At 68.1% G+C, this 55,507-nt stretch carries 55 protein-coding genes and 2 pseudogenes (1 of these 57 cut by a window edge); 28 read left to right on the top strand and 29 right to left on the bottom strand.

From position 1 onward, the window contains the following. Positions 1-489 precede the first annotated feature (489 nt). Positions 490-999 (bottom strand): hypothetical protein, encoded by a 510-nt coding sequence (locus ACWEQQ_RS21760; RefSeq protein WP_452349454.1) that lies wholly within the window; start codon positions 997-999, stop codon positions 490-492. A gap of 383 nt (positions 1,000-1,382) precedes the next feature. On the opposite strand from ACWEQQ_RS21760, the gene ACWEQQ_RS21755 reads away from it, so the two are divergent. Next, complete coding sequence (locus ACWEQQ_RS21755; RefSeq protein ID WP_452349453.1) at positions 1,383-2,384, top strand: AraC family transcriptional regulator; 1,002 nt, start codon at positions 1,383-1,385, stop codon at positions 2,382-2,384. Positions 2,385-2,716: 332 nt separating this feature from the next. Next, on the top strand, positions 2,717-3,130 hold the full coding sequence (locus ACWEQQ_RS21750) for a hypothetical protein (protein WP_354833271.1): 414 nt from the start codon (positions 2,717-2,719) through the stop codon (positions 3,128-3,130). 90 nt (positions 3,131-3,220) lie between these two features. Here ACWEQQ_RS21750 and ACWEQQ_RS21745 read toward each other — a convergent pair whose 3' ends face one another. The 4 genes from ACWEQQ_RS21745 to ACWEQQ_RS21730 form a co-directional block, all read right to left on the bottom strand. Beyond that, positions 3,221-3,853, bottom strand: coding sequence for a YcnI family copper-binding membrane protein (locus ACWEQQ_RS21745; protein WP_452349452.1), 633 nt, complete (start codon positions 3,851-3,853; stop codon positions 3,221-3,223). Positions 3,854-3,930: 77 nt separating this feature from the next. Beyond that, positions 3,931-4,635, bottom strand: a complete 705-nt coding sequence (locus ACWEQQ_RS21740; RefSeq protein ID WP_452341516.1) for a hypothetical protein — start codon at positions 4,633-4,635, stop codon at positions 3,931-3,933. 63 nt (positions 4,636-4,698) lie between these two features. After that, positions 4,699-5,130 (bottom strand): copper resistance CopC family protein, encoded by a 432-nt coding sequence (locus ACWEQQ_RS21735; RefSeq protein WP_452349451.1) that lies wholly within the window; start codon positions 5,128-5,130, stop codon positions 4,699-4,701. 287 nt (positions 5,131-5,417) lie between these two features. Continuing rightward, the gene (locus tag ACWEQQ_RS21730) at positions 5,418-5,837 is read right to left on the bottom strand and encodes a hypothetical protein (protein WP_452349450.1); all 420 of its coding nucleotides are present in this window, start codon (positions 5,835-5,837) and stop codon (positions 5,418-5,420) included. 414 nt (positions 5,838-6,251) lie between these two features. Between ACWEQQ_RS21730 and ACWEQQ_RS21725 the strand changes: the two genes are divergently transcribed. Further along, positions 6,252-6,908: a YcnI family copper-binding membrane protein gene (locus ACWEQQ_RS21725; protein WP_452349449.1), complete on the top strand. Its 657-nt coding sequence runs from the start codon at positions 6,252-6,254 to the stop codon at positions 6,906-6,908. 75 nt (positions 6,909-6,983) lie between these two features. On the opposite strand, the gene ACWEQQ_RS21720 is transcribed toward ACWEQQ_RS21725, so the two are convergent. The 5 genes from ACWEQQ_RS21720 to ACWEQQ_RS21700 all read right to left on the bottom strand — a co-directional run bounded on the left by ACWEQQ_RS21720 (position 6,984) and on the right by ACWEQQ_RS21700 (position 12,013). Beyond that, the gene (locus ACWEQQ_RS21720; RefSeq protein ID WP_452341513.1) at positions 6,984-7,142 is read right to left on the bottom strand and encodes a hypothetical protein; all 159 of its coding nucleotides are present in this window, start codon (positions 7,140-7,142) and stop codon (positions 6,984-6,986) included. A gap of 38 nt (positions 7,143-7,180) precedes the next feature. Next, complete coding sequence (locus tag ACWEQQ_RS21715; protein ID WP_452349448.1) at positions 7,181-7,858, bottom strand: MspA family porin; 678 nt, start codon at positions 7,856-7,858, stop codon at positions 7,181-7,183. A 66-nt stretch (positions 7,859-7,924) separates the two neighbouring features. Beyond that, complete coding sequence (locus tag ACWEQQ_RS21710) at positions 7,925-8,599, bottom strand: MspA family porin (RefSeq protein WP_452349447.1); 675 nt, start codon at positions 8,597-8,599, stop codon at positions 7,925-7,927. A gap of 103 nt (positions 8,600-8,702) precedes the next feature. Continuing rightward, positions 8,703-10,349 carry an AMP-binding protein gene (locus ACWEQQ_RS21705; protein WP_452349446.1) on the bottom strand — a complete coding sequence of 549 codons (1,647 nt, stop codon included), beginning with the start codon at positions 10,347-10,349 and terminating at the stop codon, positions 8,703-8,705. Further along, a complete protein-coding gene (locus ACWEQQ_RS21700; protein WP_452349445.1) occupies positions 10,346-12,013 on the bottom strand; it encodes a CoA transferase in 1,668 nt (555 codons plus the stop codon). The genes ACWEQQ_RS21705 and ACWEQQ_RS21700 overlap by 4 nt, the downstream gene beginning before the upstream one ends. 85 nt (positions 12,014-12,098) lie before the next feature. On the opposite strand from ACWEQQ_RS21700, the gene ACWEQQ_RS21695 reads away from it, so the two are divergent. The 4 genes from ACWEQQ_RS21695 to ACWEQQ_RS21680 all read left to right on the top strand — a co-directional run bounded on the left by ACWEQQ_RS21695 (position 12,099) and on the right by ACWEQQ_RS21680 (position 15,828). Beyond that, positions 12,099-13,283, top strand: a complete 1,185-nt coding sequence (locus ACWEQQ_RS21695; protein ID WP_452349444.1) for an acyl-CoA dehydrogenase family protein — start codon at positions 12,099-12,101, stop codon at positions 13,281-13,283. 276 nt (positions 13,284-13,559) lie between these two features. Beyond that, positions 13,560-14,219, top strand: a complete 660-nt coding sequence (locus ACWEQQ_RS21690; protein ID WP_452349443.1) for a metal ABC transporter ATP-binding protein — start codon at positions 13,560-13,562, stop codon at positions 14,217-14,219. Continuing rightward, positions 14,216-15,094, top strand: coding sequence for a metal ABC transporter permease (locus ACWEQQ_RS21685; protein ID WP_452349442.1), 879 nt, complete (start codon positions 14,216-14,218; stop codon positions 15,092-15,094). The genes ACWEQQ_RS21690 and ACWEQQ_RS21685 overlap by 4 nt, the downstream gene beginning before the upstream one ends. Beyond that, positions 15,037-15,828, top strand: a complete 792-nt coding sequence (locus tag ACWEQQ_RS21680; protein ID WP_452341505.1) for a hypothetical protein — start codon at positions 15,037-15,039, stop codon at positions 15,826-15,828. Before ACWEQQ_RS21685 ends, ACWEQQ_RS21680 begins: the two co-directional genes overlap by 58 nt. Positions 15,829-15,867: 39 nt before the next feature. Here the strand turns inward: ACWEQQ_RS21680 and ACWEQQ_RS21675 are convergent, their stop codons facing one another. Further along, complete coding sequence (locus ACWEQQ_RS21675; RefSeq protein ID WP_452349441.1) at positions 15,868-16,245, bottom strand: hypothetical protein; 378 nt, start codon at positions 16,243-16,245, stop codon at positions 15,868-15,870. Positions 16,246-16,286: 41 nt separating this feature from the next. Continuing rightward, positions 16,287-17,492, bottom strand: coding sequence for an MFS transporter (locus tag ACWEQQ_RS21670; RefSeq protein WP_452349440.1), 1,206 nt, complete (start codon positions 17,490-17,492; stop codon positions 16,287-16,289). Between the two features lie 111 nt (positions 17,493-17,603). Between ACWEQQ_RS21670 and ACWEQQ_RS21665 the strand changes: the two genes are divergently transcribed. Continuing rightward, positions 17,604-17,843: a zf-HC2 domain-containing protein gene (locus tag ACWEQQ_RS21665; RefSeq protein WP_452349439.1), complete on the top strand. Its 240-nt coding sequence runs from the start codon at positions 17,604-17,606 to the stop codon at positions 17,841-17,843. On the opposite strand, the gene ACWEQQ_RS21660 is transcribed toward ACWEQQ_RS21665, so the two are convergent. The 3 genes from ACWEQQ_RS21660 to ACWEQQ_RS21650 form a co-directional block, all read right to left on the bottom strand. Beyond that, positions 17,827-18,465 carry a sigma-70 family RNA polymerase sigma factor gene (locus ACWEQQ_RS21660; RefSeq protein ID WP_452349438.1) on the bottom strand — a complete coding sequence of 213 codons (639 nt, stop codon included), beginning with the start codon at positions 18,463-18,465 and terminating at the stop codon, positions 17,827-17,829. The genes ACWEQQ_RS21665 and ACWEQQ_RS21660 overlap by 17 nt on opposite strands. A 135-nt stretch (positions 18,466-18,600) precedes the next feature. Continuing rightward, entirely contained in the window at positions 18,601-19,188 is a 588-nt protein-coding gene (locus tag ACWEQQ_RS21655) for a hypothetical protein (RefSeq protein ID WP_452341501.1), read from the bottom strand. 169 nt (positions 19,189-19,357) lie between these two features. Next, the gene (locus tag ACWEQQ_RS21650) at positions 19,358-20,479 is read right to left on the bottom strand and encodes a HoxN/HupN/NixA family nickel/cobalt transporter (protein WP_452341500.1); all 1,122 of its coding nucleotides are present in this window, start codon (positions 20,477-20,479) and stop codon (positions 19,358-19,360) included. A gap of 370 nt (positions 20,480-20,849) precedes the next feature. Here ACWEQQ_RS21650 and ACWEQQ_RS21645 point away from each other — a divergent pair, with 370 nt between their 5' ends. Both ACWEQQ_RS21645 and ACWEQQ_RS21640 read left to right on the top strand, forming a co-directional pair. Then, positions 20,850-21,218 (top strand): nuclear transport factor 2 family protein, encoded by a 369-nt coding sequence (locus ACWEQQ_RS21645; protein WP_364625112.1) that lies wholly within the window; start codon positions 20,850-20,852, stop codon positions 21,216-21,218. A 44-nt stretch (positions 21,219-21,262) separates the two neighbouring features. Next, positions 21,263-21,403 (top strand): annotated as a pseudogene (locus ACWEQQ_RS21640) (topoisomerase C-terminal repeat-containing protein); the annotation flags it as partial. On the opposite strand, the gene ACWEQQ_RS21635 reads toward ACWEQQ_RS21640, so the two are convergent. From ACWEQQ_RS21635 to ACWEQQ_RS21625, 3 genes are all read right to left on the bottom strand, one after another. Further along, positions 21,404-22,270, bottom strand: a complete 867-nt coding sequence (locus ACWEQQ_RS21635) for an NAD-dependent epimerase/dehydratase family protein (RefSeq protein WP_452349437.1) — start codon at positions 22,268-22,270, stop codon at positions 21,404-21,406. A 110-nt stretch (positions 22,271-22,380) separates the two neighbouring features. Further along, a complete protein-coding gene (locus tag ACWEQQ_RS21630) occupies positions 22,381-22,797 on the bottom strand; it encodes a nuclear transport factor 2 family protein (RefSeq protein WP_452349436.1) in 417 nt (138 codons plus the stop codon). A gap of 149 nt (positions 22,798-22,946) precedes the next feature. Next, positions 22,947-24,419 (bottom strand): MDR family MFS transporter, encoded by a 1,473-nt coding sequence (locus tag ACWEQQ_RS21625; protein ID WP_452349435.1) that lies wholly within the window; start codon positions 24,417-24,419, stop codon positions 22,947-22,949. A gap of 306 nt (positions 24,420-24,725) precedes the next feature. Between ACWEQQ_RS21625 and ACWEQQ_RS21620 the strand changes: the two genes are divergently transcribed. After that, entirely contained in the window at positions 24,726-27,509 is a 2,784-nt protein-coding gene (locus ACWEQQ_RS21620) for a helix-turn-helix transcriptional regulator (RefSeq protein WP_452349434.1), read from the top strand. A gap of 17 nt (positions 27,510-27,526) precedes the next feature. Here ACWEQQ_RS21620 and ACWEQQ_RS21615 read toward each other — a convergent pair whose 3' ends face one another. Next, the gene (locus ACWEQQ_RS21615; RefSeq protein ID WP_452349433.1) at positions 27,527-28,345 is read right to left on the bottom strand and encodes an alpha/beta fold hydrolase; all 819 of its coding nucleotides are present in this window, start codon (positions 28,343-28,345) and stop codon (positions 27,527-27,529) included. A 237-nt stretch (positions 28,346-28,582) separates the two neighbouring features. Between ACWEQQ_RS21615 and ACWEQQ_RS21610 the strand changes: the two genes are divergently transcribed. Further along, positions 28,583-28,894 (top strand): YciI family protein, encoded by a 312-nt coding sequence (locus ACWEQQ_RS21610; RefSeq protein ID WP_364625100.1) that lies wholly within the window; start codon positions 28,583-28,585, stop codon positions 28,892-28,894. Positions 28,895-28,903: 9 nt separating this feature from the next. Here the strand turns inward: ACWEQQ_RS21610 and ACWEQQ_RS21605 are convergent, their stop codons facing one another. The 6 genes from ACWEQQ_RS21605 to ACWEQQ_RS21580 all read right to left on the bottom strand — a co-directional run bounded on the left by ACWEQQ_RS21605 (position 28,904) and on the right by ACWEQQ_RS21580 (position 35,321). Then, a complete protein-coding gene (locus ACWEQQ_RS21605; RefSeq protein WP_452349432.1) occupies positions 28,904-30,370 on the bottom strand; it encodes a peptide MFS transporter in 1,467 nt (488 codons plus the stop codon). Between the two features lie 134 nt (positions 30,371-30,504). Further along, complete coding sequence (locus ACWEQQ_RS21600; RefSeq protein ID WP_364625096.1) at positions 30,505-31,509, bottom strand: Ppx/GppA phosphatase family protein; 1,005 nt, start codon at positions 31,507-31,509, stop codon at positions 30,505-30,507. A 222-nt stretch (positions 31,510-31,731) separates the two neighbouring features. Further along, a complete protein-coding gene (locus ACWEQQ_RS21595; RefSeq protein WP_452341494.1) occupies positions 31,732-32,280 on the bottom strand; it encodes a DUF501 domain-containing protein in 549 nt (182 codons plus the stop codon). Next, a complete protein-coding gene (locus tag ACWEQQ_RS21590) occupies positions 32,277-32,699 on the bottom strand; it encodes an FtsB family cell division protein (RefSeq protein WP_452349431.1) in 423 nt (140 codons plus the stop codon). Before ACWEQQ_RS21590 ends, ACWEQQ_RS21595 begins: the two co-directional genes overlap by 4 nt. Positions 32,700-33,038: 339 nt before the next feature. After that, a complete protein-coding gene (eno, locus tag ACWEQQ_RS21585; protein WP_354833209.1) occupies positions 33,039-34,325 on the bottom strand; it encodes a phosphopyruvate hydratase in 1,287 nt (428 codons plus the stop codon). 264 nt (positions 34,326-34,589) lie between these two features. Beyond that, entirely contained in the window at positions 34,590-35,321 is a 732-nt protein-coding gene (locus ACWEQQ_RS21580; protein WP_452349430.1) for a lytic transglycosylase domain-containing protein, read from the bottom strand. Between the two features lie 244 nt (positions 35,322-35,565). Between ACWEQQ_RS21580 and ACWEQQ_RS21575 the strand changes: the two genes are divergently transcribed. The 6 genes and pseudogenes from ACWEQQ_RS21575 to ACWEQQ_RS21550 all read left to right on the top strand — a co-directional run bounded on the left by ACWEQQ_RS21575 (position 35,566) and on the right by ACWEQQ_RS21550 (position 43,201). After that, complete coding sequence (locus ACWEQQ_RS21575) at positions 35,566-36,642, top strand: TauD/TfdA family dioxygenase (RefSeq protein ID WP_452349429.1); 1,077 nt, start codon at positions 35,566-35,568, stop codon at positions 36,640-36,642. Then, entirely contained in the window at positions 36,639-37,628 is a 990-nt protein-coding gene (locus ACWEQQ_RS21570; RefSeq protein ID WP_452349428.1) for an ornithine cyclodeaminase family protein, read from the top strand. Before ACWEQQ_RS21575 ends, ACWEQQ_RS21570 begins: the two co-directional genes overlap by 4 nt. A gap of 217 nt (positions 37,629-37,845) precedes the next feature. Further along, a complete protein-coding gene (locus tag ACWEQQ_RS21565) occupies positions 37,846-39,216 on the top strand; it encodes a Y4yA family PLP-dependent enzyme (RefSeq protein ID WP_452349427.1) in 1,371 nt (456 codons plus the stop codon). 60 nt (positions 39,217-39,276) lie between these two features. Then, positions 39,277-40,311, top strand: a pseudogene (locus ACWEQQ_RS21560) (cysteine synthase family protein); the annotation flags it as partial. Positions 40,312-40,676: 365 nt separating this feature from the next. After that, entirely contained in the window at positions 40,677-42,074 is a 1,398-nt protein-coding gene (locus ACWEQQ_RS21555; protein WP_452349426.1) for an MATE family efflux transporter, read from the top strand. Positions 42,075-42,232: 158 nt separating this feature from the next. Then, a complete protein-coding gene (locus tag ACWEQQ_RS21550) occupies positions 42,233-43,201 on the top strand; it encodes a phosphodiesterase (RefSeq protein WP_452349425.1) in 969 nt (322 codons plus the stop codon). 78 nt (positions 43,202-43,279) lie between these two features. Here ACWEQQ_RS21550 and ACWEQQ_RS21545 read toward each other — a convergent pair whose 3' ends face one another. Continuing rightward, a complete protein-coding gene (locus ACWEQQ_RS21545; protein WP_452349424.1) occupies positions 43,280-43,657 on the bottom strand; it encodes a VOC family protein in 378 nt (125 codons plus the stop codon). A gap of 736 nt (positions 43,658-44,393) precedes the next feature. Between ACWEQQ_RS21545 and ACWEQQ_RS21540 the strand changes: the two genes are divergently transcribed. From ACWEQQ_RS21540 to ACWEQQ_RS21525, 4 genes are all read left to right on the top strand, one after another. Beyond that, on the top strand, positions 44,394-45,095 hold the full coding sequence (locus ACWEQQ_RS21540; RefSeq protein ID WP_452341486.1) for a hypothetical protein: 702 nt from the start codon (positions 44,394-44,396) through the stop codon (positions 45,093-45,095). 325 nt (positions 45,096-45,420) lie between these two features. Then, the gene (locus ACWEQQ_RS21535; RefSeq protein WP_452341485.1) at positions 45,421-45,579 is read left to right on the top strand and encodes a hypothetical protein; all 159 of its coding nucleotides are present in this window, start codon (positions 45,421-45,423) and stop codon (positions 45,577-45,579) included. A 365-nt stretch (positions 45,580-45,944) separates the two neighbouring features. Next, positions 45,945-46,940, top strand: a complete 996-nt coding sequence (locus tag ACWEQQ_RS21530) for an SDR family NAD(P)-dependent oxidoreductase (RefSeq protein WP_452349423.1) — start codon at positions 45,945-45,947, stop codon at positions 46,938-46,940. Then, positions 46,928-47,548: a TetR/AcrR family transcriptional regulator gene (locus tag ACWEQQ_RS21525; protein WP_452349422.1), complete on the top strand. Its 621-nt coding sequence runs from the start codon at positions 46,928-46,930 to the stop codon at positions 47,546-47,548. Before ACWEQQ_RS21530 ends, ACWEQQ_RS21525 begins: the two co-directional genes overlap by 13 nt. Before the next feature lie 65 nt (positions 47,549-47,613). Here the strand turns inward: ACWEQQ_RS21525 and ACWEQQ_RS21520 are convergent, their stop codons facing one another. Beyond that, positions 47,614-47,964, bottom strand: a complete 351-nt coding sequence (locus ACWEQQ_RS21520; protein WP_452341481.1) for a winged helix-turn-helix transcriptional regulator — start codon at positions 47,962-47,964, stop codon at positions 47,614-47,616. Positions 47,965-48,034: 70 nt separating this feature from the next. Between ACWEQQ_RS21520 and ACWEQQ_RS21515 the strand changes: the two genes are divergently transcribed. From ACWEQQ_RS21515 to ACWEQQ_RS21500, 4 genes are all read left to right on the top strand, one after another. After that, positions 48,035-48,391, top strand: coding sequence for a DoxX family protein (locus tag ACWEQQ_RS21515; protein WP_452349421.1), 357 nt, complete (start codon positions 48,035-48,037; stop codon positions 48,389-48,391). Positions 48,392-48,670: 279 nt separating this feature from the next. Next, positions 48,671-49,510, top strand: a complete 840-nt coding sequence (locus ACWEQQ_RS21510; protein WP_452349521.1) for an alpha/beta fold hydrolase — start codon at positions 48,671-48,673, stop codon at positions 49,508-49,510. A 235-nt stretch (positions 49,511-49,745) separates the two neighbouring features. Next, positions 49,746-50,303: a dihydrofolate reductase family protein gene (locus tag ACWEQQ_RS21505; RefSeq protein WP_452349420.1), complete on the top strand. Its 558-nt coding sequence runs from the start codon at positions 49,746-49,748 to the stop codon at positions 50,301-50,303. A gap of 578 nt (positions 50,304-50,881) precedes the next feature. Continuing rightward, on the top strand, positions 50,882-51,505 hold the full coding sequence (locus tag ACWEQQ_RS21500; protein WP_452341479.1) for a DUF4232 domain-containing protein: 624 nt from the start codon (positions 50,882-50,884) through the stop codon (positions 51,503-51,505). 168 nt (positions 51,506-51,673) lie between these two features. Here the strand turns inward: ACWEQQ_RS21500 and ACWEQQ_RS21495 are convergent, their stop codons facing one another. Continuing rightward, positions 51,674-52,756, bottom strand: a complete 1,083-nt coding sequence (locus tag ACWEQQ_RS21495; RefSeq protein WP_452349419.1) for a serine hydrolase domain-containing protein — start codon at positions 52,754-52,756, stop codon at positions 51,674-51,676. A 510-nt stretch (positions 52,757-53,266) separates the two neighbouring features. On the opposite strand from ACWEQQ_RS21495, the gene ACWEQQ_RS21490 reads away from it, so the two are divergent. Beyond that, entirely contained in the window at positions 53,267-53,665 is a 399-nt protein-coding gene (locus ACWEQQ_RS21490; protein ID WP_452341477.1) for a DUF4870 domain-containing protein, read from the top strand. Positions 53,666-53,819: 154 nt separating this feature from the next. Here ACWEQQ_RS21490 and ACWEQQ_RS21485 read toward each other — a convergent pair whose 3' ends face one another. Continuing rightward, positions 53,820-54,461, bottom strand: a complete 642-nt coding sequence (locus ACWEQQ_RS21485; RefSeq protein WP_452349418.1) for a TetR/AcrR family transcriptional regulator — start codon at positions 54,459-54,461, stop codon at positions 53,820-53,822. An 82-nt stretch (positions 54,462-54,543) separates the two neighbouring features. Here ACWEQQ_RS21485 and ACWEQQ_RS21480 point away from each other — a divergent pair, with 82 nt between their 5' ends. Next, a protein-coding gene (locus ACWEQQ_RS21480; RefSeq protein WP_452349417.1) for a zinc-binding dehydrogenase crosses the window boundary here: on the top strand, positions 54,544-55,507 show its 5' portion. The gene runs 8 nt beyond the window's last position; only the first 964 of its 972 coding nucleotides appear in the window; its start codon is at positions 54,544-54,546; its stop codon lies beyond the right edge, outside the window.

Genomic DNA, 55,507 nt, shown 5'->3' with positions numbered 1-55,507 from the left:
CCGCCTTCCCCGGCCTACCCGCTGCGGCCGGTCGCCACCGAACCACCCACCTGCAGGGGACCCAGCGGCCGGCCGCAGCGGGACTATCAGTGCACGCAATCTCCGATCACGCCGCGCGGTCATTGCGGACCAAACGTTCGGCGACGATGAACGCTGCTCTGTAGCAGTGATTCCAGCTCACCGCGCCGCTCGCGAGCGGACCCTGCCATTCCGATGCCAGCGGCGTCCGGCGCGGCGGGGCGGGGCAGTCAGAGCCGAAGGTCCGGCGCGGACAGCCGCCGACTGGCGTTCCCTGGTTCGCCCGTGCGCCGGGTGGGCGGCCCTAGCCTGGATACTCGTGCCCGTCGACGCCGGGAATGCCCATCGCAGTAGGGGTTTCGGTTGTGGCGCCATGGTTCGCGCCGGGCGTCGGTGGGGTCGCGCGGCACGACCCGGCCGCCACCGCACCGTTGCACCGGTCGGGGTACACCCCGCCGGCGGGCGGCCGGGTCAGAGATGGCGGAAGATCCAGCGGGCACGTGGCTCGTCGCCGATGGCCCCGAGCAGTGCGACGGGTGTGGTGGAGGTGGTGTCGCCGTAGAGGGTTCGGCTGGGGTCGGAGGCGAGGCTGACGCGACGGTTGCCGTTGGTCTCGCTCACGTACCACAGGCCGGTGTCGGCGACGCCGCACACGTTCTGGCCGACGGAGTAGGTCAGCGAGTCGAGCCGAACGGGTTGCAGGCACAGCCTGGTCGAGGAGTTGAGGAGCTGGAACACCGGCCCGGCGGGCCGGTACCCGATCAGGACCGGCTCCCACCGGTTGGTGTCCGCGCCCTCGTTCGCACTCGTTCGCACATCGGCGATGTCGGCCGCGGTGACGACGGGCCGCAGGGTGTAGGCGGGCTGGGCCTCGAGGAAGATCCGGTACCCGCCCGACCTGAGCGGTGCGGCGGCGGCGGGTGTGGCCGCGGCGGCGAACAGGACGTGGGCCACGATCACGAGGACTGCGCGGGCGGGCATGACGCTGGGGTCCTTTCACGGGAGGAAGGGCGAATCATGCTGTGCACAGGGCGAATTCACCGAAGGTGGCGTGCCCGGCCGGAAGGGGACGGGCACGCCACCCCACGTATTCGAGGCCGGACCCGCTTCGGAGTGCCCGATATGCGCCGAGCAGGCGGAGCGTCCGGAATCGGCAGCGAGAGCCGGTGGGACGGCACCATGAGCCGACGATGCCCCGTTTGCCTGCCGGTTTTCGGCGTGATGGGAGGAACATCCGGGATTCAGGAGGTGCCGACGATTAGCCATTCACGTGTTTAAGCTTCCGGCTCACGGGTGCCCGACGGTGCGCACCTCGATGGTGGCGGGGCGCGGAATCGCGCACGGAGCGGGGTGGGAGCTGACTGATGAGCGTGGTGTTCGACACGGCCGCCCTGCCGCCGAGAGATCGCCTCCCCGCCCTCGTGGCGACGCTCGAGCAAACAACACTTCGGGCGGATCGGAAACTCGAAGTCGCGCCTGGGCAGGATGCGGTGTCAGCGCGGGTGGAGACATGGCAGGTCGGGCCGGTGACCCTGATGCGGGCGAATATGCCGGGCATGTCGACCACCCGCAGCGCCGCGCACGTGCGCGCCTCCCCGACTTCGATGCTCACGGTGTCACTGCTGCCGTCGCGCACCGGTCGCCGCGAACATGAGCACCGCCGATACGTGGCGCGACCGGGGGCCTGCGAGGTGTTCGACTACTCGCGGCCACTCCGATTCGATTGGTCCGGGCAGGATTCCCCGATCGGGATGTTCCTCGACGCCGACCATCTCGACCTGCCCGGCGACACCATCGCCGCGGCGACCGGAAACCTGCACACCAGTCCCCTGCACTCACTCCTCACCACGCAACTGGCCTCCATGATCGACCGTGCCGATGGCCTCACCGGCGATCCCGCCGCCGAGCAACTCGGCCATGCGTGCATCGAACTGCTTCGCGCAGTGCTGATCTCGGCCGCCGAGCACGGCCCCTGCGACGGCACCGCGGTCCCCGCCCACCTGCTGATGCGTCAGATCCTGGACTTCACCCGCCGCCGCGCCACCGACCCCGACCTGCACGTGCCGACCATCGCAGCCGCACACCACATTTCGGTGCGACGCCTCTACCGCTTGTGCGCCGAGGCCGGGATCAGCCTCGAACAACGCCTCATCGCCGCCCGCCTGGACCACGCCCGCCGCCTGCTCTCCGCCCCCGCCGCACATCAACGGTCCATCGCCGCCATCGCCCACGCCAGCGGATTCCGCGACCCCACCCACTTCACCCGCCGCTTCCGCCAACGCTACGGCGTGACCCCCAACCAATGGCGCGCCGAACACAGCGTCCCCCGGGCCAGCGGATTGCCGCCGACCACCGCGCGGGCCTGAACCTCCCGGGGTCAGTGGCCGGAATACCCTCTGAGCCAAAGTGACTCCGCCCGACACGGGCGATGTGATCGTCGATTCCCGAAGTCGGGTGCCGCCGGCGCGGTCGACCGGTGGGCGCAGTCTCGGTCGGGCGACCAGTTATTTCCGGCGAATGTCTCAAAAGTTCGTCACGGTTGGTTTGCTATCCGCTATCCTCACTCCCGAGGCACCGCCGGAATCCGAAAAATAGTGCAGGCCAACGGTATTGCAATCGGCATGCGGGTCGGCGGATCGGCTGGTTGCCGGGTCGTCGGTGCTTCGTGTGGTAGCCGTCCGGACAGCAAGGAAACACCGTGCACGCACGCTCCCTCGTCACCGCACTCGGCGCGCTCGCCGTCACCACCGTGCTGGCCACCGGCACCGCGGACGCGACCGCCACGCTCACCGTCGATACCGCCCGAGAAACCAATGGCAATGCCGTGATCGGCGTGACCTACCAGTGCACCTCCGGTCTCGGCGCGGAACTGTCGGTGACGGTCCGAGCCACGCCCTACCTCGGCTCAGGAGTCAACGGCAGCTCCCTCGCCCCGGTCAACTGCATCGGCCAGCCCCAGCAGACGATCGTCACGGTGAATCCCGTTCAACTGTTCGGCGAGTCGCCCAAATTCCAATCCGGATCCATCACCGACGTGACGGTCACCGTACTCGACCTGACCCTGAATTCCCCTGTCACCACCACAAAGCGCCGCTTCGACCACCTCGGCTGACGAACCGCGGGCGGGAGGTTCACCCTTGTCCGAGGTCGTGCCCGTGTTCGTGATGGGCACGGGCACGACCGGTGTCAGGCGGGCGGGTTCTCAGGCGCGGCGGCGGGTCGCGAAGGCGGCGCCGCCGAGTGCTCCTGCGGCCAGGGCGATTCCGATGCCGCCGAGCCAGCGGGCGGTGGTGTCGTGGTCGGCGGTCGCCGCGGTCTGCGGCTTGTGGTCGGAGCCCTTGGGCGCGAGATCCAGTGTGGGGACCGGGCGTTCGGGTTCGGTGCCGTCCGGGTTATCGGCCTGATCCCACTTCACGACCTCGCCGTCGGAGTAGGTCTGGGTGGCCGGGAAGGTGAGGTGGTCCTGGTCGGGCAGGTCGTCGGCGAGGACCTGGAATTGCTGGAACTGGCCGGGTGCGATGCCCGCGCCGGGATCGGCGGTCCAGGTGACGGCGGTGACCTTGCCGCCGGCGTCCTTGGTGATGACCGACTTCCACCCCGGAATCGGCTGGGCGTCGACCGACAGCAGGGACGGGAACTGAACGGTCAGCGCGGTGGTCAGGCTATTGGTGCCGGACTCGTTGGGGACGCGGAAGGTGAGGACCGCGTCACCGGACTGGACGGCGTCGGGGGCGGACACGGTGACGTGCGCGGAGGCGACGCCCGCGCCGGTGAGCAGGGCAGCGGCGCTGATCGCGGCCGTAATGGCGGTCCGGGAAATGGAGGAGAGAGCCATGGCGGGAAATCCGTTCGGAGGTAGCCGAATTCGCCGTACCCGGGTGTCCCGGCGACGCGGGACACCCGGGACGCGGATCAATTCTGGCTGTTGGTGAGGGTGTTGTACATCTGGATCAGGCTGACCACAGTCACCGGCGCGCCGATGGCGAGGGTGCCGATGGCGGTGCCGAGGCCCGCGCCGACGCCCGCGCCCGCGATGCAGCCGCCGGGCGCGCCGATCAGGAACACCGGCGGCATCAGCTCGGTGCCGACGATCGCACCGGCGATGCAGCCACCGACGAGTCCGATGGCCGCGCCGAGCATGCCACCGATCGCGGTGGCCAGACCGATCTGAGTGCCCGCCACGCCGAGGGCGTCGTTGAAGTCGTCCTGGGAGAAGACCGGCTTCAGGGCGACCTCGGCGGCGGGGGTGGCCTGCGCGGGGTCGGCGCTCGGGGTGAGGGTGATGGTCTTGCCATCCGCGTCGACCTGCGCGGCGATCGGCCAGTCCTTCTTGTCCAGCTGGTAGGTCAGCGGCATGCCGAAGGCCAGCTTGCCGTCGGCGTCGAGGATCTCGAACTGGGTGCCGCGCACGTTGATCCGGCCGGCGTCGGTACGCAGCACGACGGAGTGGTCCACCACATTGGCCGTGTAGTGGATGCCGGGGGCGATGTCGGTGCTGACGGTGCTGCCCGGCCGTTCCTGGGTCGCGGGGGCATCGGCGGCGGCGGTGCCGGTGGTGATGGCGAGCGCGGCGACGGCGAGCGCGGCGGTGGCGGTGAACTTGTTCAGGGTCTTCATCAGGGGATGTCCTTCCTCGCGAACTCCGGTCCGCGAGACGAAAAGCTGTGGGGAGGAGCGGAACTACTGCTGCGGTGCGGTGCCGTCACCGGGCTGGGCCAGCGTGAACGTGCGCTGCCCCTCGATGCGGTGGCCGTCCTTGGAGGTCACGGTGAAGTGGGTGGTGTACACCCCGGCCGGGCCCAGCGGGGCCAGATCGACGCTGAGCGTGCGACCGTCGACATGCACATCGCCGACGGACCAGGTGTTGCCGTCCGGACCGCTCACCGCCAATTCCGGATCGTCCACCTTCTCGTTGAAGGTGACGCTCACCTGCGGCGGACCCGCCTGCAGCACCGCACCGTCGGCAGGCTCGGCGTGCGTGATGTGCGAGTGCGCGTCGGCCACTCCGGCGCCCAGCACCGTCGCGCCGATCAATGCCGCGGCCAGCACCGTGAACGCGGGCCGCAGCCGGGGCAGCCCGCGACCGGGCCACGTGAATTTGTTGCTCGACAAAGCATTTCCCTTCCACACGCCGACCGGAATAGTCGACGGCAGCACGAATCCGTCGTGCGCGCAGCATGAATTGCCAATGGTCGATAAAACGATCGACACCGCGCGATTTCGATATCAGTGCACAGAAGTCAATTGCACACGGCCGCCGGCGAATTTCTCACAGCGCGATTTACGCAGCCGTGAGCCGGACCGAAAAATTGGCGCACCGATATCCTTCCGGCGCGGACAACATATCCGCGACGGGCACAGGACAGCCTCGGACGCGCGCGTACCCGGGCCTACCCGGATCAGAGCGCGGTCGCGAGGGCGGAAGAGATCGGCGGGCCACGCCGGGAGATGGCGCCGAGCAGCAGCGCACCAGGCGGCCGGGCGGGCGCGTCGGGTGTGCGGACCAGCCGATCCTCATCCGGCGCAAGCGATTCGAAGTGGGCGAGCAGCGACCAGACGGCGCGCGACACCGCGGCGTAGACACGTTCCACCGCGGCGATCAGCAAGGCGGCGAGCACGGTTGCCACAGCATGCGCGGCCAGCATCGTCCATCCGGCGACGCCGGACCCTTCGACGGTGGTGTGGGAATGATCCGCGACGGTCGCCATCATCAGCGCATTGTGCGCGAGGAACTGCCCTGCTCCGAGCGCCGCGACGAGCCGGACCCGCCCGCGCCCGGCAGGAGATCCGACCGCCGCGCCGACGGCGCCGCTGACCACCAGAAGCAGTGTCAGTGCGGCCGAATGCGGTAGGGCACCCTCGAAGCCATGGGCCGCTATAGCCAATAGGCCACACAGAATTCCAGCCAGGCTGCCACGTATTCGGTCACGCGACGGAGCGCCGGCACACGCGAGCACAACCATCGTCGACAACCTTCACAGACAAGCCAGAGCGGAATGGATTCGCGAAGACTATAACCGGTCCACCGGAATTCCCGAAATCCCTTCCGCGCCTCGAAAACAACTCGACCACAAGGCCAATACGCTTCTGAACGGAAGAGATTCGGGCGACCGAGCCGAACCGATTCGACACCGAGCAGCTGGTTATAGATATCGGCTCTGAACAGGTGGCATAGTCTACGGAGAACACGAGGTTGTCTCCGATCCCGTTCAGACGAAGGAGTGACCGTTTCGATGAAGAATGCATGGATGTATCGAGCCGGGTTCACCGGCGTCGCCGCGGCCGCGGCGGTCGTGATCGCGGCCGCACCCGCGGGTGCCCATGTCAGCGTCTCCGGGCCCGATGCCACCCGCGGCGGTTCGGCCGTATTGACGTTCCGGGTGCCGAACGAGTCGGCCACCGGCAGCCCGACCACCGCGCTGACCGTGCAATTCCCGGCGCTGACGGAGGTGAACACCCAGGCGATGCCGGGCTGGCGCGCGGAGGTCTCGCGCGACGCCGATCACAAGGTCACCGGCGTCACCTGGACTGCGGACGCGGGCGGCGGCATCGGTCCGGGACAGTTCGGGTCCTTCGCCGTGCTGGCCGACGGCCTGCCCGATACCGATTCGATCACCATGCCCGCCACCCAGACCTATGCGGATGGGCAGGTCGTGAAGTGGGACCAGACCTCGTCGGGCGGCTCCGAGCCCGAGAATCCGGCTCCGGTACTGCAATTGGCTTCGAAGCAGTCCGCTACAGCCGGTCACGGCGATATCAAGACCGCGATGCCGCAGTCCCAGTCTGAGAAGGACACGACGGCCCGCTGGCTCGGCAGCGTCGGCATCGTGCTGGGTGCGCTGGGCCTGCTCGGCGCCCTCGGCCTCGGATTCGCCCGCCGCAAGTCCTGAGGCGTTACCCGATCCTGCACCGCGGCCGACCGGTACCGCCCACCCGGGCAGGTACCCGTCGGCCGCGCGTCTTTCTCAATGACCGTGGCTGTGACGTGCCGTCGTCGTCGGAGCCTGCGGCCCGGAGTGACCGGGAGCCGCCCACGTGCCGACCGCCCAGGCCGCACCGAACACGACCGCGAGCACGAGCAGGAATCCGGCGATCCTGGGTATGACGCCGAACCGTGTACTCATCGCCGATTCCTCTCTGGCAGTCACTCGCGTCCGCTCGATCACCCGAGACCGAAGGGCTGTCCCCAGAGCGTGACCCAGGTCTTGACGTTATCGGTTTCCACTTCGACGTTCACGAACGAGCGCGCCTGGGCGTAGCCACCGCAGCCCGACAGGCCGATGGTCTCGTCGGACCAGCTGACGCTGCCGTTCGGACCGTGGAATTCATTGCGCCAGCGGTGGGTCTCGCGGCCGAAGTCGTCGGGCTGTTCGAGATCCAGCAGGTGGAAGGCCTGGGCCTGACCCGGGCCGAGGCTGAGGTTGCCGCCGCCGTTGACGCCCGCCTGCGGGGTGACATTGCCCTGGTTGTCCCAGCTGGCCCCGACGCTCGGGCCGCCGTTCACACCGCCGCCGTCGATGGCGACCTGGCAGCCGACGACATATCCGGGGTCGATGCGGCCGCCCTTGGCGGTGGTTCCGGACAGCTGCACCGAGACGGCGCCGGACGCCCAAGCATTGCGGTGCACGGGTGTCGCGCCCATCGACGGGCTGATGGTGGCGGATTCGCCGGTCAGCGTGACATCGATGACGGTGCCGTCGGACAGGGTCTGGGTCAGGTGGCCGCCGGGCAGCGGCACGAAGGTGTCGGCGTGAGCCGCCCCGGCGGCGGACATGCCCAGGGCGGCAGTGGCGGCCGCGCCGATTCCGGCCAGCCGGGCCGCGGTCTTACGGAACTGCATGATGATTTCCCTCTGGGTATCGAATTCGCTGATGCGAGAGGTGAATTGGCGATGTCGGGCGCGACGTCAGCCGATGCTGAACGGCTGCCCGTAGAGGGTGGTCTTGGAGTAGTGGTCGCCGATGATCTCGACCACGGTGTAGGCCCGCGCCTGGGCGTAGCCCGCGCAGCCCTGGATCTGGACTTCGGCGTCCCGGTATTCCACCGAGTAGGTGCCCGCCTTCAGGATGTCCTTGTAGTCGATCTGCACGAATTGCACCTGGCCGGGGCCGAGATTCACGCCGATGGACCCGCCGAGGCTGCCGCCGTTGAGGCTGAGCGAGCCCGAGACCCCCGCCGAGACGGCGTCCTCGCCGATGCTCACCTGGCAGCCGACGATATAGCCGGTGCTGATCTGCGAGGCACCGTGTGTGGAGGAGTTGTTGGAGCCGGCCTGGTTCACCGGACCGTTGTTGGGGCCGACGGTGCCGTCCGGCGTATCGGTGACATCGGCGGTCGCGATGCCGGAAACCCAGACCACCCGGCCCGCGCCGTTGGCCGCCAGCGACGGTGAGACCACGGCGTGTTCGCCGGTGCGGTTGACCGTGACGCCCGGCGCGGCCTTCTGCCCATCCGGCAGCGGCACGAAGGTGTCGGCATTGGCCGCGCCGGTGGAGAGCAGGCCGATGGCCACGGCCGCCGCTGCCCCGGCGCCCGCGACACGGGCACCACGACGCACGGCGGAATTCTGGATTTCCCTCACGAATGGTCCTTCATCAACTGTGACTTGCGTTTTCCGGACAGTTAGTCGGATGCGAACACGTTCGGTTCCCGGCAGGTCCGTGAGGTGAATCACCGAATTATTTTCAGGAGGACGGGTTTTCGTGAGATTCCGCCATCCGGCGCAGGGCGCGGCGATCGACCTTGCCCGCCGGGCCCAGTGGCAGCGCGGGCAACGCGAGCAGGCGCTCCGGAAACTTGCGCGGTTCCAAGCCGCGCCCGGCGAGATGCTCGGTGAGATCGCGCAGGGTGAGCGTGGCGGTGGCGGCGACGCAGGCGCACAACCGTTCTCCGTACAGCGGATCCGGCACGGCCACGCAGGCCACGTCGGTGATGGCCGGATGAGTGAGGAGTAGCGATTCCACCTCGGCCGGGCTGATATTGAGCCCGCCCCGGATGACGACGTCCTTGCTGCGGCCCACGATCGTCAGGTATCCGTCCGGATCGAGGACGCCGAGGTCGCCGGTCCGGGTCCAGCCATCGGGGGTGCGCAGCGTGCGATCCAGTTCGGCGTCGTCGACGTAGCACATCGGCGACATGGGCCCGCGGGAGACGATCTCCCCTACCGATCCTGGTGGCAGGGTGGTGAATTCCCGGTCCACGACCCGGATTTCGGTGACCGCCGGATGGGGACGGCCAGCGGTGGTGGCGCGTTCGGGCGGATCGTCGAGGGCGGTGTGGCAGGAGACGCCGTCGGCGGATCCATAGAGGTTGACCACCGGGCAGCCCAGCGCCTCGCGACCACGCACGGCGGTCGGCGTGTCGAGGGCGGAGCCGCCGACCACCACCGCCCGCAGGCTCGACAGGTCCGCGGAACCGATGGCCGGATGATCCAGCAGCATCCGCAACATGGTGGGAACGCCGAGCAGATGTGTGGGAGCCGCCCTTTCGACCATGGCGAGGGTAGCGGCGGGCTCGAACCTGGGCTGCAACACCAGCGTCGCCCCCAGGGTGGCCAGGGTGACCGACGTGCCGCTGGAACCGAACGCCGAGGCGAGCGGAACCAGGAACATATTGCGCATGGCAGCCGGATCCTCGTGCAGCGCGGCCAGCATGGCCCCGCGCCCGCCCGCGAGCGCATTGTGCGAGTAGAGCACCATTTTCGGTTCGGCCTCCGAACCGGAGGTGACCAGAATCCGGGCCGGGCCGTCGGGATCGACGGTCCGGGCGCGGAATTCGCACGCGTCGGTGGCGAGCAGGGCGTGCACGGGCACGCAGCCGCGCGCGACGTGCCGCCCGACGGCGACGACCGCGCGGAGTGCCGGGAGCTCGGCCGCCATTTCGCGGATGCCTGCGGCGCAGGGGAAGCCATTGTGTTCGGCCAGGGTGATGACGGCGACGGCTTCGGAGCGCCGCAGCAGGCTCGCCGCTTCCCGGCCGCCGCGTCCCACCGGGAACGGCAGCGCGACCGCCCCCAGCGCCGCGATGGCCAGGTCCGCGGCACAGGCCAGGCGGCCATTCGGAAGCTGCACGGCGACAACGTCTTCAGCGGTCACGCCGAGACCGGTCAGACCGGCCGCCAGCCGCCGGGCCTGTTCATCGAGTTCGGCGTAGGTGACGGTGCCGTCGGCGTCGATCACCGCGGGCTTGTCCGGATGCTGTGCGCACCGTGCGGCGTAGAGCGAGTAGATGTCACGGCCGGGGTAGTACCCGGCTCGGGCCCAGGAATTCCTCAGCTCGGCGGGCACCAGGTCCGAATACCAGTGCGCGACGGTTTTTTCGGTGCCGCTCACGAGATTCGCCACGGGGTGCTCAGGGCGGGGCAGCCGAATTCGTCGCGGCCGATCACCGCGGCGAAGCGCGCATCGGTGAGGAGGTCACCGAGATCGGTGGCGACCGCCACGGTGCCGGTCGTCCAGCCGTCCTCGTCGGGAATCGGCTGCCGATCCGCCGTCTGCGGGCGGACACCGCAGCGGCGCAGCGTATTCGAGGCGCTCAACAGGCTGCTCTCGACTGCGGCACCGGTGCGGTCACGCTGCCGCAGCAGCAGTCCGGCGACGGCGGCTTCTGCTCCGAGGATGCCGCCCAGCACATCGAGCAGGGTCATCAGCGAGGGCGCGGGCGGCGCACACGGCGGGCCGACCAGTTCCGCGAGGCCGGTGCGGGCCTGGACCATGAAGTCGGTGCCGGGTGGCAGATCACCGAGGTCGAGGCCGGACCAGCCGGAGGTGTAGACGTGAACTACGCCGGGCGGCATGTCGGTGGCCGAAAGCTCCAGCTGCTCGGCCTTGCCGGGAGCCCAATTGTGCAGGAAGACATCGGATTCGGCGGCCAGAATCCGCAGTCGCTTCCGGTCGGCGGCAGACTTGATGTCGAATTCGGCCGCCCGCTTGCGCCGGTTGAGGGCCAGCCAGCGCGACGACAGATCGCCACTGCACGGCGGCATCTCGCGCAGCGGGTCACCGCCCGGCGGCTCGATGCGGGTCACGTCGGCTCCGAGCAGGCGTAGCAGGTGCGCGGCCAGCGGCGCTTGCACCCGGCGGCCCGCCTCCAGGACGACGAGGCCGCTCAGCGGAGTTTCGAGGGTGCCACGACATCGATCCGGCTGGGCGAGCGGCGAATTCGGGACCGGCAGCACGGTCCACGGCGCGGGCAGCGACTGGGGGGACGGCGTGCCGGACTCCGCCGCGCTGTACAGGCGGCACACCTGGACCCCGGAGTGCGCGGCGGCCACCCGGATCTGGTCGAAGGTGTGCGCACGGGTGGTGTCGTGCAGGTTCTCGGCGAGCGGCGCGGTCGCCGTGGCGTAGCGGAATTGGAAGGGGCGCCAGCCTTTTCGCCAGGCCCTGGGTTCCGCGCCCAGCTCGGTCCAGAACGCACCCCACGGTTCCGGCTGCAGCGACTCGATTTCGAATCGGATGCCGTCGGCGCTGGTGAACGGCGGGCCACCCGGGGCGAGGTCCACGGCTTCGGGATCGTCGCCGCCGGCCGCGGCCAGGTACTGGGAGATCGACAGCAGGGCGGCCTCGGCGACGCTGGTCTCGACCCGGGCGAGGCCGCCGGGCGCGGTCAGCAGGCTGGCCAGCAACGCGGTGCCGGCGAGGGCTCCCGCGGCGGTCTCGCAATAGTCGACCGAGAGTCCCCGGGGGCGACCGGCCCGGCGGCCGTTCACGTGCATGACCCCGCAGATCGCCTGCACGGCAGTCTCATTGGTGAGCGCCGGTTCGTCGACCGGGCCCGCCCAGTCCACGGTCAGTGCGCGCCGGGTGCCGTCCGGGAGGGCCAGGTGCGCCGTCGCCGCCACGCCACGGGGCAGATCACCGACGGTGACGGCGGCGCCGAGCGCGCCGAGATGGATGCGCAGCACCTCGGCCGCCGCGCCGGACCCGCTGACGGTCGCGGTCGCGCCCGCGAGCAAGGGAGCGACCGCCGGGATGGTTGCGTGTGTGTGCGACATTGCGCGCCTTCCGCCGGATTCGGGTGTGCAGTCAACGAGTCGGCCGGAAGGGTGGAAGAGTTCCGACAAATGGTTCGATCGGAACATGTCGCCCGAATCACCCACTGTGTCCGCCCTGTCCGCGACCCTGCCGAGCCGGATCCAGGAATTCGTTGATTCCCAGGTCATTCCACTCGAGGACGCCCTCGACGCCGATGACGGTGCGGTGTGGGCCACACTGCGCGAGCAAGCCATTGCCGCCGGTCTCTGGGCGCTGCCGCTGCCACGGGAGCACGGCGGCGGAGGCGTCCCGCTGGCGGACTACCTCGCGCTCGCGGAGCTGGAGGGCCGCAGCGATCACGGGCCCGAGGCGCTCGGTTCCTCGGCTCTGCTCACCGTCCGCATGCTGGGCGCACACGCGCATCCGGAGTTGCGCGCGAGCCTGCTCCCGGAGCTGGTGGCCGGAACCGCCAAGGCGGCGTATGCCATGACCGAGCCCGGGGTGGCCGGATCCGACCCGAGCGGCCTGCGCACCACCGCCGTCCGCGACGGGTCCGGTGAATGGATCGTGACCGGCCGCAAATGGTTCATCACGGCCGCCGCCCGTGCCGACTGGGTACTCGTCGTCGCCCGCACCGGCGTGAATCTGCCCACCCGGCAGGCGTTCTCGATCCTGGCCGTACCGACCACCGCCGCGGGATTCCGGGTGATCCGCGAGGTCGACGTGCTCGGTGCGGGCGGCCAGCACGAGATCGAATTCGACCGGGTCCGAGTGCCCGGCACGCACCTGCTGGGCACGGTCGGCGCGGGGATGACGCTGGCGGCCGAACGGCTCGCGCTCGGGCGCACCCTGCGCGCCCTCCGCTGGATCGGGCAGGCCCAGCGCGCCGTGGAACAATTCGCCCGCCGCGCGAGCGAACGCCGGCTCGGCGACGGCGTTCTCGCCGATCGCCAACTGATCCAGCAGCTGGTGTTCGAGTCCGAACTACAGCTCCGCTCGGCACGGCTGCTCGCCGCCGAGGCCGCCCGCCCGGTGGCCGCCGACGCCCCCGCCCAGATCGAAGTCGGCCTGGCCAAAACCGCCGCCGCCCGCGCCCTCGGCACCGCCGTCGATGCCGCCATCCAGGTCTACGGCGCCGAGGGTCTCACCGCCGCAACGGGTCTCCCCCGCCTGCTGCGCACCGCGCGCGCCGCCCGGATCCTCGACGGCGCCGACGAATTCCACATCACCGCCACCGCTCGCCGCCTCCTGCGCGACTACTCCGGCCAGGGTCGACCGCCCGCCCACTGACGCCCACCCGCCACGGCGATCGTCGGCCCGTGACAGTCGTCCGCCGGCACGAGAGCCGTCCACATCGCAACGAAGTCGCTGCTGTCCCAGCTGATTCAGGCGGGGACAATCACAACCCGTTGCGCCGGGCCGAGGGTGGATCGCGGATCGAGCCACGTCGGCCCTGGCCCGGTTCGTCCGCGAGAGGCGGGCAGCGGCGGACGGCGACCTCGAAATCCCGGGAACCGAATCGATTCGCGGCACGACTTGTGGATCGACGACGAGTGGGAGCTGAGGGTGCGAGCGGGATCGAGGGTGGAGCTGACCGGGGTGTGCTGTGCGCACGACCGGCGGCCGGTCGTGCGAGAGGTCGATCTGGTGGTCGAGCCCGGTGAGCGGGTAGCGCTCACCGGTACCAACGGGTCCGGGAAGACGACACTGCTGCGCGCGCTGCTGGGGCTGCACCCGGTTTCGTCGGGTGTCATTGCCGTGGACGGGGATCGGGCGCGGTCGGCACGGGATTGGGACCGCCGGCGCAAGGTCGCCGCGTGGATTCCGCAGCGGCAGGCGTCCGGCCGGTTTCCGCTGCTGGCGCGCGAATTGCTGGTCAGCAGTGGCGATCTCGGCGCGGCGCTGGAGGCCGGTGAGCGGCTCGGCGTGGCGGACTTCGCGGATCGGCCGCTGGACACGCTGTCGGGCGGTCAGTTGCAGCGCATGTATCTGGCCCGGGCGGTCGGCTGCGTCGCCGCGGGCGCACGGCTACTCCTGGCCGACGAGCCCACGGCCGCACTCGATTTCGCCGGCCAAGCCGAAGCGGTCGAATTGCTGGTGGCGCTGCCCGTGACGGTGCTGGTGGTCACCCATGATCGCGCGCTGGCCGACCGTTGTGATCGCGTGCTCGAGATGGCCGACGGCCGCTTGCGCGAAATCCCCGCCCGGCATGAGGAGATCGTGTGAACAGTGCGGCGAATTTCATGGACGTGTGGCAGCTGGCTCCGGTGCAGCGCGGTTTGTTCGCGCTGGTGCTGGGCGCGGTCGGACTGCCGATCGTGGGCGTGGTCATCATCGGGCTGGACATCATGCCGGTGCGGTTCGCCATGATGCACGTGGCGCTGCTCGGCATCGCGGTCAGCATGCTGACCGGGCTGGACCCCATGCTCTGCGCCCTGGTGGCCTGCGGCGGATCGGGGGCGGCGCTGACGCCGCTGGCCCGCAGCCGCACCGGATTGTCCGGGGCCATGGGCCTTTTGATGAGCCTGTCCATTGCGGGCGCGCTGCTGGTGCTGTCGATCTCGGGCGTCAACGCCAATGGCGCGTTCGAACTGCTCTGGGGATCCATCCTGGCCACCCGCACCGCCGATGTGGTGCTGCTGGGTGTGCTCGCCGCGGTGGTGCCGCTGCTGTTCGTGCTCCGCCGCCGCCAGATCGGACTGTTGCTGCACGACCGGGAGCTGGCTGCCTGCTCGGGCGTGCGGGTGGATCGGCTGACCCTGATCCTGCTCGTGCTGGTCGCGATCGCGGTGGCCGCCGGCATCCGGCTCACCGGCGCGCTGCTGGTGGACGCGCTGACCCTGCTGCCCGCCCTGGCAGCGCGCCGGCTCGCGAATTCGCTGACCACCATGGCGATCACGGCGGTCGTGGTGGGCGTGGTGGTGAATATCGCGGGCTTCACGCTCGCGGTGGCACTGGACCTGCCGCCCGGTCCGGTCCTGGTGCTCTTGGCGGGGGCGGTCGCCCTCGTCGTTCATGTGATACCCGATTGGAGAAGACGAGGATGGCCCTCATCCGACGAAACCGGCTCGCGCGCATCGCGATCGGTGCCGTTGCACTGATCACCGGTGCGGCCGTTGCCACCGGCTGTTCCTCGAGCAGCGACCATGACCACAACGGCCCGCATGTGGTGGCCGCGAGTTCGTGGGAGGCGGCGTTCGCCAAGGCCGCCGGGGCCTCCGACGTGACGGTCATCGTGCCCGCCGCCATCAAGCACGCCCCCGATTACGATCCCAAGCCCTCGGATCTGGCCACGGTCGCCAAGGCCGACTTCGTGCTGTACGCGCAGTTCGAAGGCTTCGCGGGCAAGATCAAGGACGCGGCCGGATCCAAGGCCAAGCTGGTCGAGGTCAATCTCGACAATGCCAAGGACACCATGGAATCCGAGGTGCGCCGCCTGGGCGACCTGTTCGGCACCCGCACCACCGCCGACAAATGGATCGTCGATTTCGAGACCGAGTACGGCAAGCTCGCCACCGACGTCAAGACCGCCTGGCCGGGCGGGCAGCCGCCGAAGGTGGTGCAGCAGGCGTTCATGGGCTTCGCCGCCCAGCTGTCCGGCGCGCAGGTGCTCGGCACCTATGGTCCGGCGCCCATCACCCCGGGGCAGGTCGCGGACCTCTCCGCCAAGAATCCGCAGTACGTGCTGGGCAATGAGCAGATGAGCACCGGCCAGGTGCTGCCCGGCTCGTCCGCCAAGCAGATCGATCTCACCAATTACCCCACGCAGGACCAGGATCTGCTCTCGGTGTACCGGGACGCCGCCGCCAAGCTCACCGCGGCGATGCACGGCTGAGCGGCCGGGCCGGGCTGGGCGGCGTGTCCGGCGGGGCGATCACAGTTCGGCTGGATCGACCTCGCCGGACAGGATCGCCAACGCCAGCATGAGAAAGAAGTCGCCCCAGATCAATTCGTGGCGGGTTGCCAGACCGCGCGACAGGTCGTAGCAGCCGTTCAACAGTCGCCCCGGCGACTCACCGGTCGAAAAATGCTCGCCGACAAGTACCTCGACGTCCCGGTGCCGCGTATCCCGCGTCAGTCGCGCCCGCAGCCACAGTTGCCCGACCCAGAACCCCGCCGCCCAGGAGCCGCGGCGGGTCGTCGTCCACTCCCCCGCGTCCGGCTCGGCGTACAGCGGAAATCGCTCTCGCACAGCCGCTTCGGTGACCGCGATCCTGTCGAGGATCGGCTCCAGCGCAGCGGCTGCGCGCATGCCCGGGAGTGTCCGGCCCCTTCGACCCGTCTCCGAGGTCATCAGGCATCAGGCTTCGCTCGTCGCGCGGTCCGCGCACGCCACCACCATGCCACCGCTGCGGCCACCAGGAACGCCCCCGACACCAGGGTCCACGCGGGTCCGTAGCGGCCGTCCGAGGCGTCCACGAGCGCACCGAAAACCGGTGGCCCGATGACGAATCCGGCGAAGAACCCCGTCGACACCACCGCCGAGTCGCGGCCCACGTGCTCGGGCGCGGCCGTCGCGATGACGGTCATCATCGAGACCGCATTCGCCGAGACCGCACAGCAGCCGATGCCGAGCGCGCCCAGCCACACCCACCCGCTCCACCAGGTCCCGGCGAGAATTCCCAGCGCCGCGACCGCCGCGCCGAGGGCCAAGGGCCCCAGCAGGATCGCCGGGGTCGGCAATCGGGACGACCATCGGGTCCAGCCCACTCGCCCGGCGATTCCGGCGACGCCGAGCACGGCGACGAGGGCGCTCGCCGCGCCCGCGGACAGCCCCAGCTGCTTGGCGGCGTACAGCGCGATATAGGTGTTGATCGCCGAGATTCCGGTCCCGAGCAGTACCGAGTAGCCGCACATCCAGCCCGCGTCGCCGTGCGGGCGTGCCACCACCAGTGGTGGAAGACGCGGCGGCTGCGGATCTTTCACCACCGTGAGCGCCGCCGCCACCGCGAGCGCCGCGATCGCCGCCGCCGTGGCCACGGCCGCGCGCCAGTTCACCGCGCCCGCGATCGCCGCCAGGGGCAGTCCCGCGAGAAACGCGCCGAACTGCACGCCCGACTGCTTCCATCCCGCCACGGCACCGCGCACGGCGGCCGGAACACGGGTTGCGATCAATTGATTCGTCGCCGGGTTGGCCAGGGCCTGTCCCAGCCCGGACACCGCGATCGCCGCCACCAGCCCCTCGTAGCCCGGTGCCGCCGCGAACAGGGCGAGGGCCAGCGCGGACAGCGCGAACATTCCGATCAGGCAGCGCCGGGCTCCCAGCGCCGCCACCATCGGACCGACCACCGGCGACAGTACCGCCGCCACCCCGAACCCGGCAGCCACCAGTAATCCCAGTTGCCCTGTGGCAATGCCGAATTCGCCTTCCAGCCGGGGACCCAGCGCGCCCAGCAGGAACAGCGGCAGCATGGACAGGGCCATCGCCGTGGTCAGCAGCGCCGTCAGCACCGAGCTGCGGACAGCCGTGACCGCCGGGGTTTCCGCGCGCACACTCACACCCGACAAGTCGAACGAACGGCGGCCCCGGTTCCCGCGGATTCGCCCGGGACCCGCGTCGCCGTCCGGCCCGCCGGGAACTTCCCGCCGGGCCTGCGCGACCATTGAGCCATGAGGTGCGAAACGATCCGCGAAGCGCTGTCCGCGCGAATCGACGGCGAACAGGAGCCCATCGCGGCCGAATCGGCCGATCGGCACCTGGACGCCTGCGCCGACTGCCGTTCCTGGTACCTGCGCGCGGAATCGCTGCAGCGGACGCTGACAGCGATTCCCAGACCCTCGGTACCCGACCTCACGGCCGACATCCTGCGACAACTGCCGCCGAACTCGCCGCTCAGCTCGGTCTCGTGACGATGGGCCGGTCGGGCTCCTGCCATGCGAGGACGAGGGATTCCCGGGCACGGGCCACCCGCGACCGGACGGTCCCGACCGGACAGCCGACGGCCTGGGCCGCCTCCGCATAGGACAGCCCGAGCATCTGGGTGAGCACGAACGCCTCCCGGCGGTCGTCGGGCAGGCCGCGCAGAAGGTCGGCGATGGCGAGCATTTCGGGGAAGTCGGAACTGTCACGCTCGCAGCGTTCATCGATCACGGTCTGCCAGTCGCCGGAGGCCTTCTTCGGGCGCACCGCGGCGCTCCGGATCCGGTCCACGACGGTGCGCCGGGCGATGGACAGCAACCAGGTTCGCGCCGAGGACCTGCCGGCGAAACCGGGCAGGCTGCGCAACGCGCGGAGGTAGGTCTCCTGTGTGAGGTCGTCGGCGGATTGCACATCGGTCAGATGCGCCGTGAATCGCCAGATGTCGCGGTGGGTCCCGCGAATGAATTCTTCGAGGGCGCCCCGGTCGCCACGACCGGCGGCCAGCGCGAGCGCGGTCAGCTGATCATCCGCCGAGACCGCGGGACTGTTCGGGGCCGGGTTCGCCCGGACGAGGCCGCGCGCAGACGCTGGCGCGGAAGGGATTAGGTGCATTGCCAAGCCTTCGATTGCAGACGCCACAGCAATGAGACGTCGATCGGAATCGGTCGCCGCACGATCAGCGGCGCACCGCGAAGGGGGCGGTCGATCAGTCACCGGTGGGCGAATTCGCCACCGGCAGTGAACTGTTCAGACCTGGAATGCACACGCGGGCGGGCCGCGTCGAGCCAGCACATGCCGCAGCAGGGTTTCCGACGGCTTCGGAACCCGGTGCTCCGCCACCCGCCCGGCCGGGAGACCGGCGGGCACACTCGGATGGAGATAGACGAGCAGCAGCGGCACGAAAAAACGCGCATACAGCGCGCGCAGCAATGCGAACAAAGCCCGTTCACCGCGCCACAGCCAGAGGCCGCAGAACATCGCGGCCAGGCAGTGCGCCGAGATCATCGCAGGAGTACTGGACCCGGCGCTCACGGCGCCGCTCATCCCAGCAACATGGTTCATGTGGCCGCCCGACATCGGCGCGAGCCCGAACCACAGATGCAGCACCAACTGCATGCCGGCCAGACCACCGACGATGGGCAGCACACCCCACTGCCGATCGGCGAAAGCCCATGCCACTGCGGCGGTCCCGCCGCACGCCACTACCAGCGCCGAGAACGACAGCCCGTGCCCGACCACGTGACCGTGCCCAGCGGCCGACACCGCGACGGCGATCACGGCGAAAATCGCCGCCCGCACGGCACGCGACACCGGGGTCACGAGTGGGTCGGTCATGGCGAGCTCCATCGTCGCATCACCACGCGAACGCCTGTGCCAGAGGGCTTCTCGACCTCATGTCATCCCATGAATGCAGTGGCGGGATCGGGCACACGTCGATACGACGGTGCAGGTCCCGCCCGGGTTCACCGCCGGCGGTGCGCGCACTTCGGCCGACAGGCCGGATTCATTCCGACGGGGCCGAGGTCCAGCGCTGCTCGACCTTGGCCCAGCGCCAGTAGGCGACGGCGATGATCCAGGCCAGCACGAACAGTCCGACAATGCCGAATCCGACATTGTTCAGGTTGATTCCGGCGATCCAGTCGGTGATCGGGTTGACGAAGTCGGCGTCGTCGTGCAGGACGGTGATCAGTTCGATGGAGCCGACGACCAGCGCCACCGCGATCGACAGCGCGGTGATGGTCAGGTTGTAGTAGATCTTGCGGATCGGTTCGGAGAAGGCCCAGTCGTAGGCCACGTTCATGAACAGTCCGTCGAGGGTGTCCATCAGGCTCATGCCCGCGGCGAACAGCAGCGGCAGCACCACGATCGCGTACCAGGGCAGCCCGGCCGCAGCCCCGGAACCGGCGAGGGCCAGCAGCGCGACCTCGGTGGCGGTGTCGAAGCCCAGCCCGAACAGCACGCCCACCGGATACACCTGCGCCGGCCGGCGCACCGCCCGCATGACCGGGCCCAGCAGCCGGGCCAGTGCACCGCGGGCCTGCAGGGCGGCCTCCAGCTCCTCGGCATCGAACTCGCCGTGCCGGCTGCGCTGGAACACCCGCCAGATCCCGATCAGCGCAACCACATTGAGCAGCCCGATCAGATAGAGGAACGATCCGGACGCCACCGTCGAGACGACACCCAGGGTCTTGCGGGTCGGCGAATCGTCGTCGACCAGCTCGCCGACCACCCGCGCCCCGGCCACCACCAGCGCCGCCAGCACGAACACGATCGTCGCGTGCCCCATGGCGAACCAGAACCCCACCGACTTGGGCCGCTGCCCATCGGCCATCAGCTTCCGGGTCGTATTGTCGATCGCCGCGATGTGGTCCGCGTCGAACGCGTGCCGCAGGCCGAACGCGTAGGCGGTGAAACCCAATCCGACCCCGAACACCTGCGACCCGAGCTGATAGCTGTGCGGCGCCACCGCCCCGAACAGCAGCCCGAACGCCACCAGATGGATCGCCGCGACCACCCCGAGCAGCACCCCCGCCTCGATCCAGTCCCGCCGCGACCAGTCGTGCAGGACATGCCGCAACCGACGGCGCGCGGGGACAGCGGAATTCGAAGCAGAATCGACAGACATGCGCGCAGAGACCTTCTCGGGGAACCCGCGTCCCCGCACGTAGGGCTGTGGCGATGTGAGGTCTGACTCCCGTACCGCCGTAGCGGCCCGGACACAGTGGCGCGACCGTCCCGGATTCCCACCGGGTTCCCACCATCGTCACAAAATGTTCGCCCGACTATACAGAGCAGTGCCAGCGACCCCGCCGGGCAGCGGGCCCGGACGATACCGCGCCCGAACGACATCGGATTCGTGATGGACCGTCTCCGGACGACCGGGGAACCGTGGCGCGGGGAGACCGGTCATGAGTACTTAAGTACGACAGATTCCCAGGTCCGGCATTCTTCATAACGTTGTGCTCATCAAGTTCGCACCAGCAAGGAGAACCGACATGAGCGACATCAACGAACTCGTCCAGCGCTACCTCACCGCCTGGAACACCACTGACGCCTCGGCCCGCGCGGCCCTGGTCGCCGAGTTGTTCACCGACGACGCCGAATACACCGACCCGCTGTGCTCGGTCCGCGGGCACGCCGGACTCGACGCCACCATCGCCGCGGTCCAGGCCCAGTTCGCCGGACTGGAGTTCAGCCTCGGTGCTCCGGTCGACGCGAACCACCACATCGCCCGCTTCACCTGGCACCTCGGCACCCCGGGCGCGGAGCCCCTGGTCGTCGGCTTCGATGTCGCCGCCCTCGCCGAGGACGGGCGCATCGAACGCGTCTACGGCTTCCTCGACAAGGTTCCCGCCGGGGCTTGATCGTCGCGCCGCACGCAGTTCGGCGGCGCGACGGTCGGCGATGCCTGCGCAAGGGCGACGAGGTCGAATCCATCACCGACGCTCGGGCTTCGGAGCTGCTGGCGGACCGCCGGGCACGCGGGCTGCCGGAACTCCAGCGAGGCCGGGTGGCCGCTCGATGCGGGCGGCCACCCGGTCGACGTTGATCAGCGGTAGGAACCGGCGCTCAGGTCGGCTGTTGCGCTGGGGCCCTGGGGGTTCCAGCCGAGGTCGGCGCGGGCGGCGTGACCGGTGACGGATTGGCTGAGGGCCAAGGCTTCGGCGAAGGGAGCGCCGAGGGCGGCTTCGGCTTCGGCGAGGGGCCAGATCACCGGATCGCCGGAGACACCGGCGGCCTGGGCCGCAGCGGTGGCGAGGTCGAGCACCGAGACGGCGGGCTCGGTGACGGCGTGCCAGATGGTGCCCGCCGAAGCCGATTCGACGACCTTCACGAAGAGGTCGGCCAGGTCGTCCACATGGACGGTGGGCCATACGACAGCGGAGTCGGCGACGACGACCGGGGCGTTGTGCTTGCGGGCGAGATCGACCAGGAGAGCGGGGATTCCGCCATTGCGGCCGTGCACGATGCCGGGGCGGATGACCGCGGCGCGGACGCCCGCATCGGCCAGGGCGAGAACCTGACGTTCGATGACCGGGCGGTAGCCGACGATGGGAATGGCGTTGGTGGCCGCGGATTCGTCGGCGCCATCGGTCGCGCCGAGAACCCAGACGCCGCTGGTGTAGACGAATGGCTTGCCGGTGCCGCGCAGCGGGTCGGTGAGGGCGGCGATGGCGGCGGCGTCCACGTCCGCGTTTCCACTGGGGGTGGCGAGGTTGACCACGGCGTCGATATCGGGGGTGACGGCGGCGGTGAGGGATGCCGGATCGGCGAGATCGCCGGTGCGCGTCTCGAATCCGGCCTCGCCGTCCTTACCCGGCCGTACCAGTGCCACCACCTCGTGGCCCAGTCCGGTAAAGCGCTCGGCGACTGCGGAACCCAGGTAGCCGCCGGCCCCGATGATCAGTACTCGCATGAATCTTCTCCTCCATCTCGGCCACGCCGGCCGTCTTCACGACAGCCTCGTCGGCCGCACTGGTATTCCGCTGTCAGTGGGTACGTTCTCGATTACCAGCGAACAGCACGTCAATTACCGGCGAACAGCACGCGATTCGCGTACGCGGTGTCGAAATATTCCCGGGCCTCCGCGATTCGGCCATCGGCGACGCGGAAGGCGATGACGACATCGTTGACATACTCCGCGCCCGTCACGGTGGTCGCGCGGGTGGTCCACTCTGCCACGGCTCGGTCCGCATCGGCGATCACGCCACGCACCTGCTGGCTCATGGGTTTGGTGGTGTCGAAGCGCGCCAGCATGGCGGGCAGGAAGCCGTGGAAGATCTGATCCGGTCCGACCCAGGTGCCCGAGGTCGGCAGGTCCCCGGCCAGCGTCCAGGTGGCATCGGGCGCGAAGAACTCGCTGCGCCGCTCGACCGCCTCGCCGCCCTGCAGGGCGCGAATGTAGTTCTCGATCACCGTCCGGGTCTCGTCTGTGCTGCTCATGCCATTCAGTTCACTGGAAATCCCGAGCCCGACCAAGGGGCAGCTCACACACTCAGCGATAAAGAACGCTTATCGATGCAGAGTGCCGGACCGCCGATACGGGAAAGCGCCCGTGGCGTTCGGCCACGGGCGCTTTCACGCTCGGAGAGTCAGTCCTTGACCAGTGCGACGCCGGAGGCGTCCAGGGCCTCGGGCGAATCCTCGACCGGCTCCGGCGATTCGGCGCGGTTGGGCAGCAGCACCGCCATCACGATGACGATCAGCGCCAGCGCCGCGGAGACCGCGAAGGCCAGCCGCATGCCGGACAGGTGGGCGTCGAGCGGGTTGGCGCCACCATCGGTCAGATGGGTGGCCCGCGACGTCATGACCGTCACCACCAGCGCGGTACCGAAGGCGGCGGCCACCTGCTGCAGCGTGCCCAGCATGGAACTGCCGTGCGAGTACAGGTGCATCGGCAGCGCGCCCAGGCCCAGCGTGAACACCGGCGTGAAGGCGGCGGCCAGCGACACCATCAGCAGGATGTGCAGCGCCACCAGCGCGGGATACGGCATGGTCAGCGAGAGCTGCGTGAAGCCGACGAGGGCGGCGGTGATGCCGATCGCGCCCGGAACCACCAGGACGCGGCCGCCGAACCGGTCGAACAGCCGGCCCACGGTCGGACCGAGCAGACCCATGGCCAGACCACCGGGCATGACCAGCAGACCGGTCTGCAGCGGGCTCAGGCCGCGCAGGTTCTGCAGGTACAGCGGCAGCAGGATCATCGAGCCCATCATGGCCAGGAAGGCCACGGCCATCAGGACCAGTGCCTTGGCGTAGGTGCCGGACAACAGGATTCGCAGATCCATCAGCGGGCTGCCGTTGCGCTGCAGGTACACCTGCCGGAAGACGAAGATGGCGACCAGGGCCACACCGCCGGCGACGATCAGCGCCGGAGTGAGCGCGCTGCCCGCGCCGAACTTGCTCAGGCCGTACACCAGCCCGCCGAAGCCGAGGGCCGCGAACGCCACGCTGAACCAGTCGATCGAACCCGCTTGCGGCTCACCGACGTTCTCCAGCTTGCGCAGCCCGAACCAGGTCACCACCCCGGCGATGGGCAGCACCAGCGCGAACAGCCAGCGCCACGAGCCGATCTGGAGCACCAGGCCGGAGATGACCGGGCCCATGGCCGGGGCGACCGAGATGGCCAGGGTGACATTGCCCATCACGCGGCCGCGGTCGTGCTCGGGGACGACCGTCATCAGGGTGGTCATGAGCAGCGGCATCATGACCGCGGTGCCGCCGGCCTGGACGACCCGGCCGATCAGCAGCACCGCGAACGACGGCGCGATCGCGGCCACCGCGGTGCCGAGGAGGAAGACACCCATCGCGAGGGAATACGCGCGCCGGGTACTGACACGCTGCAGGAACCAGCCGGTCACCGGAATGACCGCCGCCATGGTGAGCATGAACGCCGTGGACACCCACTGCGCGGACCGCTCGGTCACGTGAAGATCCGTCATGAGCCGCGGAATCGCATTGATCATGATGGTCTCGTTCAAGATCACCGTGAAGGTCGCGAGCACCAGCAACCGGATGACCGTTGGCGTCCGCTGCTTGGTCGAGCTAGCGGATAGATCGGGCATCGGAAAACCTCCGGGGGTGTTCGTATTCGAGGGGGTGACGCGGAATCGGCGACAGTGCCGTCCGGGGGGCCATATCCATGCAGACGGGGACAGATCACTCAACTCATCGGTCTCCGGTCAGTATTCCGGCGGGGTCCGACAGAATTCATCCGATTATCGGGTGAACCGCAGCCCCATAGCATGCTGAAAGTGTGCTGCTACCAGCACTTATCGAACTCGGCAAAATCGTTGAGTGAGGCAGGTCACGTTTGGGGGGACAGGAGCTCGGATCGGTCCCGGATCCGGAACCCGCCATGATGGAGGAGGATGCCCCGTCGCGATGGCGCGCTCGCGGGGCGGGAGGGTGTGAGAACGACCGTGGCCGAACACATTCCGCAGCTGCGTGGACGCGAGCGCGAACAGCAGGCGCTCGACACCCTGATCGAGGGTGCGCGCGACGGGCGCAGCGCGGCGCTGGTGCTGCGCGGTGAACCCGGGATCGGCAAGACGGCGCTGCTCGGATACGCCGCCGCGCGGGCGGACGCCGTACGGGTGCTGCGAGGCACCGGCGTCGAGGTCGAGGCCGAATTGCCGTTCGCCGGACTGCAATTGCTGCTGCGCCCCGCCCTGAACCGGCTGCCCGGCCTGCCGGAACCACAGCGGGCGGCGCTGGCGGGCGCACTCGGCCTCGGTCCCGGCGGGCGCGAGCCCATGCTCACCGGTCTGGCGGTGTTGTCGCTGCTCACCGATTATGCCGACGGCGCCGGGCTGTTGGTCGTGGTCGACGACGCGCAGTGGCTGGACCGGGCCTCGCAGGACGCGCTGCTGTTCGCGGCCCGGCGGCTACAGGCCGAGGGTGTGGCCATGCTGTTCGGCGTCCGCGAGGGCGAGGGATCGTTCGAGGCCGCCGGGCTGCCAGAGCGGCGATTGACCGGTCTGTCCCACGAGGCGGCGGCCGCCCTGCTGGATGAGCATGCGCTCACCCCGGCCGTGCGCTACCGGCTGCTGGCCGAGGCGCGCGGCAATCCGCTGGCCCTGCGCGAGCTGCCGCTGGCGATGGCCGCCGAATCGACGCCGGACCTCGCCGCGGGCGCGCTGCCCCTGACCGATCGGCTGCGGCTGGCCTTCCACGGCCGGATCAGTCGGCTGCCGGAGCGGACCCAGACCCTGCTGACCGTGCTGGCCACCGATGAATCCACGGAGCCCGCCGTCGTGCTGCGTGCGGCGGCGAGCCTGGGAGCGGGCATCGATGATCTCGCGCCCGCCGAGGCTGCCGGATTGTTGCAGCGCGGGACCGGCGCTGACCTGTCGATCACGTTCCGCCACCCGCTGATTCGCGCGGCGGTGTACCAACGTGCCCCGCTGGGACAGCGATTGGCGGTGCACCGGGCCCTGGCCGAGGCGCTGGACGCGCCCGAGCAGGCGGATCGGCGGGCCTGGCATCGCGCGGCGGCGGCCCTCGGTCCCGATGCCGAGGTGGCGGATGCCTTGGAGCGCAGTGCTGTTCGCGCGCGCGAACGCGGCGGCCACAAGGCGGCGGCCGCCGCCTACGATCGGGCGGCCCGGCTCAGTGATCGGCCGGAGGATCGGACGCGACGTCAGACGCTGGCCGCCCAGGCGGCGCTGGAGTCGGGTGATCTGGAGCGGGCGGCCGAGCTGGCCCGGCGCACGGCTCACGAGGTGAGCTCGGAATCGTTGCGCGCCAGTCTTTCCCAGGTGCGGGCGCTGGCCCTCTTCTGGCAGGGCAGGTTTCCGGATGCGCACCGGCTGCTGATCGACGCGGCGACGAGCATCGCGGCCACCGGACCCGCACAGGCGGCGGACATGCTGGTGCAGGCCATGCACACCGGGTGGTATCTCGGCGAGGCCGATTTGCGGGAGGTCCTCGAACACCTTGCGGACCTGCGATTGCCGGATGCGCTGCCGGTGACCCCGGTGGTGCAGTTCCTCGGCCGGCTGTTCGAGCGTGGCCCGGGCCGGCCTTTGGCATTGACGGACATTCTCGGCGAAATCCGTTCCCGGGGAGAGGTTTCCGACCAGGTCCTGTCGATCCTCTGCGGCATCGCGCTCGCGCGCGGCCAGGACGGGCCCGCCTTCGACCTGGCCATGTCCCTGGAGGGCAAGCATCGCGCCGCCGGTGCCGCCGGGCGACTGCCGACCGTCCTCTTCTTCGCCGGCGAGGCCGATATCTTCACCGGCCGCCTGCGCGATGCGCGCACGGCGACGGTCGAGGCCCGCGACCTCGCCCGCGACACCGGTCAGCAGCAGTGGGTGCGTCAACTCAGCAGTGTGCTGGCGCATCTGGACGCACTGCGCGGCGATGAGGACGAGTGCCGGGCGCAGGCCGAGCTCGGCCTAGCCGGGGATACGCCGGGAGCGATCGCGCCGGGCGCACCGTGGGCGCACTGGTCGCTGGGACTGCTCGACCTCGGGGCCGGGCGAGCGGAATCGGCGCTGTCGCGCTTCGAGCGATTGACGAAATCGCCGTTCGATCATCATATTTGCGCCACCCGGGCGGTGCCGGATCTGGTCGAGGCCGCCGTGCGGATCGGAGCCCCGGAGCGCGCCGCGGCGCCTTTCGCGAACTTCGCCGGCTGGGCGGAGTCGGTGGGACAGGGCTGGGCCGATGCCCTGGTGCTGCGCTGCCGCGCGCTGCTGGACGACGAGAATGCCGAAGACCTGTACGCGAAGGCGCTCGAGCTGCACGACCGCGAGGCCCGTCCCATCGAATTCGCCCGTACCGCTCTGCTTTACGGCGAATGGCTGCGCCGCGCCCGCCGCAAGGCCGACGCGCGCACCCGATTGCACGAGGCCCTCGAGGTCTTCGAACGGCTGGAGCTGAACCCGTGGGCCAGGCGCGCCCGCCACGAGCTCACCGCGGCCGGCGCACCGGATTCCGATCCGGGTCCGTCGCGCAGCACCGCGACCGGCCTGACCCCGCAGGAATTGCAGATCGTCCGCCTCGCCGCGCAGGGCCTGTCCAACCGCGACATCGCCGCGCAGCTGTTCCTGAGCCACCGCACCGTCGGCTACCACCTCTACAAGGCGTACCCGAAGCTCGGCGTCACCTCGCGGGGCGAGCTGAAGGATATTGCCGCACAACTTCATTGATCATCGTGCCTGCCGGGTCATGCCTTGATGAACTCGAGCAGGTCGTTGTCGAGCTGCTCGGCATGCGTGACATAGAGCCCGTGCCCGGCGGCCTGGTACTCGCGGTAGGTGGCACCGGGCAGCAGCTCGGCGGTGCGGCGGCCGGTGATGTCGATCGGCGCCGAGAAGTCGGCGTCGCCGTGCACGATCAGCGCCGGAACGGTGATGCCGCGCACCGCTTCCCGGCTGTCGGCGTGGAAGACCGCCTCCTGGATCTTCAGCGTCGCCCACGGTGCGGTCGACAGGCACTGCCGGTAGGTGAGGTCCGACTGCTCGGGCGACACCTCGGTGCCGAACTGCTCGGCGAAGTACAGCTGCGACTGCCGGGCCAGCCACTTCGGCCGGTCGGTGCGGATACGGCGCAGCATGTCCTCGAGCACCGCCACCGGAGCCCCGCCCGGGTTGTCGTCGGTGAGCTTCAGGAACGGCAGCATCGAGCTGACGAAAGCCACTCGCGCCACCCGGGATTCGCCGTGCCGGGCCAGGTAGCGGGCGATCTCCACACCGCCGGTGGAATGCCCGACCAGGGTGGCCTCGGTCAGGTCCAGGTGGTCGAGCAGGGCCGCCAGGTCGTCGACGGTGGTGTCGAGGTCGTAGCCGCCGCGCGGCCGGTCGGAGCGACCGTGGCCACGGCGGTCCAGGGCGATGCAGCGGTAGCCGAGGTCCGCGAAGAAGGGAATCTGGTACTCCCACATATCGGAAGCGAGCATGGCCCCGGCGACGAACACGATGGCCGGTCCGGTGCCGTAGTCCTCGTAGGCGAGCGTGGTGCCGTCGGTGGGGGTGGTGAAGAACATGGGACTCCCTTTGGCTCGGATCGCTGGTTCGAACTTGATGAACACCACGGTATGAAGATCCGCGTGACCGGGAATCTGTCGTACTTAAGTATTCGCGACCGGTATCCCGGCACGCGTCGACGGATGCGTTCGTCCACCCATTCCCACCATCGCCCGGAGCATCGGCATACGATTGGCAAACCAGTCGGAAAAGGCCCGGTCAGCCGGATTCGACCGGGATACAGTCAGGAGTCACCGATGACCAAATTCCTGGTGATCTACAAGTCGGATCAGTCCGCTCGCGAGCGGATGGCCCAGACCACCCCCGAAGCCCAGGCGGCGGGCATGAAGGCCTGGATGGACTGGGCGGGTCGGGCGGGGTCGGCGATCGTCGATCTCGGGTCGCCGCTGGGACCCGGATCCCTCAATGCCGACGGCGGGATCGGCGGCTTCTCCATCCTGCAGGCCGACTCCAGCGAAGCCCTTCAGGAGGTGCTGAAGGGCCATCCGCACACCGAATGGGGCGGCACCATCGACATCTACGAATTCCTGGCCATGCCGGGCATGTGACGACGGGAGTTAGTGCACGCCCTCCATGTGGCGGCTGATCCAGGGCGCGACGGCCCAGACGATCGCGCCGACGACCATGGCCACCAGGCCGGTGATGCCGAAGTACACCAGTTCGTGGGACGGGTCGTAGAACTTGGACAGCACGCCCGACATCGAGGTGCCGATGCCGACCGAGAAGAAGTACAGGGCCATCATCTGAGCGCGAAAAGCGTTGGGGGCCAGCTTCGTCGTGACCGAGAGACCGATCGGCGAGAGCATGAGCTCCGAGACCGCGAACGCGCCCAGGATGAAGAACACGATCACGAACGACACCGACTTGCCGTGGCCGCCCGCGAACAGGGTGAACAGCAGGAAGGCCGCGCCCATCCCGATCACGCCCAGCGAGAACTTGCGCGGAGTGCTCGGGGAGCGCATGCCCAGGCGGGTCCACATGATCGCGAACAGCGGCGACAGCGCGATGATCCACACCGGCTCCATGGAACCGATCCAGCTCGACGGCGCGGTCCAGCCGAAGATGGACCAGTTCATGCGCTCGTCGGAGTACACCGCCAGCACGGTGAAGATCTGCTGGAACAGCGACCAGAACACCGCGTTCGCGATGAACAGCGGCATGTAGGCGCGCACCCGCGTGCGCTCGATCGGGGTCACCTTCTCACTGGTGAGCATGATGGCGAAGTAGGCGATCGAGGCCACGACGATCACGACGGTGGTGGCGTCGGGCAGATTGGACAGGGTCACCAGCTTGGTGGCCCAGGCGAAGGCGACCACCACGAGGATCGCGGCGAAGGCCGTGACAACCTTGGGAATGGCGGTGCGCGGCAACGGGTTCGGCACGTCGCGGCCGTGCTCGCCCAGGTTCTTGCGCAAGATGACGTACTGGGTGAGGCCGATCGCCATACCGATGGCGGCCGCGCCGAAGCCGTAGTGGAAGCCGATGTGATCCTGCAGCAGGCCGGTGATCAGCGGACCGGCGAAGGCGCCCAGGTTGATACCCAGATAGAACAGGGTGAAGCCGCCGTCCGCGCGCGGATCGTCCTTCTCGTAGAGGGTGCCCAGCAGCGAGGAGGCATTCGCCTTCAGGCCACCCGATCCCAGCGCGACCAGCACCAGACCGACGCCGACACCGGTCAGGCCGGGCAGGATGGCCAGCGCGATGTGGCCGGCCATGACGACGACGCCGCCGTAGAAGACGGTGCGCTCCGAGCCGAGCAGCCGGTCCGCGATCCACGCGCCGAGCACGGTCGACAGATAGACCAGACCGCCGTAGGCGCCGACGATGCCGGTGGCGGTGGACTTGGCCATGCCGAGACCACCGTCGGTGGCCGTGTAGTACAGGTAGTAGCCGAGAATCGTGAGCATTCCGTAGAACGAGAACCGTTCCCACAATTCGACGCCGAACAGATTCGCGATACCGATGGGGTGGCCGAACAGGGTCCGTTCAGTGGCCGGTTTCGCGTCGTGAGCTACTCCTGACATACCGGCGACCCTCCCATAAAAGGCAATCCGACAGCAACCTCAGATGTTAACCTGCGTCACAATCGCCAAGGGAATGTTCATGGTGCGCGGAGCCGAGGGGCAAATGCCCTGCAGCCGCTTGATAAGTGATCTGATCAGGCAATGGACAGTGCGATGCCATCTAGAATGTCGTGTTCGCTGACAATCAGCTCGCGGATCCCGGCACGCCGCGCCAGCTCATCGGCAAGCACTTCGGCTATTACCGCGCCACCACCGATCACATCCACCCGACCCGGATGCATGGGCCCTAGCGCGGCCCGCTCGTCGTGGTTCATGCCGATCAGCCGATCGCACACCTTGCGCAGGTCGGCCAGCGGCAGGCGGGTGAGATGCACACGCTCCGAATCGTATTCGGGCAGATCGAGCGACACCGCGGCGATCGTGGTCATGGTCCCGGCCACGCCCACCCAGGTGTGCGCCCGCTCCACCGGCACCACGCCGAACGCCTGCGCCAGCCGCTCCGAGGCGAAGAAGCGCGCCGAGGCGACCTCCTCGCGGGTGGGCGGATTGCCGTGCAGGCAGCGCTCGGTGATGCGCACGCAACCGATATCGGCCGAGTACGCCGCGTGCACGCCGGACGCGTCGCCCAGCACCACCTCGGTCGACCCGCCGCCGAGATCCACCACCACGAAAGGCCCTGCGGCGCTGGACAGTTCGCCGACGGCGCCGGCGAAGGACAGCCGCGCCTCCTCGTCGCCGCTGATGACCTCGGCCTGGGCCCCCGGCACCACGCGGCCCAGCTCGACGCCGGTCATGGTGAAGAAGTCCTCGCGATTGGCGGCATCGCGCGTGGCGGAGGTGGCCACCATCCGCACCCGCGTCACACCGTGCTTCAGCATGAGGTCGACATAGTCGCCCAGCGCCACCCGGGTGCGTTCGATCGCTTCGGGATTCAGCGCACCCGTGGCGTCCACGCCCTGGCCCAGTCTCACGATCCGCATCTCCCGATGCACGTCGGTCAGATGCGGCTTACCGTCGGCGTCGCGCGCGACATCGGCGATCAAGAGCCGGATCGAGTTGGTTCCACAGTCGACGCCCGCGATCCGCTCGTGTGCTTCCGCACCGGGGGCCGCACTCCGCGCGAACTCTGCGTTGCTCATCCCTGACCTCTGAATTCGACTGGTTCTGAACACATCTCGCCGAGCGGGCCACCCGGTCCGCGCGGCGGCGCGGCCGACTCCACGCCCTCGGCAGCCTACCCATCCCGCTGCCCGGTGCGGTCGATCGAACCTCACGAGAGCGGCTGAGCTCGCGCCCTGCTCCGCATCGGTGCGCGCCCGCCGGACCGGTGCAAGCCAGTTGTTCATCCGGGCGCGGCCGGCTCATTCGCCGGCGGTCTCCGAATCGGTGCGGTACTCCTCGTATTTCGGCCAGTCGGCCGGAATGGCGGTGCCGCGCAGGCCGTGGTCGGCGGCCAGGGCGACGGCCTCGTCACCGAGCGGGTTGAGGCCCGGGCCCTTGGCCAGGGAGTGGGCGATGAGGACGTGCAGGCATTTGACCCGGTCGGGCATGCCGCCGCCCGCGAAGTCGGTGCCGAGGTCCTCGATGGCATTGCGCTCGGACAGGTAGCTGTCGTACGCGGCGCGGTAGGCGGCGGCGAGTTCCGGGTCGCGGGTGAGGCGTTCGGACATGTCGCGCATCAGCCCGGTGGTCTCCAGACGGCTCGCCTCGGCGGTCAGGCGCGGGTCCGTCAGGTAGTACAGGGTCGGGAAGGGGGTGCCGTCCGGGAGCTTGGGCGCGGTCTTGACCACCGCGGGCAGGCCGTCCGGGGTGCGGTAGGCGATGGCGAGCACGCCGCGCGGAGCCCGGCCCAATTGCTCGGCGACGATCGCGAGATCGCGCTCGCCGGGGACGTTCTCGGCTGCGGTCACCTGGGTTGTCCTTCCTCGGTGGGGGCGGGCGGCGGGGGCGCCGGTGCGGGTGGCGGGGTGGGAGCCGGGGCGGCGACGGGCTGCGGCGAGGAAACGCTGTGCCACAGCTGCGTGTACCAGGGGTCGGGCTCCCGGGGTTTGGCGGGCTGGGTCGGGATGGCCGGCTGCTCGATCTCGGGGATCTGCACGATGTAGGGCGTGTCCCCCGGCATCACCAGGCGCAGGCGGTCCCGGGCCTCGGCCTTGATGTAGTTCGGATCCTGTTGCTGCGCACGGCGATCGCGCAGGCTCACGACCTCCTCCTCCAGCTGACGATGCTGAGCGGCCAGCTCGGCGGCGTCCGAGCGCTGCGTGAAGTAGGTGCGTAGCGGCACCGCCAGGGTGAGCGCGAGCCCCGCCAGCACGGCGGCCAGCAGCACAGCGCGACCGGTGGACAGGCCGAGGATCTTGCGTTCGTGCCGTTCGGATTTCGCGGCCGCCCTGGGGGCGGTGCGACGCTTGGGAGCCGGCTTCCCGGAGGTCGTGCGGCTACTGCTCGAGCTCGAAGATTTCGCGGCGGCACCGGATTTCGGGACGGCGGCGGATTCGTTCCGCTTCCCGGCCGAGCCGCTCTTGGCGCGAGCGGAGCGCGACGGGCGCCGGTCACTTCGTCCTGCCGGACTAGTTCCGCGCGCCCGTCGCTCCGTCATCTCACACCTCGAAATTCAGTAGTAGTCCCAACTCTCGGGGTCCGGGTCGGGGCTCGAGCTACCGATTATTCAGCCTTCGAACGCGAATCGCGGGAAGGCGGCGTCACCGGCGTAGCGCGCCGAGTCGCCCAGGGCGTCCTCGATACGCAGCAGCTGGTTGTACTTGGCGACACGCTCCGAGCGGGCCGGGGCGCCGGTCTTGATCTGGCCGGAGCCGACCGCCACCGCCAGGTCGGCGATGGTGGTGTCCTCGGTCTCACCGGACCGGTGGCTCATCATGGTCTTGTAGCCGTTGCGGTGGGCCAGCTCGACCGCGTCCAGGGTCTCGGTCAGGGTGCCGATCTGGTTGACCTTCACCAGGAGTGCGTTGGCCGCGCCCTTGGCGATGCCCTCCTCCAGGCGGTCCGGGTTGGTGACGAACAGGTCGTCGCCGACGAGCTGCACCTTGTCGCCGATCTGGTCGGTCAGGGAGACCCAGCCGTCCCAGTCGTCCTCGGACAGCGGGTCCTCGATCGAGACGATCGGGTAGTTGCCGAGCAGGCCGGCGTAGAACTGGGCCATCTCGGCGGCGGTGTGCAGCTTGCCCTCGAACTTGTAACCCTCACCGGTGGTGTAGAACTCGGTGGCGGCCACGTCGAGCGCGAGCGCGATCTCGCTGCCCAGCTTGAAACCGGCCTTCTCGATCGCCGAGGCGATCAGGTCCAGGGCGGCACGGGTATTCGCGACCGACGGCGCGAAACCGCCCTCGTCGCCCAGACCGGTGGACAGGCCCTGGGACTTGAGCACCGACTTCAGCGTGTGGTAGACCTCCGCGCCCCAGCGCAGCGACTCCTTGAAGGTGGCCGCGCCGATCGGGGCGATCATGAACTCCTGGACGTCGACGCCGGAGTCGGCGTGCGCGCCACCGTTGAGGATGTTCATCATCGGCACCGGCAGGACGTGGGCGTTCGGGCCGCCGACGTAGCGGAACAGCTCCAGGCCCGAGGACTCGGCGGCCGCGCGGGCCACCGCGAGCGAAACACCCAGCAGGGCGTTGGCGCCCAGACGCGACTTGTCCGGGGTGCCGTCCAGATCCAGCAGGGTCTGGTCGACGGTGCGCTGCTCGACGGCGTCGAGACCGATCACGGCCGGGGCGATCTCGTCGAGGACGCCCTCGACGGCCTTCTGCACGCCCTTGCCCTGGTAGCGGTCGCCACCGTCACGCAGCTCGACGGCCTCGTGCTCACCGGTGGACGCGCCGGAGGGCACGGCCGCACGGGTGAGGGTGCCGTCGTCGAGAGCGATCTCGACCTCGACAGTGGGGTTGCCACGCGAATCCAGGATCTCGCGAGCTCCGACCTGTTCGATGATGGCCACGAAACGACACTCCTTCGGCTGCTGACTCGGCAGGTCGCACGGCGAACCCGTGCGCTGACGAGCCTACTGTGCCGGGATCGCGCCGCCGCATCCCCCCGTCGGCGCGCCCGCAAGATATACACACTCCCCGACTACTACGACCACACACCAGGTTCGCGGCGCGTCTCGTTCTGGACTGCGCTCCGAGTCCCCGCGCTTGTAGTGGAGGAGGGAAGAACGAGACTCCAGCGCCGCGAACCTGGCCGGAGCGGAGCGGAGGGCAAATCAGACACTGCGGCCCACGCTGTAGGCGGCGGCGCGGTAGCGGACGGTGTTCATATAACTGGTGGATTGGTTGTAGGTGAGCAGCGCCTGCTGCCAGCCGGGTGCGCCGGTGAGGTCGCCGCCCATGGCGCAGAGGTAGCGCGCGGCGGTGAGGGCCGCATCGTCGATATTGTCCGGATCGATCTTGCCGTCGCCGTTGGCGTCCACACCCCAGCGCTGCCAGGTCTCCGGAATGAACTGGAACGGACCCATCGCCCGGACGTACACCGGATTCGCCTCGGTGGAGCTCACGTCCAGAATCCGCGCGCGCCCGGGCGAACCATCCAGTGGCAGCCCGCGAATGGGCGGCGACACCGTCCCGTCATCGGCGATGTGCGAACCGCCGTGCGTGCCGTGCTGGCTCTCCACGCTCGCGATGCCCGCCAGCGTGGTCCAGCCGATCCCGCACTCCGGCTTGGACCGTGCCATCACCGCGGCCGCGTATCCGTAGGCCTCCAGGGCCAGCACCGGAATGCCGGTCGGCCCGTGCTGTTCCTCCGCCCAGTCCCGCAGCTGAATCGCGGTGCGCCCCGGCGCATCCAGGTCGATCGGCGGCAGCGGTGCGCCCGCGCCCGGTGGCATGTCGTTCGGGACGGGCGTGAGATTGCTTGTCCCGCAACCGGTCAGCAATACCAGCGCGGCGGCCGTGCCCAGCAGGCCGGCGCGGGTCAGCGGGGCCCGGAGGCCGGCCATTCGGATACGCACCCCATTCATCATCCAGATGGATCGGCGTGGAGGCGAACACCGTGAACACGGTTCGCCCGGGTCGCCGGTAACGATCGTGTTCGACCGGCCTCCGCGCGGGAATCCCATATCCATCCGCTATTTCTACGACACGCCCTTAGGTAAGGCTTGCCAAAATTCCGCGGGGGTAATACCGTCTTTCGCCGAGCCAAGATCACCATGCCACCGCCCAGCCAGGAAGGCCCTCCCGTTGGTGAAAAGCGTTCTCCCCGAACGTAGTCAGCTCCACCCAGCCCAGCTCGAGCGACGCGACCTGTCCGAATCCGCAGCCCGGGCAGTGCGCCACGTCGCCGCTGAGATCGCCGTCACAGTCGGGCGCTGCCCGGGGATCGCGACCACCCTCTCGCACCCGGTCCTGCTGCGCCACATCGACGCCAAGTACGGACGGCTGCCCGACGCCGTGCACGAGGCCATGCGACCGCCCGCCACCGCGGCGGGCGTGGCGGTCATCAGCCGGCTTCCCGTCGACGACGAGGAATTCGGCCCGACGCCGTACAACTGGCAGGAGGCGACCGAACTGGCCGGAACCCGGACACCACGGTCCGGCTCCTTCCAGCTCGATATCGCCATGCTGCTGCTCGCGCGGTGCGCCGGTGAACCCTTCGGCTGGGAGGGCCAGCAGGCGGGGCGGCTGGTGAACAACATCGTGCCCACGCCCGGCCACGAGCACGAGCAGTCGGGCGCCAGCAGCACCGCGCTGCTCAGCCCGCACACCGAGGACGCCTTCCACCCGGACCGGGCCAACCTGCTCATGCTCGGCTGCCTGCGCAATCCCGATCGGATCGCGACCACCGTGTCCTCGATCCGGAACGCGGAACTCGATGCGGCGCAGCGGAAGATCCTGAGCACGGCGCGACTGCCGATCCTGCCGGACGTCTCCTATGGCAGCGGCTTCGGCGCCGCCCCGGCGCCGCCGATCGCCACCCTCGGCGACGACGCGGGCGGGACCACACTGCGTTTCGACCCGGCGTACACCCCGCTCGACCGCGCCGATGACGAATTCCGCAGCGCCTACCGGCATTTGAGCGGCGAACTCGAAAGAGTCTGCTTCACCGCGGCTTTGGCGCCCGGAGAACTGCTCCTGGTGGACAATGACGTGGTGGTGCACGGGCGGGTGCCGTTCACCCCCCGCTACGACGGCACCGACCGCTGGCTCAAGCGGGTCAATATTCGCCTGCCCCAACGCCGCCGCGACGCCGAGGCCGGGGAGGACGGCTACGGTCAGCGCGTGGTGGCACCGTTCCGCACGACTCGAGGACAGCACACGTGAACTGCCGCCCCACCCCGCTCCGCGTACTCAGCCGCAGCGACCTGGCCGATGTCCCGATCTCCCCGGCCGAGGTGGTGCGGGCCGTCGAAGACGCGTATCTCGCACTGGCGGGCGGCGATTCGGACAACCCCCGCAAACTCAGCGTCGCCCATCCCGACGGATGGTCGGTGGCCTACGCGATGCTGGGACGCGACGGGCGGCGCCGGGTGGTGGCCATGAAGACCAGCTACAAATTCGACCCGCACCACGACAGGTCGAACAAGCGGTATTTCACGACGATCTCGCTGTACGACGACGCCACCGGGAACCCGATCGCGCTGATGGACTGTGCCCGCGTCGGCGCCCTGCGCACACCCGCGGTCTCGGCACTGCTGGTGCGCGAATGCGCCCGGCCGGGAGCACGCAGCGTCCTGCTGATCGGCACCGGCACCCAGGGCCGCAATGCGCTACCTCACCTACTAGCGGCGAATCCGCAGCTGAACCCACTCATGCTCTACGGCACCCACCCGGAAGGATTGGAAGCGGTGAATCAGCAACTGCTGCACCATCATCCGCACGCCGAACTCGACATCGTGAGCGACCCGTACGCGGCGGCGCGCGAAGCGGACATCATTCTCGCCACCGCCGGGCCCGGCACTCAGGTGGCGATCGAGGCCAAGGATCTGGCGCCCGGGGCGACCGTGGTACTGGTCGGCTATGGCCTGGCGCCCTCCACCCTCGTCGAGGCCGATCGTGTAATCGCCACCAGCGCAGAACAAATGGCTTTGACCGGAACCGATATGGCGGGTCCCGATGGTCGACTACGCAGGGTCGATGCCGAGCTACCCCAGATTCTCGACCGTCGGGCGGCGGGCCGGACAACCGACGACGAACGAGTTTTCGTTTACAACAGCGGACTGGTGCTCACCGATATCGCCGTCGCGCACGCGCTGGCCAACCGCGCCATCGCCGAGGGGCGGGGCACCGAAGTATCGCTCTGGGACTGAATCCTGGGACTGAATCGCCGACTTGATCCGATGGATTCACGGCAGAAATTCGCCCGTAAAGGTTATTTCGGACATTGATCAGGCCGATAACCGATTGAGTCTAACGTTTCGCACAAACTCTTATGCAGGTTGGCTATCGACGCCACCAGCCGGGGACCGGGGTCGGGGGTCCACTGCGGGGATGGCCGATGGCCACCCACCGCACCCGAAAGGAAAAATGTCCGCCTCCGTAGAGACCGTCGTCGTTCCCTCCGGCATAGCCGGCATCACGGCCGCGCCGATGCCGGCCCACCGCCCCGACTGGGAGGAGCAGCTACTCGCCGACACGAAGCTGCTGCGGGAGTTGGCCGAAACCATCGGTGGACCATTCCACGTCATGTATCCGGACCGGATCGTTGCGAATATTCAAGCCTTCCAACGGGTCTTCGCCCGCACCGATGTCGCGGGTGCGATCTACTACGGGAAGAAGGCCAACAAGGCAGCGTGTGTCGTCCGCGCCTGCGCCGAAGCCGGTTCCGGTATCGATGTCGCCAGCGTCGGCGAACTGAAGGCGGCCATGACCGGAGGCATCCAGGGATGCGACCTGATGGTGACCGGCCCCGCGAAATCGAACCAACTGCTGGAGCTGGCCACCCGGGCCGGGGCGCTGATCGCCGTCGACGATCTCGATGAGCTCGCACGCCTGTGCGCAATCGACATTATGAGCCGGGTTCTCCTGCGGGTCCTGCCACTAGGTTCGGACAGCCGCCTCGGAATGACGTCCGACGAAGTAGACCTCGCGCTGACCTTCGTCGACACGAGTTCGATTCGACTGGAAGGCTTCAGCTTTCACCTCAGCGGCTATGAAGTGGCACCGCGCGCCGAGCTGGCCCTGGCGCTGATCGAGCGTTGCCGCGAAGCCCGCGGCCTCGGCCATCCCATCACCACCATCTCCATCGGCGGCGGGTTCGGCGTCGATTATGTCCCAGCGCGGGCGTGGGAAGCCTTCCTCGGCGGCGTCAATCCGCGGTGGTTCCACCGCGACCGTGCCCCGGACTCCTATTATCCCTACCACTGCCCGGTCCCCGGCCCGGCGATGCTGGCGGCCATTCTGGAGCATCAGGATCTGGCAAAGCTTTTGCGCCAATACGGAATTGGATTGGCGATCGAACCGGGACGCGCCCTGCTCGACAGCGCAGGTAGCACCGTATTCGGAATTCAGGGCGTGAAAGTCAGGACCGCACACGAAGTCCCGTACCTCATCGTCACCGCGAACGGCACCAGCCTCAGCCTCTCCGAACAATGGTTCGACAGTGAATATCTGCCTGATCCCGTCCTGTGGCCGCGAAGTGCGGGAAACCCCACCCCGACCTGCGTCGGCGGATCCTCCTGCCTCGAAGAAGACATGCTGAGCTGGCGTCGTATTCCGCTTCCCCGCCCGGCGACCACGGACGATCTGCTCATCTACCCGAATACGGCCGGTTATCAGATGGACAGCAATGAGTCGTCATTCCACGACTTGCCCATACCGCCGAAGATAGTGTTGCGAAGCTCGCCGGATGGACGACAATTCGATTGGACCTTCGACACCGACGGTTTCCCGATCTGAACAGTTTCGCGCTCACCGCCCGCTACACGCTCCATCGACTTTCCCGAGGAGAAGTACTCGATGCCGGTTATTGTCAGACGAGTGTCCGAGCTCATCGGACGGACACCGCTATTCGAGCTGGCCGTCAGCCCCGAGACCGGGACCCGGCTGCTGCTGAAGCTCGAAACCATGAACCCGACGGGCACCGCCAAAATTCGGATGGCCCGGGCCATGGTGCTGGACGCGGAACAGCGCGGGCTGCTGCGCCCGGGCGGCCATATCATCGAATCGACCTCCGGGAATACGGGTTTGGGATTGGCCGTGGTGGCGCGGGAACGCGGGTATCGGTTCACGGCCGTGGTCGACCACCATGCGTGCCCGGCGAAGTTGAATGCCATGCGCGCGATGGGAACCGAGCTCGAATTCGTCTCCGACGACGGCGACGACGGCCTCTCGACCTCGGCGCGGGAAGAACGCGCGGCGCAGATGGCGCAGGAGGAGGGGCCGGGCGCCTACTTTCCCGCTCAGCACGACAACCTCGCCAATGGCGTCGGGTACCACGCACTGGCCGAGGAACTGCTCGAGGATCTCGAGCGGATCGACATTCTGGTCGGCGCGGTGGGCACCGGGGGTTCGCTGTTCGGTACGGCTCGCGGGCTGCGCGACCACGGATGCGCGCCACGGTTGGTCGGCGTGGAGCCCGAGGGGTCGATCGCCTTCGGCGGTCCGGCCCACGACTATTGGCAGTCGGGCACCGGAACGCCGCTCGGCGCCACCCCCGGCATCCATGTGGACCAGGATCTCCACCTGATCGAGGAACGCGATCGGGTGAAGGTCTCCGACGTCGACGCGTTCGCCACCGCCCGGGCACTGGCCGCCACCGCGGGGTTGCTGATCGGCGGTTCCTCCGGAAGTTCGGTGTACGCGGCCCTGACCCGGCTCGAGCAGTACCCGGACTTCTCCACCGTGGTCGTCATCATCAATGATGACGGGGAGAAGTACCTGGACACCGTTTTCGACGCCACCTGGATGAGCGACCGAGACCTGATCGATCTGGAACGCGAGACCGAGGTCGTGGACCTGCTGAAGACCTACACACCGCCCAGCCGGCCGGACCCCGGCGAACTCACCGTGCGTCGTCACCTCCATCGTGCGTTGCCGGACAATTTCGCCGTCGAGAAGGGACTCACCGGCGCGAACCTGGAGGACTACGCCGACGCGAAGGTGCCGCAGGCCAACCTGATTCACCTGCTGCGCCAGGTCGACATGCCGCCGCACGAAATCGGCGAGCTGCTGGCGAGCGGCAATGACAACGATGTCCACCTGGCCCTCGAGAAGCACCGGCAGCGGCTGGTCGACCAGCGCGCGATGGTCGACCAGCTGCTCGCGACCATGCGGGGCTCGGCATCCGGGCGGCCGGCCACCCACACCATTCTGGTCCCCGATCCGGCGCCCACCGACGCGGACGGGGCTGCCACGAAATGATCGGGGCGCTCCGGCAATCCGATGGGCGGGCGCTGACTTCGCTTGCCACGCCCATCGCTCTGACCCAGCTGGCTCAGGTTGCGGTGTCCACCACGAATATTGCGTTGATGGGGACGCTCGGGGTGCGGGAGGTGGCCGCGGGTGGGTTGGCGCTGGTGTTGTTCAACCAGATTCGGACCATGTGTGTGGGGTTGATTACCGGGACGGGTAATCAGGTGGCGACGGTGGTGAGCCGGGCCGAGAAGCAGGGGCGGGGACCCGAGGCGGAGGTTCGGGAGGTGGTGCGGTCGAGCTTCCTGATCGCGACCGTCGCCGGATTGCTCGGCGGCGCACTGCTCATCGGGCTCGGGTGGGCGCTGCGATGGCTGGGGCAGGACGCACAGGTGCTCGCGGAGGCGCGGCCGATGATGGTCGCGCTGGCGCCGGGGCTGGTGCCGTGCCTGTGGTTCCAGGTGTTGCGGCAGTACACCGTCGGGATGCAGCGGCCGCAGGCCCTGCTGCTGGTGACGCTGGGGTCGGTGGTGCTGAATCTGGTGCTGGCGCTGACGTTCATGCACGGCTGGGCCGGGCTGCCCCCGCTGGGGCTGACCGGGGTCGGCGTGGCGACCTCGCTGGTTTTCCTGATCACCTTCGGGGTGTTCTGGGCGATGGTGCGGCGGGATCCGAAACTCGGTGCGACACTGCCGGTTCGGATATGGCCGGTGCATGCGGCGACGGTGTGGGAGGAGTTGCGGCTGGGGACGCCGATCGCGCTGACCTACGGGTCGGAGGCGGGCATGTTCTCGGTGCTGGCGCTGGTGATGGGGAGTCTGGGGGCGGCGGCGCTGGCGGCGCACAATGTCGTCTATCAGATCGTGTACATCGTGTTCCAGGTGGCGATCGGGCTCTCGCACGGGGCGTCGATCCTGGTGAGCAAGGCGGTGGCGCGGGACGAGTTCGCGCACGCGCGGTCGGTGGCGTGGCTGGCGCTGCGGTGCGTGGCAGTGGTCGCCGGGGTCACGGGGGTCGCGTATGTGCTGGCGCCGGACTGGGTGCTGCGGCCGTTCCTGGCCGACAGTGATTCGGCCACGGTGGCACTGGCGCACACGCTACTGCTGATCGCCATCGTGCTGCAGTTCTTCGACGCCGCCCAGAACATCGGGGTCGGGCTACTGCGCGGACTCAAGGACACCAAGGCCGGGTTCCGGCTCTCCCTCGTCGGGTACTGGGGTGTGGGATTGCCCACGGCGCTGCTGCTCGCGCTCCCCGCGCACCTGGGCGCGGCGGGCGTGTGGTGGGGGCTGACCGCCGGTCTGGCCACCACCGCTGCCCTGATGCTGCGTCGGTTCTTCACCCTGCTGCATGCACAGGAGCAGGCGAATCCGCGAGTGCTGGCCGGTAGCCTCGGGCATTAGCCCGACATCCAAATCTCACCTTCCCGCAAGCATGTCGTCACTGGGCGCGGGCAACCTGAAGGAAACGGGCTTCGCTATTCTGGCGACGAATTCGGCAAGCGCAGTCGACAGGGTCGGCAAGCCTAGGGCGCACACCACCAATGCCGGGGAGGATGTCCGTGCACATCTCGCGAGTCGCCGAGTATCCGAGGGCAGACCATGTCCTGTTCCATTTCAGCGACACCCATCTGATCGCCGCCGACACCGAGCTCTACGGTGCGGTCGACGCCGAGGCGCGGCTGACCACGCTGCTCGGGCAGGCCGAGGCCAGCCGCATCGCGCCGACCGCCATCGTCTTCACCGGCGACCTCGCCGACCAGGGCGAGCCCGGCGCATACCGCAAGCTGCGGGATCTGGTGGAGCCGTGGGCCGAACGGATCGGCGCACCCGTGGTGTGGGTCGCCGGCAATCACGACGACCGGGCGACGCTGCGTGAGGAACTCCTCGACGTAGTGCCTTCGAACGACGCGGCTTCCGGCGCACCGTTCGACGCGGTCCACATGTTCGACGGGTTGCGCGTCATCGCCCTCGACACCACTGTCCCCGGCCACCACTGGGGCGAGATCACCGACGACCAATTGGCCTGGCTGCGTGAGGTTCTCGCCGAACCCGCCCCCTTCGGCACCATCCTCGCCATGCACCACCCGCCCATCCCCTGCGTCCAGGACCTGGCCGTCCTGGTCGAACTACGGGACCAGCGCCGCCTCGCCGACGTCCTGGACGGCACCGACGTCCGCGCCATTCTGGCTGGGCACCTGCATCTTTCGAGCACCGCCACCTTCGCCGGCATCCCGGTCTCGGTAGCTTCGGCCACCTGCTACAGCCAGGACATGGCCGCCGCCGAGGGCGGCCAACGCGGACGCGATGGCGCCCAAGCCTTCAACTACGTCCACATCTACCCCGACACCATCGTCCACTCGGTGGTCCCCATCGGCCACGGCCCCACCGTCGGCAACCCCGCCGACCCCGAACAAGCAGCGACCAGGCTCGCCGACGCCGGCATCGTCATCCCACCGGCGGCCCGCATCCCACACGTCCTCCGCCGCCGGACCGAGGCCCCCGAATCCGACGACGAAACAGTCCTCTGATCGTTCAGGGAGATTTCGGTGCCGCCTGTCGCCGGAATCGCTTCGGCCGCTGACCATCCGCGGCCGCTGGGCTCAACCTCACGCGGTGGATCCGCGCCGACTCGCGATCTGATAGACGTTGCCGAACGGGTCGCGCACCATGGCTCGGCGGTCACCATACGGCGTGTCGAGCGGTGCCTCCACGGTGACTGCACCCGCGGTCAGCGCCCGCTGATATGTGGCGGCGACGTCATTGACATAGACGTACAGAAAGGCTGGAAACACCTCGCGTTCGCCAGATGCCGACACCATGACCAGCGAGTCGCCGATACGGACTTCGGTCGGTCGATTCGACTCGACGTCGCCGACCGCTTCGAATACCGTCCGCAGGAACTCGACCGCGGCAAGTTGGTCATCGACCACCATGCGTGGTGTCACTGAATGAAACCCTGGCGGAAGAGCAGAAGCCTTGGCCATACAAAGAGTCTCGCATGCGACCGTGAGCCAGGGCGCAAGGTCAGCAGAACACTTTCCCGGACGGAGGAGCCGACCGAACGATCCCTGCGGAGTACCTGATCCCGGCCATCAATCAACTGCCGGACCTCCTTCACTGGGACACCGGCGTCTCGCCGGATGGCTCGACTCTGCAGATCAGCGTCTGGGATTCCGAGGAACATCCGAAGCAGATGGATGAGCTGAAGGAAATGGCCGTCGTCGCATGCGGCGAGATGGAGGCGATCGGCGGCAAGTTCGAACGCCCGATCATCAACTACCCGATGACCTGGACCATCTGATCCGACACGGGGCAACCCGGATTCACTACGCCGCCCGTCCCGGCGGGGTCCGGCCGAGACATTCTCGGCCAGGCCGGGTCTCGTCGTGGCGCGGGCACCAGCGATCTCATCTGGCTGTTCGAGGCTGAGCCTCCGGCTTCGGGTCGACCTCTCTGATCACACTGCCACCGAACCGCTTTGGCTTCGGACCAAACCAGAAATCATCGTCGGCAATCCGTCACCGCATCACTGAACGATCAAGGCGTGCTCTATCGGGGATCATCAGCGCCCCCTTCCGGCTACAACCCGTTCTAGCCTGGTCAGGATTGCCGTTGACTGCACCGCTCCCGCCATTGATCGTGGCGGAATTCCATTGGGAGACAAGATGTCTCGCATGGTGACGGTTGTGCGGGCAACCCGACGACGGATTGGGACATCGAATGAAATTCCGCAGCATCACCGTGGCTGCCGTACTGGTTGCCGGCGCACTGACCGCCGACCTGGGGACCGTGCATGCCGAGCCCGCCGCCCCGGCCGATCCGGGGATCAAGTACTCACTCAAAGTGGTCGACAAGACGGTTGTCGCCACGCTGCGGGGCGCGAGATTCGCGCTGAGCGAGCAGGACGGCACGACGTCCGACGCTCCGAAGACCCCGGTGGCCAACATCAAGGACGATAGCGGTGCGACGGTACTGTCGATGCCGCTCGACTACCGAATCGGGGACGTTCGGGTTCCGGTCAAAGCGGTCACGAAGAACGATGACACCGTTCTAGAGATCACGCCGACAAGGCCGGAAGGAGCGCAGATCTCCAACCAGCAGCTCGCGCTCAAACCAATTGCCTCTCCCACAGAGGACCAGCGTGCGTTGAACGAATTCAGCAGCAAGCTGTCGGTCGCCGGTCAGGTCGGCGCATTGGTCGGCGGGATAATCGGTTTCGTCGTCGGTTGCGTCGCCAGCATCGCGATCGGCTGCATCCCCGGCGGTGTTGCCGGGGCCCCGGCAGGCGGAATCATCGGTGGCCTGGTGGCAGGCGGCCCGACCTTGATCGCCGCCGGCATCGACCTGCTGAACACTTGGCAAGCCGCCCCAGGCACCTCCAAGTGGGCCGATCCCCAACCACAACCCGCCCCGCAGAACTGATCCGCACCTCACCGAACGGCAAACACGCTGCCCGAGAAGCCCTCCGGCAAGCGCAGCCACAACATCCTGGACTGCCGAGTCTCGGGCGACCGGTGCCATCCCGCACAATCCGCTGTAGAACAGTAATTTCACGCCAATTCCTCAGCTGTAGTGCACGTTTAGAACGGTTGGGTTGGCCGTTCATGCCCGCCTGGCAGCCCGCTCTCCTGCCGCTGATCGCGCGGACGCAACCACCAGCCAGCCCGGGACCTGGAAGTTCAACTGGGACTGCCGATTGGGCATCTGAAGGCACGACATCGGCCGAGCCGCGCTCGCGCACGGCGAAATGAGCACGGATGCAAAGAAAGTCGGAAACAAGTGGAGTGAGCACACTCTCGAGCCGCTGGTCGCGCTGATCGGACCGCCGCACGGCAGTTCAGAAGATCATCGGACCGAAATCATCTCGACCGCCATACACATTGAACTGCCGATGGTCGGGCTGTAGGCGAGGTGTGTCAGCGGAAGTACTCGAAGGCATCCTCACCCGGTCGCCAACACATCCACGCCCTATCGACAAACCCAGACAGGGTAGCGATCTCAGGGCCGACGAGTTCGCCGTCGGTGGGGCGCAGTGTGATCGCGCCGCTCCGAAATTCCACTCGCAGCCCAGCTTCGAACGCTTCGGCCGTCGCGACGACCTGCCCGGCGATAAACGCGCGTAAACGCGTCTCCATATCCGACCTGCCCCTCTCGAAGTTGGGCAGCTTCTGTGTGGACCACGGGGAAGACATCGCATGTGGCCCCCTTCGCCATCTACGTCTCCTAGGTTGACGTTGTCAACCTAGGAGACGTAGGGTTGTCACTGTCAACATGGTTGTCACTGTCAACCAGGAGGTAAGCGTGTCCACAATCTTGATCACTGGCGGACATTCAGGCATCGGTCTCGCCGCAGTGCGTGAGCTCGCCGCGAAGGGCAACGACATCGTTTTGGCCGGGCGCGGCGAGCAACGGATGCAGCCGACCGCGGACGAGCTGCGCACGCAGTACGGGGTGTCGGTGACGATGCTGGATCTCGATACGTCGTCGCTCGCGTCGGTCCGGAATGCCGTTGCGCAGTTCCACAAGTTGCGCGAGGCCGGCGAGATCGAGGCGCTCGACGCGATCGTATGCAACGCCGGCGGCCGTTTCGACGGGGAGGTTTCCTACAGTCCCGACGGATACGAGACGACGTTCGCGACGAACTGCCTCGGGCATTTCCTTCTTGTCGAGCTGCTGCTTCCAAGCCTCGTCGAGGGGGGCCGGGTCATCTACACCGCGAGCGGCACTCACGATTCGGAGTCGATCGACGGCAAGTTGGTCGGGGCTGCCGTCGAGCCCGACGCGATGGCGCTGGCGAATGACGGGAAGAACGGCGTCAAGGCGCTGAGTACGGGAAAGCGCTACTCGACCTCGAAGCTGAGCACGGTGATGTACTGCTACGAGCTGGACCGCCGGCTGCGCAGGTCTGGAAGCTCGGTGGTCTCGATCGCCTTCGACCCGGGTGCCGTGTCCGGGACCGGGTTCGGGCGGGGGATGCCGAAGCCGATTCGGTGGCTCTCGGGCACATTCCTGATGAAGTGGATGATCAGGCTCATCGGTGTCACCACATCGGATCAGGAATTCTCGGGCGCGTCCCTGGCGGCGCTCGTGACCGATCCGGACTACCTGGACCGCTCCGGCGAATACTTCCAGGCAAATAGGGGCAAACTCTCCGCGGTACGAACGGCCCAACTGTCCTACGACAAGCGACGTGCGCGAAAGCTGTGGGAGGACTCGAAGCAGCTTGTCCACCTGACCACGGCGGAGGAACCCGCATGCCTGCGATGAACACTGCCGAACGACTCGTCTCCGCCGCGGCGGAACTGCTCGACTCCGGTGGCGAGGCCGCGGTTACCCTCCGCTCGGTCGCTGCTGCGGTCGGTGTCTCCCACAATGCGCCCTACAAGCACTTCGCCAGCCGCCTCGCGCTGCTCGCGGAGGTCGCCGCAGCCGATTTGACGGCCATCACAGACGTCTGGGAGCGGATCCGGGCGGCGCCCGAGGAACCGACAGCGCGTCTGATCGGCGCACTCGACGTCGTCATTCGCTTCAGCCAGGACCATCCGGCGCGGTATCGCCTGCTGTTCGGCACCCCCGACATAGCCACGTTCGGCGGTCCCCTGACAGACATCGGCGACAGGGCCACGCGCGAATTCGATGCCATCGTCGAAGAGTGTCAGACGGCCGGCGCTCTCCCCGCCTCCCCTGGGAAGAGGCTCGCGATCATCCTGTTCGCGGCCTTGCATGGCCTGGTCACTGCCGACAGCGACCGACTCCGGTCCGAGGCGGGCTGGGCCGACATCCGGTCGGGCATGGAGTTTTTGATCGGCCTTCTGGGGGCACCGACAAAACACCTAACCGGCGACGTTCTGGCCGAAGGCGCTTTCAATTCCTGAGCTCGGACCATCCGGAACCTGCAAAGCCGTGGAATACGTGGACAAAGCGGCGGGCTGTCTGGAACCTAGTGCGTCTGGTTCGCGGCTGTCGATTCCTGGAAGTCGACGAGTGCCTCTCCGTGCACCTGCGCCCACTCCGTCAGCATCGCTATCGGTTCCTGGAGCGTCCGGCCGAGCGCGGTCAGGCTGTATTCCACCCGTGGGGGCGCTTCCGCGTATTGCTGTCGATCGATGAGGCCGTTGCTCTGCAGGCGGCGGAGGGTCTGGGTCAGCACCTTTCGGGAGATCCCGCCGGACAGGGCGACCAGTTCGCTGTGCCGCTTGGGACCGTCTTGAAGCGCGTACAGGGTGACTACCGACCACTTGTTCGCAATGACTTCGATTGCTGTGCGCGCAGGACAGTCGGACATGAACATGATTCCTGCAGGGGCACTCACGATCCGAAGGTTACCAAAGGGTACCTATCGGATTCCTAGCGTTGCCATCATGCACATCGCAGCCCTGACCCTGTCCGTCCTGCTCGCTGTGGCGATGCTCCAGTCCGGAGTGATGAAGTTCGTTCGCCCAACGTGGATCCGCGAATTCGCCGAAGCGATCCACCTCACCACGTCCCAGCTCACCGCACTCGGGAGCCTGCAGATCGCCGCGACAGTCGGTCTCATCTGGGGCATCTGGTTCCCGCCCTTCGCGATCGCCGCCGCGATCGGGCTGGTGCTCTACTTCGGCGGCGCGATCGTCGCCCACATCCGCAGCGGCGACCGGAACATGCTGGGAGCCACGGTCTTCCTCGCGTTCTCGATCGCGACATCAGTCGTGCTCGTTCTCGATGTTCGCCCCGCCTGAGCTTGCGGCGACATACCACCCACGCCCAGAACGTCTTTCTATGCCGCTGACCGCCCTGACCGAACCGGCCAGGGCGGCAGCTCGGAAGATCGAGGGGCAGCGGGCATCTCGGGCGACTGACCGACCGCCGGCAGTGCGCGGTACTGCCGATTTCAGGGCGTCCACAGCGGTGTGCACGAACTCCGCGGCACCGATGACTTTTCGGTGAATGCGTCGTCGATACCTCTGGATATACCGACAGACAGGAGTCCAGGCATGACGAGACCGTTTCGAGATGGCATGACGTCGGTGCGGGCGAATGGTGTGGATCTCGGCGTCGAGAGCTTCGGCCGCGAGGATGATCCGCTGGTCCTGCTGGTCGGCGGTACAACGATGTTGTCGTGGCCTGACGCGCTGTGCGAGCGGCTCGCGTCGGGCGGGCGGCGCGTGGTCCGCTACGACCTGCGCGACTCCGGCGCGTCGACGACCCTCGACCCGGAGAATCCGGACTACGACCTGCGGGATCTCGTCGCCGACGCGGCCGCGCTGGTCGAGGTGCTCGGTGCCGGGACCGCCCATCTCGGTGGAGTCGGCGTCGGTGGGATGGTCGCTCAGGTCGCCGCGCTGGACCACCCGGACGTGTTCTCCGCGCTGACCCTCGTCGGCACTCGGCCGGTGGCGCCGGGCCCGGTGGACGAGGACCTGCCGGAACACGACCACGCAGTCATGGGCGCGCTGTTCTCCCGCCCGCTGCCGGACTGGACCGACCGGGACGCTGTCGCGGCGTTCGCCGCCGCGGGGGCCGAGCCGCTGGGCAACGATCCGGAGCAAGCGCAGGCGACGGCGGCCCGAATCTGGGACCGGACGGGGTCGAGCGATCCCGCGGTGCATCAGGCGAACCAGCTCGGAATGGTGTTCTCCCGGATCGACTGCGCCCCGCGCTGGCGGAGCCGGCTCGGTGAGCTCGACGTGCCCACGCTCGTGGTGCACGGTCGCGCGGATCCGTTCTTCCCGGTCGGCAACGGCGAGGTCCTCGCCGCCGAAATCCCTGGGGCGCGACTGCTCGTCCTCGACGACATGGGCACCGCCCTCCGCTACGCCGCGGCCGACCAGGTCGCTGCCGCCATGCTCGCCCTGTAACCGCCCGGCCGGGAGGGATCCTGACTAGGCGCGCTCTATGCCGCTTCCCACGCTGTTGGAATCGGCCAGCGAGGGCAGGGCCGACAGCGAGACCGGCTGCGGCCCAGGACATCCCCTTCTGCCGAGCTCGCTGCGTTTGCACGGGCGCGTACACGATCTTGGCGGCACCGATGAATATCGGATGGATCCGTCGTCGATACCTCTGGATATACCGACAGCACATGGAGGCACTGGCATGCGGAAGTTGATTCTGGGTTTCTACGTCTCGCTCGACGGTAAAAGCGCTGACGCGGACAACGGAATCCGGCACGTCATGATGAGCATCGACGACCCCGAGCAGGAGCAGTACTTTGTCAACCAGCTGTGGGACGCCGGGGCCTTCCTCATGGGCCGCAACAGCTACGAGATCATGGCCGGATATTGGCCCACCTCCGACCACCCGTCCGCCGAGGCCATGAACGAAATTCCCAAGGTCGTGTTCTCCCGCACCCTGAAATCCGCTGACGACTGGCCCGAGACCCGGATCGCCGGCGGTGACACGACCGAGGAGATCGCCAAGCTCAAGGCCGAGCCCGGCAAGGACCTGGTCGCCGTCGGCGGCACCGAGTTCATGCACTCCCTGATCAAGCTCGGCGTGGTCGACGAGTACCGGCTGTGGGTGCTGCCCGCCGCCACGGGCAAGGGCGCGCCACTGTTCCCCGAGCTGGATCAGCCCGTGAACTTGCGCCTGGTGAAAAGCACGGTCTTCCCGTCCGGAATCCTCGAACTGGTGTATGCGCCAGCCGACAAGTAGGACTGAGCAAGTGAGCCACAGTCACGGTCGCACCGGGAGCAGGCGCCTGCCCGCCCCGGTCCCGTTCAGTTCTCGGGCGAAGTCGCGCCGGCCTGGACAGGGCGACGGCAGTCACGGCCACGAGCGTGGTTAGGACGACTTCTCGGCGGCCCACGCGGTACAGGCCGCCCGGATCGCACGCTGACCGAACCGACCAGCGCCGCACCTCGGAAGATCAACGGGCCGCGGACATTCGGGGCGGATGACCATGTGCAGCAAAGTACTCCGTACCAACGACACCCAGACCGCATCTGCGGCACAAGCTTCAGGCCATCGGCAGACGGCCCATACCGCATACCGCGCTGATCGAGCCGGTAAGCGCGGGTGCGTGGAAGATCGACTGGCAGGGTGTTCGCCCGCTGGTCGACGGAGCGCGGGTGGTCGAATCGCAGCCGGCTTACGTCCCCATTTCGCTGACACGGTGTTACGTTCGCGGGCGCATCATCCGATAGCCAGGTACAGCAACGTCATTCGCGGTGCTGACGGTACATGCGATCCGAATCACGTTGTGGTGGTTGCGATCAGATGTGGAGGGACCGATGACAGCCCTGAAGACCATCACCGCAGCGCTGCTCGCGGTCGGCACACTGGCACTGGCGGGATGTGGGCCCGACAACACCGGTGCCTCCCCGTCGACTGTCACCGGGCCTGAAACCGCAACTGCCACCGCATCCGACGGCGGCACACCTGCCCCGGGCACCACCACTTCCGCAGCCACCGGCGGTACGCCGACCGGCCCCGCGCTGTGCCGCACCGCCGATCTGAAGCTGTCCAAGGGCCGGTCCGACGGAGCAGCGGGTAGCGCGTACACCCCGCTCATCTTCACGAACGCCGGAATGCATCCCTGCACCCTGACCGGATTCCCCGGCGTCTCGTTCGCCAACAGCCGCACCGGCGACCCGATAGGAGCCCCTGCCGATCGAGACAAGCCGAAGCCGACGGTCACCCTGGGGATCAACGAGAAGGCCTCCGCCGTACTCCGCATCACCGATGCCGGGAATTACGGCAACAAATGCCAGCAGGTCACTGCCGCCGGCCTGCGGATCTACCCGCCGGACAACACGGAGTCGTTCTTCCTGACCTGGGAGATAGGCGCCTGTACCAACGCCGATGTCCATCTGCTGGAGATCTCGTCGCTCGTACCGGGCGAGACCGGAAAGTGACCTCCGGTTGTAGACGCGACCCACAACCCGCCGGACCGGCCGATCACTCGTTCAGTGGCGGCCGGACCGCGGGACACACCCACGAGTGAAAATTTCGAAACGCCCCTATAGCCGCATACCGCGCTGACCTCATCGGCCGACGCCGGTATCGGACGATCAAATGGTCGACTAGGGACAGAGGGCGTCGTTGAGCACGTCGGTGAAGTTCGGCTCGTCGGCCGGGGAGTCGTTGATGGCGATCGTTACCGCACGGCCCTGCGTGATGGCGCCGGAGATGGTGGTGAAGCCGGCGATGTTGCCGGTGTGGCCGAAATATCTGACACCGCAGGAAAGCTGAATAGCGCCGATGCCGAGGCCGTATTCGGAGGTGCTGTCGGACGACCGGGGCAGCATCGTCAGCATGTCACGCAGTTGCGCGTCGCCGATGATCTTTCCGGCGAGCAGGGCTGTGAAGAAGCGGTTCAGGTCCGTGCCGGTGGAGATCAGTGCGCCCGCCGACCAGGCCACTGACGGCTCGATGGAGGTTACGTCGGTGGGCACGCCACTTACCAGCGTGTAGCCCTGCGGATGTGGGCCGCGGAAGCCGACCTCTCCCGGTCCGGGTAGATAGGTATCGGAGAGTTGGTTCGGGGTCGTGATGCGCTCGGCGAGCACCTCGGAATACGGCCTGCTTGTCACCTTTTCGACCAGCATGCCCGCCACGATGAAGTTGGTATTGGTGTATTTGAACCGCTCTCCCGGCGAGAACTGCGCCGGATGCCGGAGCGCCACGGCGATCTCCTGCGCCGGGGTGAAAGTGCGGCCGTCGGCGGCGGCCCGGACCACATCGAGCTCCGGGTCTTTCGACATTTCGGGAAGTCCGCTGCGGTGTTGCAGGATCTGGCGGACGGTGATGTTTCGCCCGTCCACGCCCTCGCCGTTCAGCAGTCCGGGCAGGTAGGAATCGACGGGTTCGTCGAGCCGCAGCCGCCCATCGGATACCAATTGCATGATGAGGACAGCCGCAAAGGTTTTGGAGATGCTCCCGACCCGCACCTGCTGCGGCGGTGCGACCGGAATCGCTGTTCGGCCGGTCCGGTCTCCGACTCCGGCAGTAAGAGTGATGGTCTGCCCGTTTTCGGTGAGAGTCGCGATCACCCCGGTGGTCCCTGCGTGTACCAGCCGGTCGATATCGTCCTTAATCCGCTCGACTCGCTTGGGCGACAACGCCATCGGGGTAGTGGACACGGGCTGCGGCGCCGAGGTGGTCACACTCGCGCACCCTGTCGCTCCGACCAGCGCCATCACTGTCACCACCCACCCGATCCGCATATTCAGACCGTAGAGACGGCTGCGGCTCCGAACATCCGGACAAACCCTGAGGCCGTCCCTGAAAAATCTACTCGGATATGCGTGCGGGCCTCCGGAATTCGTACTGACTCACTGCTCTTTGGCAATCACGATCGATCGTCTGGGCCGGCTCACTCCCCTGGGATACCGGTGGTGGTTCGTTGCTCCAGAACAGCTGGTCTTCCGGCCACAGCTCTTGGATGTTCTGGGTCTCGATCAGTTCGAGGTGGTGGCGGTGCGACTCGGCGATCCTGCTGGCGCTTTCGGTGCTCGATTGTGTAATGAGCTATCGCCCAGGCGTTTCGAGCTCGTTGGCAGCCATCTCGTCAAGAGAGCCACGTCCGGGATCCCGGTCGTCGGCTGGCCCGCGACCTGTGGGTTCGTGCTGAAAGTTGGGATCGGTAGGAGGCGCGCGTGGCGTCTACTCACCTCATGACATCTTCTCAACCTCCCGCGAACCAACCGCAGTCCGCCGGCTTGGACAAAAAGACCAGCGCGATCCTGTCGTACGCGCTGGGGTGGCTCACCGGAATCATCTTCCTATTTGTGGGAAAGAACGATCCCGATGTGAAATTCCATGCCTCGCAATCGATCGTCTTCTTCGGGGCGGTCTCGGTGGTCAATATTGTTCTGAGCATCGTCGGCTCGCTCCTCGGAGTCCTGGGGATCATCTTCAGCCTCGCCGGACTCGCCGTCGCGGTCTTCGCGGTCGTCGTCTGGATCATGGCCATGGTCCAGGCGAACAACACCGGCGGTGTCCGCGCGGAGCTTCCCATTGTCGGAAAATTCACTGCCCCGTATGCCGATCAGTTGGCCAGCTCGGTCAAGTAGCGGCGTATTCGAAGTCCCCAGCTGGATTTCGTAATCGATGATGCTGTCGGCACCCCTGCACGGCGGCCAGAGACGACAGTCCGACGATCAACGGCCCGAGGCTATCTCGGGCCGTTAACGTCCGTGCGGAACGTCCGGAACTGCCTGCTGTGATTCACCTGTCGGATGTGGGTCTGGGCATCGCGGGCATCAATCGTGGCGCTGGTGGCAGCGATACAGACGTGGGTGAAGTTCGGAACGCTTGGATCATGAGCGTGGCGAAGCGGCGGGAGGCCGCGATTCGTGCTGCCGGTGTGCTGGCGTGGATGCCGTTGTTGGCCATGATCATGAGGACGAGGTCGTCCAGGACGATGTCGGGGCGTAGGCGGCCGGTGTCCTTGGCGCGGCGGATCAGTTCGGCGGCGCCGGTGAGCGCGGCTGTGCGGATCGCGGTGAAGTCCATCGCGTGCGGGTAGGTGGACATGAAGGCTGCGGTGAAGCCGTGGTCGCGTGCTTGCAGCTCACAGAGTTTCTCGAGGGTGAGGCAGAAGCCGTGCCAGGGATCGGGGTCGGCGAGCCCTTCGTCCACGAGGGTCCGGCAGGCGAGCATCTGATCGGTGAACGCCTCGGCGACCAGCATCTGTTTGGTCGGGAAATGGCGGTAGAGGGTGGCGGGGCCGACCTCGGCGCGGCGGGCGATGGTCCGCATCGGCACCTCCAGACCGTCAGTGATGAATACCGCGCGAGCCGCGTCGAGGATGCGTTCGCGGTTGTCGCGGGCGTCGGAGCGCAGGGTGTGAGGCAAACGAGCGGTCACCACTCTCACTTTAGCTAAACGGACAGGGGCGTCCGTTACGGTCCGTTGGTCTGTCCCGATCGAACAGAGCACGGAGAAACCAATGCATGCAGTGATGGTCCCAGCGTTCGGAGGTCCCGAAGTCCTCGCGGTGGTCGAGCTCCCTGACCCGAATCCGGCCGCCGGACAGGTGTCGATCGCGACCGAGGCGATCGGCGTCGGCGGTCTCGACGCCCTGATCCGAAGTGGCGCGCTGGCCGCCCACGGAGCCACGCCCGGTCGCATCCCTGGCCAAGAGGTCGCGGGCACCGTGACCGAGGTCGGCGAGGGTGTCGACACCGCGTGGATCGGTCAGCGCGTGTGGGCGTTCACCGGTGAGGAGGGCGGCTACACCGAGCGCGCCGTCGCCTCGGCCGAGATGCTCGTCCCCCTCCCGGAGACCGTGTCGGCTGTCGAGGCGGTGACACTCGGCACTTCGGCAACGGTGGCCCACTTCGCTTTGCGCCATGCGCATTTCGCGCGCGGCGAGTCGGTGCTGGTACGTGGCGCGGCCGGCGGCATCGGAGTCATGGCGGTCCAGCTCGCGGCTCGTGGCGGCGCCGGTGCGGTCGCGGTCACGACCTCATCGGCCGAGCGCGGCGAGCGCCTGCGCAAGCTCGGCGCGACCCACGTACTCGACCGCGCCGGCCAGGGTGCGGAGGACGCTCCCGCAGGCTACGACGTCATCATCGACATCGTCGCCGGCGCGGATCTGCCATCGTTCTTCGCCAGGCTCGAGCCGAACGGTCGGATGGTGGCCGTCGGCGTGATGGCGGGCATGCCACCGGCGGACTTCGGCGCGGAGATGGTCGCGGCATTCAAGAAGTCGCTGTCGTTCGCGACCTTCAGCGCCGACACCGTGCCCGCACCCGACCGACGCGCCGCGACCGCCGAACTGTTCGCCGCCGCGGCGCGCGGCGAGCTGGAAGCGGTTGTGCACGAGACGCTTTCCCTGGAACAAGCTGTGCTGGCGCACCAGAAAATGGAAGCTGGCGAGGTGTTCGGGAGAATCGTGCTCACACCATCGG

The sequence above is a fragment of the Nocardia sp. NPDC004123 genome, assembly GCF_053603795.1.
The sequence above is the reverse complement of the archived record's forward strand: the minus strand, read 5'-3'. Positions and strand labels throughout refer to the sequence as shown.

Coding starts and splice junctions, on each gene's coding strand:
- ACWEQQ_RS21760 (WP_452349454.1), bottom strand. CDS start 999: ATGCCCGCCCGCGCAGTCCTCGTGATCGTGGCCCACGTCCTGTTCGCC.
- ACWEQQ_RS21755 (WP_452349453.1), top strand. CDS start 1,383: ATGAGCGTGGTGTTCGACACGGCCGCCCTGCCGCCGAGAGATCGCCTC.
- ACWEQQ_RS21745 (WP_452349452.1), bottom strand. CDS start 3,853: ATGGCTCTCTCCTCCATTTCCCGGACCGCCATTACGGCCGCGATCAGC.
- ACWEQQ_RS21740 (WP_452341516.1), bottom strand. CDS start 4,635: ATGAAGACCCTGAACAAGTTCACCGCCACCGCCGCGCTCGCCGTCGCC.
- ACWEQQ_RS21725 (WP_452349449.1), top strand. CDS start 6,252: ATGAAGAATGCATGGATGTATCGAGCCGGGTTCACCGGCGTCGCCGCG.
- ACWEQQ_RS21720 (WP_452341513.1), bottom strand. CDS start 7,142: ATGAGTACACGGTTCGGCGTCATACCCAGGATCGCCGGATTCCTGCTC.
- ACWEQQ_RS21715 (WP_452349448.1), bottom strand. CDS start 7,858: ATGCAGTTCCGTAAGACCGCGGCCCGGCTGGCCGGAATCGGCGCGGCC.
- ACWEQQ_RS21700 (WP_452349445.1), bottom strand. CDS start 12,013: ATGTCGCACACACACGCAACCATCCCGGCGGTCGCTCCCTTGCTCGCG.
- ACWEQQ_RS21695 (WP_452349444.1), top strand. CDS start 12,099: ATGTCGCCCGAATCACCCACTGTGTCCGCCCTGTCCGCGACCCTGCCG.
- ACWEQQ_RS21680 (WP_452341505.1), top strand. CDS start 15,037: ATGGCCCTCATCCGACGAAACCGGCTCGCGCGCATCGCGATCGGTGCC.
- ACWEQQ_RS21675 (WP_452349441.1), bottom strand. CDS start 16,245: ATGCGCGCAGCCGCTGCGCTGGAGCCGATCCTCGACAGGATCGCGGTC.
- ACWEQQ_RS21665 (WP_452349439.1), top strand. CDS start 17,604: ATGAGGTGCGAAACGATCCGCGAAGCGCTGTCCGCGCGAATCGACGGC.
- ACWEQQ_RS21660 (WP_452349438.1), bottom strand. CDS start 18,465: ATGCACCTAATCCCTTCCGCGCCAGCGTCTGCGCGCGGCCTCGTCCGG.
- ACWEQQ_RS21655 (WP_452341501.1), bottom strand. CDS start 19,188: ATGACCGACCCACTCGTGACCCCGGTGTCGCGTGCCGTGCGGGCGGCG.
- ACWEQQ_RS21650 (WP_452341500.1), bottom strand. CDS start 20,479: ATGTCTGTCGATTCTGCTTCGAATTCCGCTGTCCCCGCGCGCCGTCGG.
- ACWEQQ_RS21645 (WP_364625112.1), top strand. CDS start 20,850: ATGAGCGACATCAACGAACTCGTCCAGCGCTACCTCACCGCCTGGAAC.
- ACWEQQ_RS21635 (WP_452349437.1), bottom strand. CDS start 22,270: ATGCGAGTACTGATCATCGGGGCCGGCGGCTACCTGGGTTCCGCAGTC.
- ACWEQQ_RS21630 (WP_452349436.1), bottom strand. CDS start 22,797: ATGAGCAGCACAGACGAGACCCGGACGGTGATCGAGAACTACATTCGC.
- ACWEQQ_RS21625 (WP_452349435.1), bottom strand. CDS start 24,419: ATGCCCGATCTATCCGCTAGCTCGACCAAGCAGCGGACGCCAACGGTC.
- ACWEQQ_RS21620 (WP_452349434.1), top strand. CDS start 24,726: ATGCCCCGTCGCGATGGCGCGCTCGCGGGGCGGGAGGGTGTGAGAACG.
- ACWEQQ_RS21615 (WP_452349433.1), bottom strand. CDS start 28,345: ATGTTCTTCACCACCCCCACCGACGGCACCACGCTCGCCTACGAGGAC.
- ACWEQQ_RS21610 (WP_364625100.1), top strand. CDS start 28,583: ATGACCAAATTCCTGGTGATCTACAAGTCGGATCAGTCCGCTCGCGAG.
- ACWEQQ_RS21605 (WP_452349432.1), bottom strand. CDS start 30,370: ATGTCAGGAGTAGCTCACGACGCGAAACCGGCCACTGAACGGACCCTG.
- ACWEQQ_RS21600 (WP_364625096.1), bottom strand. CDS start 31,509: ATGAGCAACGCAGAGTTCGCGCGGAGTGCGGCCCCCGGTGCGGAAGCA.
- ACWEQQ_RS21580 (WP_452349430.1), bottom strand. CDS start 35,321: ATGGCCGGCCTCCGGGCCCCGCTGACCCGCGCCGGCCTGCTGGGCACG.
- ACWEQQ_RS21565 (WP_452349427.1), top strand. CDS start 37,846: ATGTCCGCCTCCGTAGAGACCGTCGTCGTTCCCTCCGGCATAGCCGGC.
- ACWEQQ_RS21555 (WP_452349426.1), top strand. CDS start 40,677: ATGATCGGGGCGCTCCGGCAATCCGATGGGCGGGCGCTGACTTCGCTT.
- ACWEQQ_RS21545 (WP_452349424.1), bottom strand. CDS start 43,657: ATGGCCAAGGCTTCTGCTCTTCCGCCAGGGTTTCATTCAGTGACACCA.
- ACWEQQ_RS21540 (WP_452341486.1), top strand. CDS start 44,394: ATGAAATTCCGCAGCATCACCGTGGCTGCCGTACTGGTTGCCGGCGCA.
- ACWEQQ_RS21535 (WP_452341485.1), top strand. CDS start 45,421: ATGAGCACGGATGCAAAGAAAGTCGGAAACAAGTGGAGTGAGCACACT.
- ACWEQQ_RS21530 (WP_452349423.1), top strand. CDS start 45,945: ATGGTTGTCACTGTCAACCAGGAGGTAAGCGTGTCCACAATCTTGATC.
- ACWEQQ_RS21525 (WP_452349422.1), top strand. CDS start 46,928: ATGCCTGCGATGAACACTGCCGAACGACTCGTCTCCGCCGCGGCGGAA.
- ACWEQQ_RS21520 (WP_452341481.1), bottom strand. CDS start 47,964: ATGTTCATGTCCGACTGTCCTGCGCGCACAGCAATCGAAGTCATTGCG.
- ACWEQQ_RS21515 (WP_452349421.1), top strand. CDS start 48,035: ATGCACATCGCAGCCCTGACCCTGTCCGTCCTGCTCGCTGTGGCGATG.
- ACWEQQ_RS21510 (WP_452349521.1), top strand. CDS start 48,671: ATGACGTCGGTGCGGGCGAATGGTGTGGATCTCGGCGTCGAGAGCTTC.
- ACWEQQ_RS21505 (WP_452349420.1), top strand. CDS start 49,746: ATGCGGAAGTTGATTCTGGGTTTCTACGTCTCGCTCGACGGTAAAAGC.
- ACWEQQ_RS21500 (WP_452341479.1), top strand. CDS start 50,882: ATGACAGCCCTGAAGACCATCACCGCAGCGCTGCTCGCGGTCGGCACA.
- ACWEQQ_RS21490 (WP_452341477.1), top strand. CDS start 53,267: ATGACATCTTCTCAACCTCCCGCGAACCAACCGCAGTCCGCCGGCTTG.